This is a genomic window from Achromobacter sp. 01N37 (genome assembly GCF_056399725.1).
On sequence record NZ_JBFTRX010000008.1, the window covers coordinates 1 to 57,353 of the forward strand.

50 protein-coding genes are annotated in these 57,353 nt (G+C 63.1%); 30 read left to right on the forward strand and 20 right to left on the reverse strand.

The window, feature by feature from the left end:
- The 6 genes from AC1DSJ_RS17970 to AC1DSJ_RS17995 all read left to right on the forward strand — a co-directional run.
- A partial coding sequence (locus AC1DSJ_RS17970) for a type VI secretion system Vgr family protein (RefSeq protein WP_476760349.1) occupies positions 1-1,223 on the forward strand: 1,223 nt, incomplete at its 5' end.
- 8 nt (positions 1,224-1,231) lie between these two features.
- Positions 1,232-2,167 (forward strand): hypothetical protein, encoded by a 936-nt coding sequence (locus tag AC1DSJ_RS17975; protein ID WP_441371062.1) that lies wholly within the window; start codon positions 1,232-1,234, stop codon positions 2,165-2,167.
- Complete coding sequence (locus AC1DSJ_RS17980; protein ID WP_476760350.1) at positions 2,164-4,959, forward strand: toxin VasX; 2,796 nt, start codon at positions 2,164-2,166, stop codon at positions 4,957-4,959. Before AC1DSJ_RS17975 ends, AC1DSJ_RS17980 begins: the two co-directional genes overlap by 4 nt.
- Positions 4,953-5,999 carry a hypothetical protein gene (locus AC1DSJ_RS17985; protein WP_441371060.1) on the forward strand — a complete coding sequence of 349 codons (1,047 nt, stop codon included), beginning with the start codon at positions 4,953-4,955 and terminating at the stop codon, positions 5,997-5,999. The genes AC1DSJ_RS17980 and AC1DSJ_RS17985 overlap by 7 nt, the downstream gene beginning before the upstream one ends.
- Positions 6,000-6,004: 5 nt before the next feature.
- Positions 6,005-7,054 carry a hypothetical protein gene (locus AC1DSJ_RS17990; protein WP_476760351.1) on the forward strand — a complete coding sequence of 350 codons (1,050 nt, stop codon included), beginning with the start codon at positions 6,005-6,007 and terminating at the stop codon, positions 7,052-7,054.
- Complete coding sequence (locus AC1DSJ_RS17995) at positions 7,051-8,106, forward strand: hypothetical protein (protein WP_441371058.1); 1,056 nt, start codon at positions 7,051-7,053, stop codon at positions 8,104-8,106. The genes AC1DSJ_RS17990 and AC1DSJ_RS17995 overlap by 4 nt, the downstream gene beginning before the upstream one ends.
- Here AC1DSJ_RS17995 and AC1DSJ_RS18000 read toward each other — a convergent pair.
- Positions 8,082-9,362 carry an MFS transporter gene (locus AC1DSJ_RS18000; protein WP_441371057.1) on the reverse strand — a complete coding sequence of 427 codons (1,281 nt, stop codon included), beginning with the start codon at positions 9,360-9,362 and terminating at the stop codon, positions 8,082-8,084. The genes AC1DSJ_RS17995 and AC1DSJ_RS18000 overlap by 25 nt on opposite strands.
- A 105-nt stretch (positions 9,363-9,467) precedes the next feature.
- Between AC1DSJ_RS18000 and AC1DSJ_RS18005 the strand changes: the two genes are divergently transcribed.
- Entirely contained in the window at positions 9,468-10,367 is a 900-nt protein-coding gene (locus tag AC1DSJ_RS18005) for a LysR family transcriptional regulator (RefSeq protein ID WP_342067372.1), read from the forward strand.
- 166 nt (positions 10,368-10,533) lie between these two features.
- On the forward strand, positions 10,534-12,186 hold the full coding sequence (locus tag AC1DSJ_RS18010) for a mucoidy inhibitor MuiA family protein (RefSeq protein ID WP_441371056.1): 1,653 nt from the start codon (positions 10,534-10,536) through the stop codon (positions 12,184-12,186).
- Positions 12,187-12,266: 80 nt separating this feature from the next.
- On the opposite strand, the gene AC1DSJ_RS18015 is transcribed toward AC1DSJ_RS18010, so the two are convergent.
- Positions 12,267-13,484, reverse strand: a complete 1,218-nt coding sequence (locus AC1DSJ_RS18015; protein WP_441371055.1) for an EAL domain-containing response regulator — start codon at positions 13,482-13,484, stop codon at positions 12,267-12,269.
- Between the two features lie 285 nt (positions 13,485-13,769).
- On the opposite strand from AC1DSJ_RS18015, the gene AC1DSJ_RS18020 reads away from it, so the two are divergent.
- Positions 13,770-14,903 (forward strand): 3-deoxy-7-phosphoheptulonate synthase, encoded by a 1,134-nt coding sequence (locus AC1DSJ_RS18020; protein WP_476760352.1) that lies wholly within the window; start codon positions 13,770-13,772, stop codon positions 14,901-14,903.
- A gap of 118 nt (positions 14,904-15,021) precedes the next feature.
- On the opposite strand, the gene AC1DSJ_RS18025 is transcribed toward AC1DSJ_RS18020, so the two are convergent.
- Complete coding sequence (locus AC1DSJ_RS18025; protein ID WP_175168963.1) at positions 15,022-16,257, reverse strand: NAD(P)/FAD-dependent oxidoreductase; 1,236 nt, start codon at positions 16,255-16,257, stop codon at positions 15,022-15,024.
- Positions 16,258-16,414: 157 nt separating this feature from the next.
- Between AC1DSJ_RS18025 and AC1DSJ_RS18030 the strand changes: the two genes are divergently transcribed.
- The 6 genes from AC1DSJ_RS18030 to asd all read left to right on the forward strand — a co-directional run bounded on the left by AC1DSJ_RS18030 (position 16,415) and on the right by asd (position 22,519).
- Positions 16,415-17,014 (forward strand): GNAT family N-acetyltransferase, encoded by a 600-nt coding sequence (locus tag AC1DSJ_RS18030; protein WP_441371054.1) that lies wholly within the window; start codon positions 16,415-16,417, stop codon positions 17,012-17,014.
- A gap of 123 nt (positions 17,015-17,137) precedes the next feature.
- Positions 17,138-17,623 carry a hypothetical protein gene (locus AC1DSJ_RS18035; RefSeq protein WP_476760353.1) on the forward strand — a complete coding sequence of 162 codons (486 nt, stop codon included), beginning with the start codon at positions 17,138-17,140 and terminating at the stop codon, positions 17,621-17,623.
- Positions 17,624-17,975: 352 nt separating this feature from the next.
- Positions 17,976-18,689 carry a response regulator transcription factor gene (locus AC1DSJ_RS18040; protein ID WP_054422424.1) on the forward strand — a complete coding sequence of 238 codons (714 nt, stop codon included), beginning with the start codon at positions 17,976-17,978 and terminating at the stop codon, positions 18,687-18,689.
- A 10-nt stretch (positions 18,690-18,699) separates the two neighbouring features.
- Positions 18,700-19,569: an HpcH/HpaI aldolase/citrate lyase family protein gene (locus AC1DSJ_RS18045; protein ID WP_441371053.1), complete on the forward strand. Its 870-nt coding sequence runs from the start codon at positions 18,700-18,702 to the stop codon at positions 19,567-19,569.
- 335 nt (positions 19,570-19,904) lie between these two features.
- Entirely contained in the window at positions 19,905-21,536 is a 1,632-nt protein-coding gene (locus tag AC1DSJ_RS18050) for an ATP-binding cassette domain-containing protein (RefSeq protein ID WP_082386955.1), read from the forward strand.
- A gap of 110 nt (positions 21,537-21,646) precedes the next feature.
- A complete protein-coding gene (asd, locus tag AC1DSJ_RS18055; RefSeq protein WP_054422050.1) occupies positions 21,647-22,519 on the forward strand; it encodes an archaetidylserine decarboxylase in 873 nt (290 codons plus the stop codon).
- Between the two features lie 175 nt (positions 22,520-22,694).
- On the opposite strand, the gene AC1DSJ_RS18060 is transcribed toward asd, so the two are convergent.
- Positions 22,695-23,510: a PepSY-associated TM helix domain-containing protein gene (locus AC1DSJ_RS18060; protein WP_441371052.1), complete on the reverse strand. Its 816-nt coding sequence runs from the start codon at positions 23,508-23,510 to the stop codon at positions 22,695-22,697.
- Between the two features lie 131 nt (positions 23,511-23,641).
- Here AC1DSJ_RS18060 and AC1DSJ_RS18065 point away from each other — a divergent pair, with 131 nt between their 5' ends.
- The gene (locus AC1DSJ_RS18065; RefSeq protein ID WP_441371051.1) at positions 23,642-25,738 is read left to right on the forward strand and encodes a TonB-dependent siderophore receptor; all 2,097 of its coding nucleotides are present in this window, start codon (positions 23,642-23,644) and stop codon (positions 25,736-25,738) included.
- Positions 25,739-26,022: 284 nt separating this feature from the next.
- Here AC1DSJ_RS18065 and AC1DSJ_RS18070 read toward each other — a convergent pair whose 3' ends face one another.
- On the reverse strand, positions 26,023-27,492 hold the full coding sequence (locus AC1DSJ_RS18070; protein ID WP_279997697.1) for an ATP-dependent nuclease: 1,470 nt from the start codon (positions 27,490-27,492) through the stop codon (positions 26,023-26,025).
- A 440-nt stretch (positions 27,493-27,932) separates the two neighbouring features.
- On the opposite strand from AC1DSJ_RS18070, the gene AC1DSJ_RS18075 reads away from it, so the two are divergent.
- On the forward strand, positions 27,933-29,186 hold the full coding sequence (locus tag AC1DSJ_RS18075; protein ID WP_441371050.1) for an alpha-hydroxy acid oxidase: 1,254 nt from the start codon (positions 27,933-27,935) through the stop codon (positions 29,184-29,186).
- A gap of 87 nt (positions 29,187-29,273) precedes the next feature.
- Positions 29,274-30,446: a metallophosphoesterase gene (locus tag AC1DSJ_RS18080; RefSeq protein WP_342067388.1), complete on the forward strand. Its 1,173-nt coding sequence runs from the start codon at positions 29,274-29,276 to the stop codon at positions 30,444-30,446.
- Positions 30,447-30,573: 127 nt separating this feature from the next.
- Here AC1DSJ_RS18080 and AC1DSJ_RS18085 read toward each other — a convergent pair whose 3' ends face one another.
- Positions 30,574-31,032, reverse strand: coding sequence for an Lrp/AsnC family transcriptional regulator (locus AC1DSJ_RS18085; RefSeq protein WP_441371049.1), 459 nt, complete (start codon positions 31,030-31,032; stop codon positions 30,574-30,576).
- 92 nt (positions 31,033-31,124) lie between these two features.
- Here AC1DSJ_RS18085 and AC1DSJ_RS18090 point away from each other — a divergent pair, with 92 nt between their 5' ends.
- A complete protein-coding gene (locus AC1DSJ_RS18090) occupies positions 31,125-32,321 on the forward strand; it encodes an MFS transporter (RefSeq protein WP_441371048.1) in 1,197 nt (398 codons plus the stop codon).
- A gap of 19 nt (positions 32,322-32,340) precedes the next feature.
- Here the strand turns inward: AC1DSJ_RS18090 and AC1DSJ_RS18095 are convergent, their stop codons facing one another.
- Positions 32,341-33,162 (reverse strand): MetQ/NlpA family ABC transporter substrate-binding protein, encoded by an 822-nt coding sequence (locus AC1DSJ_RS18095; protein ID WP_156336423.1) that lies wholly within the window; start codon positions 33,160-33,162, stop codon positions 32,341-32,343.
- 176 nt (positions 33,163-33,338) lie between these two features.
- Between AC1DSJ_RS18095 and rocD the strand changes: the two genes are divergently transcribed.
- Together rocD and rocF are read left to right on the forward strand one after the other, a co-directional pair.
- Positions 33,339-34,574: an ornithine--oxo-acid transaminase gene (gene rocD / locus AC1DSJ_RS18100; RefSeq protein WP_441371047.1), complete on the forward strand. Its 1,236-nt coding sequence runs from the start codon at positions 33,339-33,341 to the stop codon at positions 34,572-34,574.
- A complete protein-coding gene (rocF, locus tag AC1DSJ_RS18105) occupies positions 34,574-35,536 on the forward strand; it encodes an arginase (RefSeq protein ID WP_175168972.1) in 963 nt (320 codons plus the stop codon). The genes rocD and rocF overlap by 1 nt, the downstream gene beginning before the upstream one ends.
- Positions 35,537-35,659: 123 nt before the next feature.
- Here the strand turns inward: rocF and AC1DSJ_RS18110 are convergent, their stop codons facing one another.
- Positions 35,660-36,400, reverse strand: a complete 741-nt coding sequence (locus AC1DSJ_RS18110) for an IclR family transcriptional regulator (RefSeq protein ID WP_441371046.1) — start codon at positions 36,398-36,400, stop codon at positions 35,660-35,662.
- A 227-nt stretch (positions 36,401-36,627) separates the two neighbouring features.
- On the opposite strand from AC1DSJ_RS18110, the gene AC1DSJ_RS18115 reads away from it, so the two are divergent.
- Positions 36,628-37,854: an ABC transporter substrate-binding protein gene (locus AC1DSJ_RS18115; RefSeq protein WP_441371045.1), complete on the forward strand. Its 1,227-nt coding sequence runs from the start codon at positions 36,628-36,630 to the stop codon at positions 37,852-37,854.
- Between the two features lie 68 nt (positions 37,855-37,922).
- Positions 37,923-38,987 (forward strand): alcohol dehydrogenase, encoded by a 1,065-nt coding sequence (locus AC1DSJ_RS18120; protein ID WP_054422014.1) that lies wholly within the window; start codon positions 37,923-37,925, stop codon positions 38,985-38,987.
- Between the two features lie 53 nt (positions 38,988-39,040).
- Here the strand turns inward: AC1DSJ_RS18120 and AC1DSJ_RS18125 are convergent, their stop codons facing one another.
- Positions 39,041-39,553 (reverse strand): RES family NAD+ phosphorylase, encoded by a 513-nt coding sequence (locus tag AC1DSJ_RS18125; RefSeq protein WP_054422012.1) that lies wholly within the window; start codon positions 39,551-39,553, stop codon positions 39,041-39,043.
- Positions 39,554-39,557: 4 nt separating this feature from the next.
- Complete coding sequence (gene parS, locus AC1DSJ_RS18130; RefSeq protein WP_175168975.1) at positions 39,558-40,046, reverse strand: type II RES/Xre toxin-antitoxin system antitoxin; 489 nt, start codon at positions 40,044-40,046, stop codon at positions 39,558-39,560.
- A gap of 172 nt (positions 40,047-40,218) precedes the next feature.
- Here parS and AC1DSJ_RS18135 point away from each other — a divergent pair, with 172 nt between their 5' ends.
- Positions 40,219-40,596, forward strand: coding sequence for a DUF423 domain-containing protein (locus AC1DSJ_RS18135; protein ID WP_054422008.1), 378 nt, complete (start codon positions 40,219-40,221; stop codon positions 40,594-40,596).
- Positions 40,597-40,701: 105 nt separating this feature from the next.
- On the forward strand, positions 40,702-41,610 hold the full coding sequence (locus AC1DSJ_RS18140; protein WP_476760354.1) for a DMT family transporter: 909 nt from the start codon (positions 40,702-40,704) through the stop codon (positions 41,608-41,610).
- Between the two features lie 198 nt (positions 41,611-41,808).
- On the opposite strand, the gene AC1DSJ_RS18145 is transcribed toward AC1DSJ_RS18140, so the two are convergent.
- On the reverse strand, positions 41,809-42,447 hold the full coding sequence (locus AC1DSJ_RS18145) for a glutathione S-transferase family protein (protein WP_054422006.1): 639 nt from the start codon (positions 42,445-42,447) through the stop codon (positions 41,809-41,811).
- Between the two features lie 3 nt (positions 42,448-42,450).
- Positions 42,451-43,569, reverse strand: a complete 1,119-nt coding sequence (locus tag AC1DSJ_RS18150) for a PQQ-dependent sugar dehydrogenase (RefSeq protein ID WP_441371082.1) — start codon at positions 43,567-43,569, stop codon at positions 42,451-42,453.
- Between the two features lie 212 nt (positions 43,570-43,781).
- On the opposite strand from AC1DSJ_RS18150, the gene AC1DSJ_RS18155 reads away from it, so the two are divergent.
- Positions 43,782-44,393: a glutathione S-transferase family protein gene (locus AC1DSJ_RS18155; RefSeq protein ID WP_054422003.1), complete on the forward strand. Its 612-nt coding sequence runs from the start codon at positions 43,782-43,784 to the stop codon at positions 44,391-44,393.
- Positions 44,394-44,512: 119 nt separating this feature from the next.
- Here AC1DSJ_RS18155 and AC1DSJ_RS18160 read toward each other — a convergent pair whose 3' ends face one another.
- Positions 44,513-45,481 carry a LysR family transcriptional regulator gene (locus AC1DSJ_RS18160; protein WP_054421997.1) on the reverse strand — a complete coding sequence of 323 codons (969 nt, stop codon included), beginning with the start codon at positions 45,479-45,481 and terminating at the stop codon, positions 44,513-44,515.
- A gap of 120 nt (positions 45,482-45,601) precedes the next feature.
- On the opposite strand from AC1DSJ_RS18160, the gene AC1DSJ_RS18165 reads away from it, so the two are divergent.
- From AC1DSJ_RS18165 to cuyB, 3 genes are read left to right on the forward strand one after another with little or no spacing between them, the layout of a single operon-like run.
- Complete coding sequence (locus tag AC1DSJ_RS18165) at positions 45,602-46,582, forward strand: Bug family tripartite tricarboxylate transporter substrate binding protein (RefSeq protein ID WP_175168978.1); 981 nt, start codon at positions 45,602-45,604, stop codon at positions 46,580-46,582.
- An 8-nt stretch (positions 46,583-46,590) separates the two neighbouring features.
- Positions 46,591-48,138, forward strand: a complete 1,548-nt coding sequence (locus AC1DSJ_RS18170; RefSeq protein WP_441371044.1) for an N-acyl-D-amino-acid deacylase family protein — start codon at positions 46,591-46,593, stop codon at positions 48,136-48,138.
- 1 nt (position 48,139) lies between these two features.
- Positions 48,140-48,883, forward strand: a complete 744-nt coding sequence (cuyB, locus tag AC1DSJ_RS18175) for a cysteate racemase (protein ID WP_054421992.1) — start codon at positions 48,140-48,142, stop codon at positions 48,881-48,883.
- A 97-nt stretch (positions 48,884-48,980) separates the two neighbouring features.
- Here the strand turns inward: cuyB and AC1DSJ_RS18180 are convergent, their stop codons facing one another.
- The 7 genes from AC1DSJ_RS18180 to proC form a co-directional block, all read right to left on the reverse strand.
- Complete coding sequence (locus tag AC1DSJ_RS18180; protein ID WP_054421987.1) at positions 48,981-49,682, reverse strand: ABC transporter ATP-binding protein; 702 nt, start codon at positions 49,680-49,682, stop codon at positions 48,981-48,983.
- Positions 49,682-50,449 (reverse strand): high-affinity branched-chain amino acid ABC transporter ATP-binding protein LivG, encoded by a 768-nt coding sequence (livG, locus tag AC1DSJ_RS18185; RefSeq protein ID WP_054421985.1) that lies wholly within the window; start codon positions 50,447-50,449, stop codon positions 49,682-49,684. Before livG ends, AC1DSJ_RS18180 begins: the two co-directional genes overlap by 1 nt.
- Positions 50,446-51,681, reverse strand: coding sequence for a high-affinity branched-chain amino acid ABC transporter permease LivM (locus AC1DSJ_RS18190; protein WP_054421981.1), 1,236 nt, complete (start codon positions 51,679-51,681; stop codon positions 50,446-50,448). The genes livG and AC1DSJ_RS18190 overlap by 4 nt, the downstream gene beginning before the upstream one ends.
- The gene (livH, locus tag AC1DSJ_RS18195; protein ID WP_006219631.1) at positions 51,681-52,607 is read right to left on the reverse strand and encodes a high-affinity branched-chain amino acid ABC transporter permease LivH; all 927 of its coding nucleotides are present in this window, start codon (positions 52,605-52,607) and stop codon (positions 51,681-51,683) included. Before livH ends, AC1DSJ_RS18190 begins: the two co-directional genes overlap by 1 nt.
- A gap of 189 nt (positions 52,608-52,796) precedes the next feature.
- A complete protein-coding gene (locus AC1DSJ_RS18200; RefSeq protein ID WP_054421980.1) occupies positions 52,797-53,912 on the reverse strand; it encodes a high-affinity branched-chain amino acid ABC transporter substrate-binding protein in 1,116 nt (371 codons plus the stop codon).
- 453 nt (positions 53,913-54,365) lie between these two features.
- The gene (locus AC1DSJ_RS18205; RefSeq protein WP_054421978.1) at positions 54,366-54,920 is read right to left on the reverse strand and encodes a queuosine precursor transporter; all 555 of its coding nucleotides are present in this window, start codon (positions 54,918-54,920) and stop codon (positions 54,366-54,368) included.
- Positions 54,917-55,750, reverse strand: a complete 834-nt coding sequence (proC, locus tag AC1DSJ_RS18210) for a pyrroline-5-carboxylate reductase (protein ID WP_175168981.1) — start codon at positions 55,748-55,750, stop codon at positions 54,917-54,919. The genes AC1DSJ_RS18205 and proC overlap by 4 nt, the downstream gene beginning before the upstream one ends.
- 194 nt (positions 55,751-55,944) lie before the next feature.
- Between proC and ugpB the strand changes: the two genes are divergently transcribed.
- A complete protein-coding gene (gene ugpB, locus AC1DSJ_RS18215) occupies positions 55,945-57,258 on the forward strand; it encodes a sn-glycerol-3-phosphate ABC transporter substrate-binding protein UgpB (protein WP_054421975.1) in 1,314 nt (437 codons plus the stop codon).
- The last annotated feature ends 95 nt before the right edge of the window (positions 57,259-57,353 follow it).

Genomic DNA, 57,353 nt, shown 5'->3' on the forward strand with positions numbered 1-57,353 from the left:
CCGGACATCCGCGTGCCGGACATCCGCGTGACGACTGGAACCACGGCTGGCGGCCCGTGCGCATGCGCCATCACGGCGTGCAGCACACCAGCCAGGAAGAAGACGGCGCGGGCGCGGAACACGGCACGCGCTATCACTACACGGCCGACATCGTGCCCGACAAGGTCGACTGGAAGCCCGAGCCCAGCTACAAACCCTTGGTCGATGGCCCCCAGATCGCCAGCGTGGTCGGGCCACCGAATGAAGAAATCTATTGCGACGCCTATGGCCGCGTCAAAGTGCAATTCCCGTGGGACCGCCTGGGCCAGCACAACGAACACAGCTCCTGCTGGATACGCGTCTCGCAGAACTGGGCAGGCGCGGGCTGGGGCCACATGGCCATTCCGCGTATCGGGCAGGAAGTCATCGTCAGCTTTCTGGATGGCGATAGTTCGCAGCCGATCATCACGGGCCGCACGCACCGGTCGATCAACCCGCCTCCGTATGAACTGCCGCGTCACAAAACGCGCATGACGATCAAAAGCCAGACACATAAAGGCGATGGCTATAACGAGCTGCGTTTTGAAGACGAACGGGATCAGGAAGAGATATACGTGCATGCGCAGAAAGATCAGAACATCCATGTGAACCACAACGAAACCACCTTCGTCGGCCATGACCGCAGCGAGCAGGTGGAGCACGACGAGACCATCGTGATCGGCCACGACCGCAAGGAAACCGTGGGTAACGATGAACAAGTGAACATCGGGCACGACCGGCGTCACGACATCGGCCAGGATGATTTTCTGACGATCGGGCGTAATCACACGGTGATGACGGGCAAGGACCGGACTGAAGATGTCGGCAATAACCGGCGTGACAAGACCGCGGYGAACCACTGGATTGAAACCGGCGGGAATGTGGAACACACGGTGCAGGGGCATCATCAGTTGCACGCGGGTCAGCGGATTGCGCGTAAGACGGTGGTGTATGAATTGCAGTCGGCCCAGCGCGCCGTCATCAAGGGGCCGGGCGGCACGATCACGATTGATGGCGGCGGCATCACGATTGAAGCCGTCGCCATCAAATTCAAGGGGCCAATCAGCCAGCAATCAGGCGGAGCCAGCGCGCCATCCATGGCAGGCGCGCCGAACCCCGGCCTTGCCATGGATAAGCTCTGCGCCATGCGCCCAGATGGCAGTTGCCCGCGCGTGCCCTGCCCCTGCGGCATGGGAGCCGCATGATGCCGCCCATGACGTCGCATCCGGGATGGCCACGCCGCATCGTGCAGCCCGCGCAAGCGCCCAGCGTCGAGACATTGGCGGGTTCGGGCCAAGGGTGGCTGTGGCTGGATGGTGCGCAGGACGCCGATCTGGAAGAACAGGTGGTGGCGTTGACGCCCGGATTTGATCACCACTGGTTATGGCGCGACACCGCGTGGGCCTATTCGTCCCCCGGTTACCGCCACGGGCCGCTGTTGACACCGGTCAATGCCGATCTGCTGCAACGGTTTGTTGAGGACTGGGCACCGCGGCAAATGGGAGTACTGATCTTTGCGCCCGATGATGCTCACGCCAGCCCCCACCTGCAAGCGTTGCACCAGATGCTTGCGCCTGACGGCCTGCCCCTGCGCTTCAACCTGACCGCCACCCGCCAACTGGAAGAGCTATGCGAGGGGCTGGCGCCGCACCGGCTGTCTGAATGGTTCGGCCCGATTCGCGGCGTGATCTGGCGCACGCCCGACGCGGACGGCGCGCAATGGCTGCGCATTGACCTCCCGGATTCTGATGCTGCCGCGTCGATGTCCGGCTATGAGGATATCTACACCCTGCACGACGCCGACGAAGACGCGATCAACCAGGCGAGCTTTGAATGGTTCATGCGCGAAACCGTCCGGCGCACCCTTCCCCCAGACTTCGCGACGACCGATCCCGCGGCGCACGCCAAGTTGCTGCGTCAATTCTCCATCTTCGCGACCGAGGCAGGCCAGATCGGGCTGGTCATCGAACGCGACGTGCGCCACTACATCGGGCTGCGGCTGCGCTTTCCCCAACAGCCTTTCGAGAAGGACACCGAGTTGCGCACGATCTTGGCGCAGCAAACGATTCCGGGCCTGCAACGCTTGCATCACACGGAACAGCGCCTGAATCAGATTCACGCCGTCTCGGCATCAGGACTTGCGACATGACCCACACGTTTCCGGCCTGCCCCAAGGCGCTGCAACCGCCCCACCCCAGCGCCAAGCAATTAGGCAAAGCCATTTCCCCGCCGCCCTGCGAACGGGGCACCCCGCTGTACCCCTTGCGGTATGGCATCACGGACAAGCCCGTTAACGCCGAGATCTTTCCCACACTGACCGCCGCGCTTTACCCCAAACTTGTCGATGGCAAGACATATGGATTGCGCGTGCTGCGTCCGCGCAGCTATGTGTATCTTTTCTTTAGGCAGCACGGGCGCATGTGGACGCGTCATTACCAGGTCACCGACAACATCCGCTTCGCGCCCATCTGGTGGACCGAGGCCGACTACGCCGCCGACGTGCCCGGGCGCGCACAAGCCCCCGACGAAGCCGGCGCGGCGCGCTTTCTGCTGGTGCCGCCCGACGTGGAAGATGACACCGTGCATGTGCGGATCACCGACACGATCCTCAGCCACGCGGCGCTGTGGCGCATCGAGAACGACACCGCAGGATGGCGCAGCCTGCTATCCACTCCGGTGAATTTGGAGCAAGTAGCGCAAGCCAACGTCTTCCCAGCGTCGTTGCTGACCCAAGTGCCGGAATTGGCGCCAGCTCCACAAAACGAACCCAAACCGTATCCGTGGAGCGAAAGCCAGCCGGACACCGACGGCTTTCAATCCATCCTGAACGCCATGAGCGCCGCCGCCCGGCCCCGCAGTGACCTGGTTCCCAAAGCCGTGGCCGTTCATGACCTGGCGGGCCTGCTCAGCGAGCTCAACGTGCTGGTGGGCAGCCGTCTGGATCAGCTTCAAACCTATAGCGCCGACGCCGCGCGCAAGCTCCGCGTATCGAAAATGATCGACGAACTTGGTAGCCTGAAACGACGCGAGGCCGAGCTTTACGCGGAGAAGAACGACGTCATTCGCAGCGCGATACCTGTTAATGACAACGGAGGCAGCGGCAGGGCTGCGCGCGAGAGGTCCTACCAGGCCGGCTTGGCCGCCGAACGCAAGCGTCTTGCCTATGCCCGCAACACGGAGCGCAAGCGGTTTGAAGACGCGCATCCAGAAAAACTCAAGCACCACATCGACGCCGTCACCCGCGCCGCTACCGACCTGTGGACAGTGTTCAACGACCAACGCGAGCAGTTCGACAGGATCATCGCTACCCACGCGCCGGACACGATCGRCCATCTAGATCTGCGTTGCCTGGTCGGCCACACCCTTCCCGCGCTCATCCACTGCAAGGCCGGCAACGATTACCTGCTTGAACAGGTTGGCCCCGCCGGCCCCACCGGCTTGCTGGGACAGGCCGTCTTCGGTACACCGCAAGTTATCAGCTACGCCGAACTCAGCGCGGGCCCCATCCGACAAGCCTCCAGCACCGCGCTGGCCGCCCTGCAAAAAGTCCTGGAAGCTCTGCCCGCCGACGGCGCATCCCATCAGTTGAGCGTCATGCTGGGCGCGCTGGTCGCTCAGGGCCACCTCAGATCCCCCGACGCGTTCTGGACCAGTGTGTACCGCCCCATCATGGAGGTGCTGGACGGCGCAATTGCCCGCGCTCACGACGTCCCCCTGTCCGACGTCGGCAACTGGGTGCGCGACCAAATGGGCATGAAAGGCGTCAACGGCTTCCGCCCGAAAACCGTGGACCGAGCGGCCCATACGCTTGTCACCCTTTACGACACGCAGAACGTACAAGAAAAACTCGCCCAAGTCAGAACGCTGCCGCAGCGTATTCGCTTCTGGCACAACGTCCAGCTGTCGCTAGGTGGCGTCGCGGTGTTTGCCACGGTGTACAGCGCGGGCGAAGCGTTTCGGGCGCTGGGGAAAGAGGACGGACTCTCGCTGGGGAACGCGCTGAATGCAACCGGGCGGGTGCTGGGGGTCAGCGCAGCCGGGGCAGCGATGACGCGGATGCACTTTGAGAAACAGCGGGATCTGGCGAAGTTGCGGGGGGAGTTGAAACTGGCGGAGGCGTTTGACCAAGTAGCCAGGAAGTGGGAGCTTCGGGCCATTGGAGCGGCGGCGTTAGCGGCTATCGCCATTGGCACCAAGGATTGGTGGGAGTCTGCGACGAAAGATGGCCAAACAACTTCGGGCATTAGCTTTGCTAGCGGCTCGGTGCAAATGGCGGCCGGCACCGTTGGTTTGTTGCATTTGGCCGGAAAAAGAAATGCACCATTTCTCGTCAAGTGGGCCGAATCTGGCTGGGCCGCTTTGCGGGCGGGAGAAGCTGTGGCCCGAATGAGTGCCGGCACCATCGGTTGGATACTTCTCGCAGCCGAAGCCCTCTACCTAATCATTCGAAATCTGCACCAAACCGTTGCTGACGAAGCAAAGGTCACAACATGGATCGCCCGCAGCCTCTGGGGCATCCACGGTAAACAAACCCCATTCGCCAGCGACGAAGAAGAACTCCACGAGTTTCATCGCCTGTTTCAAGAACCGACCATCGAAACGGACGTCGCCGTCTTCGGAATCGCTCGCAGCCTTACAGTACTCAATTGGGCCTCTAACGGAGTCGGCCTTCCCGAAGATGCTCGAACCATCACGGTCCGTCTTCCGGGATGGCAACCGCAGATCAGCCACTACATGATCACTCAACAGCAGGCCGCGAATGCGGGAGACTTCATCGGCCCGACCAAGCGCTACGAAGATCCAAAACTGGTCTCCGTTGAGAATGGGGTGGGCATCATCAACATCACAACGAATACGCTGGTCGGGAAAACCAACGTGGAGTACCAACCCAACGGCTTCACCGACGCCGACTTCGTGATGCAAGAAAGCCAGGTATGGTGAAGAAACTTCGCGACATTGATTCTGCGACGGTTCCCGACGCCAAGACTGAGTTCATCCGCCAATGCGCTGCGTTAGATGAGCGCACCGATCACGGCGCGTTGCCCGATATCACCTATGCGATGGACCCGGAACAAGTGCTATTACGCGACGACGTCTCCAATCCAGTGCAATTCAACGATTGCTACATCGAACCCCGAGTCGAAGGTGAAATCACGTTTCTGATGCAACTATCCACCTTAGGCGTTCCATTTTCTCTGCTTACGGTCTTTGTATTAGCGCCCATCTTCGGAGAATTTCATATCAAGGGAGCCTTGATATGCATTCCCTTTGTTCTGTTTTCTGCTCTTTTTCTATGGATGGGGACTGGAATGGCACAGACGCGCGTCCGTTTCAATCGCCAAGCTCAATTGGTGCACGTGATCTACGGAGAAACCGCCTTACATTTGCCGTGGCGTGACGTGCGCCCGTACACCGAATTCGGACACGATTACCGTCTACGGTTGTACTTCCCTGTGCCATATCTTGAAATCATGCGCCTACCATCGGTTGACGCTGGCCGGGTCCGGAAAAGAAAGTACCCCTTTATCGTCGGCGGTGATTTTGATGTACATGACCACCTATTCTTCGACAAAAACCTCCAGCGCCTGGAATTCATCCGACGCTACATGGAAGACGGACTTGCTGCGATTCAACCTGATCCAGAGTGGATAAAGGAAGGAATGTTGCGGGTGCCAACTGGCGACAGCCCTCTGGTCAGAACAGGCAAGCTCAGCGATATCTTCCTTATCTGGGATATCTTCTTCAACCTCATCAGCCTCAAACCCCTCCTAGACCGCTGGATCAAGCACAAAGCCAACTCATTCCGCTGGCCCGAAGAAGTCGAGCGCCTATGCGCGCCCGGCGCTGACCTGTCCGCCTACGACACCCGCCCCGTCAAATCCAGCACCCGCTACTTCTACCGCTACGTCGGCATGGACAAGGGCGTAATCTTTGTCGACCATCGAGGCCAGCAGGTGCAGCCGCGCAGCAGCGGGGCCTAAGCAGCATGGCCATCAAGACACCCCGCGTCATTGACCCTGCTACCGTCCCCGACGCCAAGGTCGAGTTCATCCGCCAATGCGCAGCGCTGGACGCACGTAGCGATCATGCCGCGTTGCCGGATATCACCTACGCCATGGAGCCAGACAGAGTCTGCTTTTTTGACGATGTATCGAACACTGAGCAATTCAACGATCGCTACTTAGAACCAAGAGTGGAAGGCGAGATCACATTCTTGATGCAGGTGTCTACGCTAGGCGCCCCGATGTCTATATTGATAGTGTTCGTGATGGCTCCATTGTTTGGTGAGTTCCACCTAAGTGGAGTGCTCTTTTGCGTCCCATTTTTTCTCATTGCCTGGTTCTTTCTTTATATGGGAACAGCCATGGCGCAAACCCGCGTTCGGTTCAATCGCCAAGCACAACTGGTGCATGTGACTTACGGCAAGGCCGTCGTGCATGTCCCCTGGCGCGACGTGAGACCCTACACGGAGTTCGGTCACGACTATAGATTGCGGCTGTGCTTCCCTGTGCCCTACGTAGAACTCATGAGCCAGCCCGATTTAGACCCAGAACGTGTAAGAAAAAGGAAACTGCCATTTATTGTCGGCGGAGATTTCGACGCGCACGACCACTTATCCCTGGACGGCAACCTTACCCGTCTGGAATTCATCCGCCGCTATATGGAACACGGGCTGGAGGCCATTCAACCCAAACCCGAATGGGTCAACGAAGGATTGACCCRCAAGCCGACGGGCGATGTCGAGTTGATGAACTTGGGGGGGCTTAACAACATCGTGATCGTGTTCCTTTTCTGCTTCAACCTCATCAGCCTCAAACCCCTGCTAGACCGCTGGATCAAGCACAAAGCCAATTCCTTCCGCTGGCCCGAAGAAGTCGACCGCCTGTGCGCGCCCGGCGCAGACTTGTCCGCCTACGACACCCGTCCCGTTAAATCCAGCACCCGCTATTTCTACCGGTACGTCGGCATGGACAAGGGCGTGATCTTTGTCGACTATCGTGGCCGGCAGGTGCAGCCGCGCAGCAGCGGGGCTTGAGCAGCATGGCCACCAAGCCACTCCGCATCATCGACCCTGCTACCGTCCCCGACGCCAAGGTGGAATTCATCCGCCAATGCGCTGCACTTGACGAGCGTATCGATCACGCCGCGTTGCCGGATATCTCCTACGCCATGGAACCAGACACAGTCTGCTTTTTTGATGAGGTATCGGACCCGGCGCAATTCAACGATCGCTATATAGAACCCCGAGTGGAAGGCCAGATCACGTTCCTGATGCAATTGTCCACACTGGGTGTTCCCATGTCACTGCTAATCGTCTTCGTCCTGGCGCCCTTGTTTGGGGAGTTCCACATCAGGGGCGCATTGATTTGCATCCCATTTTTTCTCATGGCCTGGTTCTTTCTTTGGATGGGAACGGGAATGGCTCAAAGCCGAATTCGGTTCAATCGGCAAGCCCAGCTGGTGCACGTGACCTACGGCGATTACGTCGTTCATGTCCCTTGGCGCGATGTCAGGCCATACACCGAGATCGGTCATGACTATCGCTTGCGTCTGTACTTTCCTGTTCCGTATGCCGAAATCATGAGCCAACCTGATTTGGACCCCGAGCGCGTAAGGACAAGGAAAGTGCCGTTTATTGTCGGAGGAGAGTTCGACGCGCACGACCACTCCCTGGACGGCAACCTTACCCGTCTGGAATTCATCCGCCGCTACATGGAACACGGGCTGGACGCCATTCAACCCAAACCCGAATGGGTCAAAGAAGGATTGGTCGATAAACCCACCGGAGACAATCCAGTCGTTCGAACAGGCAAGCTCAGCGACATCTTCCTTATCTGGGATATCTTCTTCAACCTCTTCAGCCTCAAACCCCTCCTAGACCGCTGGATCAAGCACAAAGCCAACTCCTTCCGCTGGCCCGAAGAAGTCGAACGCCTATGCGCGCCCGGCGCTGACCTGTCCGCCTACGACACCCGACCCGTCAAATCCAGCACCCGCTATTTCTACCGCTACGTCGGCATGGACAAGGGCGTGATCTTTGTCGACCATCGCGGCCGGCAGGTTCAGCCGCGCAGTACCGCGGGATGATTGGAATCGGCACCGCGAACCCCGCCCGTGCGCCACACGAGCCCCGCGCTGATGACCAGCGCCAGCGTCAGCAGCCCGCCCGCCATCGCGGCGACGCCCGGCCATTGGCTTGCGGCCCAGAAGTGGCCGCCCCAGGCGCCCAGTACGCTGGAACCCACGTAGTACACCAGCAGGTACAGCGATGCGCCCAGTGCCTTGTAGCCGCGCGCCATCTGGCCGACCCAGCCGCTGGCTACGGCGTGCGCCGCGAAGAAGCCGAAGGTGAACAGCACGATGCCGGCGATCAGCACTCCAAGGGAATCGGACAAGGTCAGCAGCAAGCCCGCCAGCGCCAGGCCGGTGGCGGCGGACAGCATGGGGCCGCGGCCGTGGCGGTCAGCGAGCCGGCCGAAGAACGTCGAGGCGAAGATGCCCACCAGGTACACCACAAAGATGAAGCCGATGAACGTTTGGCTGAGCGAGAACGGCGGCAACAGCAGGCGAAAGCCCACGTAGTTGTAGACCGTGACGAAGGCGCCCATGAGCAGGCCGCCCATCGCGAACAAGGCGCACAGCGGACCATTCTTCATGTGGGTGCCGACACCGGCGCGCATGTCGCCCAACACGCCCGCCCAACCCCGGCCGCGTTGCGGCGTGAAGCGGCGCGACGCGGGCAGCAGCCACACGAACAGCACCGCCGCCACGATACCCAGCACGCCCAACGTGCCCATTGCCGCGCGCCAGCCAAAGTGGTCAGACACCAAGCCCGTGATCACGCGGCCAGACAAGCCGCCGAACGCGCTTCCGCTGATGTACAGGCCCATGACGAAGCCCAGCGTGTCCGGCTCGACTTCTTCAGCCAGGTAGGCCATGGCGACGGCGGGTACGCCGCCCATCGCTACGCCCTGCAAGGCGCGCAGCGCCAGCAGGCTGTGCCAGTCGGGCGCCACGGCGGCGATGGTGCCAAGCACGGCCGACGCGAAGAGTGACAGCGCCATGATGCGTTTGCGCGGCAAGGCTTGCGAAAACAGGCCCACAAAGAAGATCGCAATGGCCAAGAGGCCCGTGCATAGCGACAGAGCCAGGCTGCTTTGCGCGGGCGATACGCCGAACGCGCCGGTGAACATCGGCATCAGCGGCTGCACGCAATACAACAAGGAGAAGGTGGAAAAGCCGGCGGCGAACAAGGCCCACTGGGCGCGGCGCAGCCCAGGCGTGCCGCGCGCCAAGTATTCGGGCGATGCTGCGGTGGGGGAACTGGCAGAGGGGGTAGACATCAGGGTTCTCGAATGACAACGGGCATGTAGCCCGTGCAGTAAAAGTAGACTTTTCCCCTGCATATGTCCAATATATGAAACCCACCCGGCCTATATTTTAAAACGATGGAACTCCGCCACTTGCGCTATTTCACGGCCGTTGCCGAAGAGCTGCATTTCACGCGGGCGGCGGCGCGTCTGGGGATCGGGCAACCGCCGCTTAGCCAGCAGATTCAGCAGCTGGAACGCGAGATCGGCACGCCTCTGTTTCTGCGGTTGCCGCGCGGCATCGCGTTGACGGAAGCCGGCGCGCAGTTTCTGGAAGACGCACGCGCCATTCTGGCCAGCGCGGATCGGGCCATCGACACCGCCCGCCGCCTGGGGCGTGGCGAGCGCGGCGCCATCACCGTCGGCTTTACCGCGTCGGCCGTGTTCCACCCTTACCTGCCGCGCGCCATTCGCGCCTATCGCGACCGCTATCCCGATGTCCGCGTCACCCTCACCGAAAGCAACACCATTTCACTGCTGCGCGGCCTGCGGCTGGGCGAAGTGGATGTCGCGTTTGTGCGGCCCCCCTATTTGCTGGACCCGGAGTTTGAATCCGAACGCGTCCTGGACGAACCCATGCTCGTCGCCCTGCCCCCGGACCACCCCTTGAGCCGGCGCCGCAGCGTGCCGATCGCGGCGCTGGCGGACGAGGATTTTGTGTTGTACCCGCGCCCCATTGGTGCAGGGCTGTACGACGCCATCCAATCCGCTTGCCAGCGGGCGGGCTTTGCGCCGCGCGTCATACAAGAGGCGCCGCAAATGGCGTCGATTGTTAGTTTGGTGGCCGCGGGCGTGGGCATTTCGGTGGTGCCGGCCGCGATGCGGCACATGGGTGCGGAAGGCATCGAATACCGGCCCATCAAGGGCGACGCGCCCCACGCCTTGCTGGACATGGCGTACCGCCGGCACGACCGCTCGATCGCGGCCGTCAACGCCGTCGACATGCTCCGCCGGCTGGCGCATCCGGAGCGCAATTGAGTGCAAGCAAAATTGGGGCGGTATTGCCCTGTCGCGTTTGTCACTTCCTGTAAACCCGCTGAACGCACGGCGGAGTAAATTGGCGCGCTATTGGCGATCCGTCCCTGACAACCGGCACGGATGTCGCGGACCCACTTAACGAATCAACCTTCCTAAAGGTGACCTAGTGCGACGTACCCTCCTGGCCTTGGCCATCGCAACGATTCCTGGCCTGGGCGCGGCGGCCGGGCTGGCCTCTTCCATTGGCGCGGTGACGGTCTACCAGGACCGGGCCGTGGTGACGCGCACCGCCACCAGTGACCTTGCTGCCGGTGAACATGAACTGGTGCTGGAGAACCTGCCCGCCACGCTGCAAGAGAATTCCTTGCAGGTCTCGGCCAAGAGCACCGGCCAGGCGGCGCTGCTTGACGTCAAGGTGCGCGACGCGTTTCTAGCCGACACCCCGAACGAGCGCGTGCGGACGCTGCAGGAACAGGTGCGCAAGCTGGAAGGCCAGTTGGCCGAGTTGGACGATGAAGCCACCGTACTGGACAACCAGCGTGAACTGGTTCTGATGATGCAGCGCGGCGCCACCGAGCCGTCCAAAGACGGTGCGCGCCTGACGCTAGACGAACTCAAAGCCATTCAGACGCTTAGCGCCGACACCCTGAGCAAGACGCTGGCCAGCTTGCGCCAGGTGGCCGAGCGCAAAGCCGTGATGGAACGTGAGCTGAACGCCTTGCAGAGCCAGCTGAATGTCGTGCAGGGGCAATTGAGCCGCCGCACGAAAACGGTCACGCTGCGCGTGAACCTGGCGCGCGCGGGCAAGGTGGATCTGGCCGTGTCGTACGCCGTGGGTGGCGCTCGCTGGACGCCGGCCTACGATGCCCGCCTGCGCCCCGCCGACCGCAATGTCGATCTGGGCTATTTTGGTGTGATCCGCCAGAACACCGGCGAAGACTGGAACAACGTGAAGCTCACGCTGTCCACCGCGCGGCCCGCGCTGGGCGGCGGCGCACCGGCGCTGCAACCGTGGATCATTGACGTGGCGCCCCCGCCCGCGCCGCCGCCACCTCCCCGTCCGGTCGCCGCACCCGCTCCCTCCGTGGCGGGCGAAATGATGCAGAAGCGCATGCGCCCCGCGCCGCAGGCCTATGCGGATGCCGCCATGGCTGAACCCGCGGCCGAGGCGATTGAGGTCACGACATCCCAATTGCAGAACGATGCCACCAGCGCGTCGTTCCAGATCCGGAACCCGGCGACCCTGCCCTCGGACAACACCTCGCAACGCGTCGCGATCGCCAGCGCCAAGCTGCCGGCGACGTTGCAGTACCAGGCCTCGCCGGGCCTGCGTGAAGCGGTTTTCCTGACCGCTCAGGCCAGCAACAACACCGACTTTCCCTTCCTGCCCGGCCCCTTGAACACGTTCCTGGACGACGCGTTCGTGGCCTCAAGCGCCATGAAAGCCGTGATGCCGGGCGAAAAGGTCGAGCTGGCGCTGGGTGCGGACGACGGCATTTCGATCAAGCGCCAGCTGGTCAACCGCTTTACGGAAAGCACGGGCTTTTCGGGTAGCGGAAAACGCGTGACTTACGAATACAAGATCACCGTGAAGAACAATAAGGCAACCAAGGAACAGGTGTCGTTCAAGGATCGCCTGCCCGTCTCCCGCAACGAGAAGATCGTGGTCAAGCTGCTGTCGCCCGCCGACCGCGACGTCAAGCGCGAAGAAGACGGCAAGCTCGTCTGGGAATGGGAAATGGAGCCGGGCAAGTCCCGCGAAACCGTCCTGAAGTTCTCGATCGACTACCCGGGCGATATCGACGTTTCGGGCATCTGAGTACCGCCCTTCAGGGGCGGCACGCAATAAGGCGGCCAAATTCTGGCCGCCTTGTTGCATTCTGGCCGCCTTGTTGCTTTTCAATGGCTGCGGCAGAAATCGATGAAGGCGTCGGCCTCCAGCGGCAGGCACAGCCCGTACCCCTGGGCCACGTCGCAACCCAGCTCACGCAGCAGTTGCAGGTCGCGTTCTTGTTCGACGCCTTCGGCGACCACGCGCCGGCCTAGTACGCGGCCCATTTCGATGGCGGCCGCCACCACCGCGCGCGACGCCGCTTCACGGTGCATGTGCACGATAAAATCCCGGTCGATCTTCAGTTCAGTAAACGGCATGGCCGAGAACAGGCGCATCGACGCGATGCCGGCGCCGAAGTCATCCATGGCCAGTTCGAAACCCCGCACGCGCAACAGATTCAGCACGGACGACAGCGCCAGCCAGTCGTTGACGGGCTCGTCTTCGGTCAGTTCGATCTTTACCAGCCTGGCGGGAAGGCCGGCCTGCGCGACCCGCTTTTCAAGCAGCGCCGCCATGTCGCGCGAGCACAGCGTGGAGGACGACGCATTGATGGCGATTGGCACGGCGATGTCCTCGTCGTGCATGCGCTGCAACACTTCAATAACGCGATCTGTCACCCGAAGGAACAACATCCGGTCCATGCCCAGACGATGCGCAGCCGGCACGAAGTCGGCTGCGGCAATGGGGCCGAGCGTGGGATGGTCCCAGCGCGACAGCGCTTCGGCCGCCAAGACCTCGCCCGTTGACAGGCTCATTTGGGGTTGCAGCACCACGCTCATGCCCTCGCCGGTGATCAGCGCCCGCCCCAATTCCGCTTCGATCACTTCGCGCCGGACCGACTGCTGGCGCGGCAAGGCCACGTCTTCCGCGGCCAGCGCAACCTTGATGGCCTGCTGCATGGCCGTGCGCGAAACCGGTTTGGACAGCGCCTGCGCCGATGGGCAACCGGCCTGCAACGCCAGCCTGACGTGGGACTCCAGCAATTCGTCGGCCAAACTGCTGATCCAGATGATGGGCGGCATACTTTTCACGCGGCCCACGTCCACCAGCCGGCGCAATTCATTGGGCAGGTGCGTGCCATCGCCGTCACTCATGACGATGTCGCTGATCACCAGATCATAGAATTGCCGCCCCAGCGCGCTGACGGCTTCCGTGCTGCTGCCCACGCCCGCCACGCGCCGATAGCCCAACGCCAGCAGCATGTTCTGCAGATATGCGCGTTCGACGGGGTGATCTTCGACCAGAAGAATCCGTCGGGTGCCTCCGGCTTCGGTTTTAGGCATTACGTTCCGTCCTAGCTTATAGGGCGGGGCCTCTGCAGGCAGCCGCTTGAACTTTCCGGACTCAATCCTACGGCATCCGCGTCGACTCTGTCGTGATTGGAAAAGGGTTAATGCAATTTCCGGGCCGATAGGCGTAGGTTTGGGAGCAACTTCCCGCCATCGGCGCGGCCCGTTGTCCGAAGGCAGCGCACCGGCTTCCTCCGGACGGACGCCGCCTTCCGGCGCGCGCGTCGTCCGCCAGTGCGATAATGGACGTCTTTTCGCATCTACGGCACGGAGCATCCCTTGACCCGCATTGACGACCCCCAGCACGACCGCGAGGTCGGCACGGCCGACTCGACCCAGGACAACACGCGCACCGACGACACCCGCATCAGCGCCGTGCGTCCGCTGATTTCGCCCGCGTTGCTGCAGGACGAGCTGCCCGTTTCCCCCGCCATCCAGACGCTCGTCGAGCAAAGCCGCGCCGAAATCGCCGACGTGCTGCATGGCCGTGACGACCGCCTGCTGATCGTCGTGGGCCCCTGCTCCATTCATGACCATGGCCAAGCCATGGATTACGCCCGCCAATTGCGCGCCGCCGTGGACCAGCACAAGAAAGACCTGCTGATCGTCATGCGCGTGTATTTCGAAAAGCCGCGCACCACCGTGGGCTGGAAGGGCTACATCAATGACCCGCGCCTGGATGGCAGCTTCCGCATCAACGAAGGCCTGCGCCGCGCCCGTGAACTGCTGCTGGACATCAGCGGCCTGGGCCTGCCGATTGCCACCGAATTCCTGGACTTGCTCAGCCCACAGTACATCGCTGACCTGRTCRSCTGGGGCGCCATCGGCGCGCGCACCACCGAAAGCCCCAGCCACCGCCAACTGAGCTCAGGCTTGAGCTGCCCGCTGGGCTTCAAGAACGGCACCGACGGCGGCGTGCAGATTGCAGCCGACGCCATGGTCGCCGCCAGCGCCAAGCATGCGTTCATGGGCATGACCAAGATGGGCATGGCCGCCATTTTCGAAACGCGCGGCAACCAGGACACGCACGTGATCCTGCGCGGCGGCAAGCAAGGCCCGAACTACGACGCCGCCAGCGTGGACGCCTGTTGCGCCGCGCTGCGGGCAGCCGGCCAGCGTGAACAGGTCATGATCGACTGCTCGCACGCCAACTCCAACAAGTCCCACTTGCGCCAAATTGATGTGGCCAACGATATCGCCGCGCAGCTCGCCCAGGGCGACGCCCGCATCACCGGCGTCATGATCGAAAGCCATCTTGAAGAAGGCCGCCAGGACTTGAAGCCGGGCCAGCCGCTGCGCCGTGGCGTGTCGATCACCGACGCTTGCCTGGGCTGGTCCCAGACCGAGCCCGTGCTGGACACGCTGGCGCTGGCCGTGCGTCAGCGCCGCGAAAAGGCGGCGGCGTCGCGTTAATGGCATTGCGGCCCCGGGTTTCCGCCTGGGGTTGCAGCTGCGGGGTACCGCCTCGGGGTACCGCCGCGGGTTGCCGCCGCGAGGTACCGCTCCGGTGCCTCCCGCCTTGGCGGTGCTACTAGCGGCGTAGCGCGTAAGGCGCCGGGTCCATATCCGGCGCCTGCCCCGTGATCAAGCTGGCCATCAGCTTGCCGGTCACCGGCCCCAGCGTGAAGCCATGGTGCGCGTGGCCGAACGCCATCCACAAGCCCGGATGCTTGGGCGCAGGCCCGATGACGGGGCGCATGTCGGGCATGCATGGCCGGCACCCCATCCACGGTTCTTTTTCCACGGCCGCCCCCAGCGGCAGCAACTGGCCTGCCAACGCGCGCGTGCGTTGGATCTGGATCGGCGACGGCGGCGCATCGCGGGACGCGAACTCGGCGCCCGTCGTCAACCGCACGCCCAACGTCATCGGCGTCACCACGAAACCGCTATCGATATCCGCCACGGGGTGCGACAAGGTCGCGCCGTCTTCCAGCGCGTAGTGCTGGTGATAACCGCGCTTGACCGCCATCGGAATGCGGTAGCCCAGCGGGCGCAACAGGTCGGCCGACCACGGCCCTAGCGCCACGACCACATCGCGGGCGTCGACCATCCCCTGTACGCTTTGCACCTGCCAGCCCTTGCCCGCCGCCTTCAAACTGCGGGCGTCGCCCCGCACCAATTGGCCGCCGCGCTTCTGGAACAGGGCGGCATAGCCCCGCGTTACCGCGCCTGGATCAGACACATTCACCGGGTCCAACCAATGCACCGCGCCCACCATGCGCGATGACAGCGACGGCTCAAGCGCCGTCAACGCCTGGCGATCCAGCACGCGATAGTTCAGGCCGTAGGGCGACAGGGCTTCGGCTTCGGCAATGGCGCGCGTCATGCCGGCGTCGGTGCGGGCGCCATCGATCCAGCCATTGCGGCGAAACAGGTGGGTGATGTTGGCGTCGTCTTTAAGCGCGTCATGCTCGGCCACGCTGCGTTCGATCAGCGGCAGCATGGCGTCCGCCGCACGCGCCAGCCGGGTGGGAGATGAATGCCACCAGTAGCGCAGCAGCCACGGCGCAATGCGGGGCAGAAAGCGGGGGTGATAGCTCACGTCCGGCGTGTTGTTGCGCGCATAGCGCCACAGGCTGCGCCAGTCACGCGGAAAGGCGTACGGAATGACGCTGGCCCGTTCGATCAGGCCCGCATTGCCGTAGCTGGTTTCTTCACCGGGGCCGCGCCGGTCCAGCAGCACCACGGAACGGCCGCGCGCCTGCAAATGCAGCGCCGTACTCACGCCCACGATGCCCGCGCCTAGAACCACAACGTCTGTTTTCATGCGCCGAATTCTGCGCCAGCCCCACGTGTTCGGCAAGACATTGCGCGCGTAGAATTCGCCATGGCTTTGCATGCTTCATTGTCTATGCCTTAGCGCCATTCCCTAGCGCTATTCCCTAGCGCCACGACCGCCCCCGGACCCGCATCAGGACCGCACCATGCCCCTTCCCCCTTTGCAGCCCGTCACGCTTCACGGCGACATCGTGCGCCTGGAACCCATGGCCCTGCATCATGCCGATGCGCTGGCGGCGGTGGGCCTGCATCCTGAGCTGTGGCGCTTGCAGCCCGAGCCCGTCGCCACGTCCGACGATATGCGGCGTTATGTGGAACGGGCGCTGGCCGGCTGGCGCGACGGGGCCTGTCTGCCCTTTGTCATCGTCCAGCAAAGCACCGGCCAGATCATAGGCGCCACGCGCTATATGGATATTGCGCTGGCGCACAAGCGGCTGGAGATCGGCGCGACCTGGCTGACGCCCGCCAGCCACCGTTCGGGCGCCAACTCGGACGCAAAATTCCTGTTATTGCAGCACGCCTTTGAAACAATTGGTATCATGCGCGTGGTCTTCAAAACGGAATTGAGCAACACGCAGTCGCGGCAGGCCATCCTGCGCATCGGCGGCATCGAAGAAGGCGTGTTTCGCAAGCATCTGATCGCGCAATCGGGGCGCGCCCGCGACATGGTCTATTTCGCCATCCTGGATGACGACTGGCCGTCCGTCAAAGCGCGCCTGATGGCGCGGATGCATCGCTCGGCGTAACCCGCGCGCATTGTTCTTTTCACAGGCGGTTCCGCATTTCTGCAAGCGGCGCCGTCGATGCAGTACCGCAGCACCGGTGGATCATCGGACGCCATTGTCCGCCCCGCCTTTTTCAAGTCAGGTATGGATAGTTCTCCCCTCCTCCCGGCCGCCGGCGCCAAGTCCCGGCACAGCATTTTTATTTACACGGAAGAACAGCGGGGCAACCAGCTGGTCGAATCCCTTGTCATCGGCATGCTGTCGGACATATCGGGTTCCGACAAACTTGTCGTGGCGCAAGACCCGCATAGCGGCCTGAAGTTCATCTATCGCGTCGACCATGAAAGCAGCAATCTGGATGATGCCGCCATCACCGAACACGAGCCAGATGCGTTCAACGGCAAGACGTCCGTGCAGATCAACGCCATGTCGTATCGTCTGGGCACGGCTGAGAACGCGATGAAATTGCTGCGGGGCAAAACGCAGTGGATTCAGGACAAGGGCGCCGTGCTGTCCGTCCTGCTGCAGAACGCGGCGGCACGCAAGACCCGCTTCGCCTCGGCGCGCATCGAACGCGACCGCATGCGCAAGGTGCCACAAGGGGTGCCAGTGGAATACCTGCCTACATAAATCGGATGGCGCCAGTGGAGTGAGTTTTATCCACAATTTCTGTGGATAAAACTCGCCCGCAAGCACGGTGGATGGCCGTTCGGGCGATGCGCAACGGGCTGCGCATTTTTTGATCAGGCGCTGTTTGCGCAGGGCTTGGATCACATCCGTCTGGCTTGCCGCGCCGCCGCATCGTCGATGATGATATTCTCCGCAAACATCAACGATACGAAACGTATCATCCCCGTATCACCCATTCGGCGTTGCCCCCCGCGCAAGCGAACCGTCCCCACACCAAGAAACCCAGCATGTCAGGAGCGAAAAGCGTGTTTGCCCATGGAGCGCTTTGCGTGCACACGCAAGCGGCGACACCGTGACGATCATCGTCGTTGACGACCACGGAGACTGGCGCGACACCATCGCCGAATACATCCACGACCTGGGTCTGGACAAAGTCATCCTCACCGCGGGTTCGCTGGCGGAACTGGATCAGTTGCTGTTGAGCGTCACGCCCGGCATCCTGGTGCTGGACGCCATGCTGCCCGACGGCGATGCGCTGACGCGCGTGTCGCATCTACGCACCACGTATCCGGCGATGGGCATCATCATGCTCACCGGCCGCTTGCTCAGCGAAGACAAGGTGTCGGGCCTGAGCCTGGGCGCCGACCACTACCTGACCAAGCCCGTCAACCTGAATGAATTGGGCGCAACGCTGGTGTCCTTGTCGCGCCGTTTGCGCGTCGTGCCTGCGGCTGACGACGCTCAGTCTGACACCTGGCGCTTTGACCCCGCGCGGCGCATGCTGACATCGCCCGGCCAAGTGTGCGTGGACATCACCGATACCGAAAGCCGGCTGATCGGCGCCCTGATCCAGGCCGCGCCGCTGCCCTTGACGCGCGGGCGTCTCGTTGAAGCACTGGGCGCCAGCGCCGACGCCTACGACACGCACCGCCTGGACGCGCACATGCACCGGCTGCGCCGCAAGCTGCGCGCGCTGGCGGGCGGCGACATCGGCATCCGCACGGTGTATGGCGTGGGCTATGTCTGCACGACGCCGGTGCAGATTGTTGGCAACCTCAAACCCTGATCCGCATCCCATGACGCTTCCCATCCGCCCCCGCCGCTCGGTGCTTTACATGCCCGGCGCCAATGCACGTGCGCTGGACAAGGCCCGCAGCCTGGATGCCGACGCGCTGATTCTTGACCTGGAAGACGCCGTTGCGCCCGACGCCAAGACGCAGGCCCGCGAACAAGTGGCCGCCGCCTTGCGGGAAGGCGGATATGGACGCCGTGAATGCATCGTGCGCATCAACGCACTGGACACGCCCTGGGGCCACGACGACATCAAGGCCATCGCTCAGGCCGGCGCGCATGCGGTGTTGCTGCCCAAGGTGCAATCCGCCGCGCAGCTAACGGCTTTGGCTGATGCGCTGGACGCAGCCGGCGCGCCGCCGGATTTGCCGCTCTGGGCCATGGCTGAAACGCCGTTGGGCTTTCTGCGTTTGGACACGATTGCAGGCGGCCACGCCCGCTTGGCCGCCATTGTCGTCGGCACGTCAGACCTGGTGAAAGACCTGCACGCGCGCCACACGCCTGGCCGCGAAGAAACGTTGCTGGCGCGTTCGTTGGCCGTGATGGCCGCGCGCGCGCACGGATTGGCCGTGCTGGATGGCGTGCATCTGGACTTGCAGGACGACGCGGGCCTGGAAGCCGCGTGCCGCCAAGGGCGCGATCAGGGCTTTGACGGCAAGACGCTGATCCATCCCAAGCAAATCGCCCCAGCCAATGCGGCATTCGCGCCCACGGAAGATGAATTGGCCACAGCGCGCAAACGGCTGGACGCCTGGCGCGCCGCGCAAGCCGCCGGCTTGGGCGTTGCCGTGGTCGATGGCGCCTTGGTGGAAAACCTGCACGCGCAAGAAGCCGAACGGGTGCTGGCGCTGGCCGCCGCCATCGCCGCGGCATAGCTTGCCTTGCCTGCGGCATCGATTGCCTCGCCCGCGGCATCGTTTGCCTTGCCTGCGGCATAGCCGCTCCCACGCGCGGCATCGGCCCGCCTTCCTGGGGCAATTCCGCCCCGTTTTCCACCGCCCGATGCGCCGATGCGCGCGGCCCGGTACAATACTGCCCACGATCCGACGACGCGCTTATCCGGCGTCCCGTCCCTTCGCCTTTCGCGCCCGATAGCCCCAAGCAAGTTCCCGGCATGGCGCGAACCCTCTCCGGTTCCCTTTTTTGCGCCGCGCCATTGTGGCGGGAGCCTTGCCGCGCGGTTGCCGCGCCACCCCCTGCCCCAAGATTCATGATCCGCTTCCAACAAGTTTCACTCATGCGCGGCGTCAAGCCCTTGCTCGACAAGGTCGACCTGCTCTTGAACCCCGGCGACAAGATCGGCCTGATCGGCGCCAACGGCGCTGGCAAGTCCAGCCTGTTCGGCCTTTTGCGCGGCACGCTGCACGCCGACCAAGGCGATCTCGACTATCCGTCCAGCTGGCGCATGGCTTACGTCGCGCAGGAAACCCCCGCGCTTGACCGCCCCGCCATCGAATACGCCATCGACGGCGACGTCACGTTGCGCAAGCTGGAAGCGGAACTCGCCGCGCTGGAAGCCGAACCCGAAAGCGCCGAGAACGGCCTGCGCATGGGCGACATCTACGCCGCGCTGGCCGACGCCGACGCCTACACGGTGCACTCGCGCGCCGAACAGCTGCTGACCGGCCTGGGCTTCACGCAAGCACAGATGCATCTGCCGCTGACAAGCTTTTCCGGCGGCTGGCGCATGCGCCTGAACCTGGCGCAAGCGCTGATGTGCCCGTCCGACCTGCTGCTGTTGGACGAGCCCACCAACCACTTGGACCTGGACGCCATCATCTGGCTGGAAGACTGGCTCAAGCGTTACCCGGGCACGCTCATCGTGATCTCTCACGATCGCGATTTCCTGGACGGCGTGGTCAACGTCATCGTCCACATCGACGAGCGCAAGCTCAAGCGCTACTCGGGTAACTACTCGTCGTTCGAACGCCAACGCGCCGCCCAGCTGGAATTGGCGGCCGGCATGATGGAAAAGCAGATGCGCCAACGTTCGCACCTGCAATCGTTCATTGACCGCTTCAAGGCCCAGGCCAGCAAGGCGCGTCAGGCGCAGAGCCGCATCAAGGCCCTGGCCCGCATGGAAGAAGTGGCCCCGTTGCGCGCCGCCGCCGAATTCTCGTTCGAATTCCGCGAACCGCTGCGCGCGCCCAACCCGCTGCTGACCATGGACAAGGTCAGCGCGGGTTACCGCGTGGAAGACGAAGACACGCAAGCCGTGTCCGACAAGATCATCGTGTCGGGCATCAACTTCTCGTTGCAAGCGGGCCAGCGCATCGGGCTGCTAGGCATCAACGGCGCGGGCAAGTCCACGTTTATCAAGACCATCGCGGGCGATCTGGAATCGTTGGCGGGCGACACGCAATTCAACAAGGGCCTGTCGATTGGCTACTTCGCCCAGCATCAGGTTGAAATGCTGCGCCACGACGAATCGCCGTTGTGGCACATGATGAAGATCGCGCCCACCGTGCGCGAACAAGAGCTGCGCAACTTTCTGGGCAGCTTCAACTTCAACGGCAACATGGCCACCAGCTCCATCGCGCCGTTCTCCGGCGGCGAAAAGGCGCGCCTGGCGCTTGCGCTGATCGTGTGGCAGCGTCCCAACCTGCTGCTGCTGGACGAGCCCACCAACCACTTGGACCTGGAAACGCGCGAAGCCTTGACCACCGCGCTGGCGCAGTTCGAAGGCACGTTGATGCTGGTCTCGCACGATCGCCATCTGCTGCGCGCCACCACCGATGAGTTCATCATCGTGGCCGACGGCGTCGTCAAACCGTTCGATGGCGACCTTGACGACTACAAGGACTGGCTCTACAAGACCAAGCTGGCCGCCAAAGCCGCCTGATCGCGTTACAATCCCGCGAATTGCACGCAGCTGTCTCCGCTAGACGGCTTGCAACGCAACCTTCAACCCCGTCCCGCTGTACGCGGGACGAGTTTTTTCAGCGCTCGTAGATGACGATCAAAGACCAACTATTTCTCGCCAGCCAGTATCTTGCGCCCCATCACCTGGTGTCGCGCTTCTTCGGATACGCCTCAGACTGCCGGGAACCCGCGGTCAAGAATTGGATGATCTCGCGTTTTGTCCGCAAGTACGGCGTGGACATGAGCCAGGCCTTGCAAGAAGACCCGTTGGCCTACGAGTGCTTCAATGACTTCTTCACGCGTGCGCTCAAAGACGACGCGCGCCCGCTGGACGACGAGCCCGGTTCGGTGCTCTGTCCGGCTGACGGCGCCATCAGCCAGATGGGCGCCATCGAACAAGGCCGCATCTTCCAGGCCAAGGGCCACAACTACGGCCTGGTGGACTTGCTGGGCGGCGACGCCGAACGCGCTGCCCCCTTCCAGGGTGGCGAATTCGCCACCATCTATCTGTCGCCGAAAGACTATCACCGCGTCCACATGCCGGTAGCCGGCACGCTGCGCGAGATGGTGCATGTGCCGGGCCGCTTGTTCTCGGTGAACCCGCTGACCGCCCGCAACGTGCCGCGCCTGTTCGCGCGCAACGAACGCGTGGTCTGCATCTTCGACACGGAACATGGCCCCATGGCTGTGGTGCTGGTGGGCGCGATGATCGTTGCGTCCATCGAAACCGTCTGGGCAGGCTTGGTGACCCCGTTCAAGCGCCGCGTGAAGTCCGTGCGCTATGACGCCGCCGCGCGTGCGCCGATCCATCTGGCCAAGGGTGCGGAAATGGGCCGCTTCAAGTTGGGCTCGACCGCCATCGTGCTGTTCGGCCCTGACAAAATCCGCTGGGCCGATACCCCATCGGTGACCGGCCCGGTGCGCATGGGCGAACTGCTGGCCCTGCCGAAGTTTTCGGGCTGAAACGCCCGGTGTCGAAGTTCATTGAACTTGGGTGATGATTGGGACCATCACATCTCGAAGCCCCCCTGCCAGTGCGCCTGCCCTACCCTACAACGCCTGTGAGCTAGACGCGGTTGACGAACGTCTGCCAGCGGCCAAGACCTGACATAACCACGCGACGGCCCAGGCGGACAGGTCACGGGAATGCGGTGCGCCGGCTGGCGCACCGCGCCGCTTGAGTGCCCCCCGCATGGCCTCGGCAACACGGATGCCATAAAGATACGCCCCCGTCAGGGATAGCGTGGTCAACAGTAGCCCAAAAAATGCACCACAGCACGCGCACAGGCCACCCGCCGAACGTGCCGAAATGAATCGGGTCCGCGAGCTCGCCGATGCGCTGGTGCACACTCATGTCCTGCCCGTCGTTGCGCCCCAGGATCTCGCCTGAAACGAGCTCGACACCGATGACGTTGGCGCGCTCACGCAACAGCAATCCATTCGCCCGCCCTTCCAACAACAGGGCCTTCCCGTTGGGGGTCAGCCGCAAGCTGGAGATCTTCAGATCGGGCCACGCCGCCTGTGCCGCGGAGATTGCCCTGTCGACGTCTTCGGCCGCCAACTGCGCGTGCTTGGCATTGCCCTTGAGCTGCACGATCGCGGGCGGAAGCGGCGCCTTCGCCCCCAGCGACTCGACTAGATACCAGAACGCAGTCACGCCGATAAGCAGCATGAAACCGAGACTCCGGACGCCGGCTAGCCGATGCACATCACCCCAGGTCAATCGCGGTTTTCCCTTGCGCGGCCATGTCAGAAAGCCGCGCCACCAGAGCTTGTAGATGAAAAGGCTGCTGGCCAGCATCAACAGGAGCGGGATGGACATCAGGGCGACCAGCGGCACGCCGAACTGCCTTTCCTGAGGCGTGACCCGCATGGCAGGTTCAATCAGCCAAGCAATCTCGGCCGCCATCACCGCCAGCGTGAAGACATCGCAAGGCAAAATTTTCGAGCGCATTGCCGCGCTCGCCGTGCATTGCAATGCTTATAATTAATCGTTGTTATTCTCATTCGCATATCGCGGTGCGCTTTCAGAAAGCGCGCTGTGGCGCATCCTCTCCACCGCTTCACCTCCCCTGCCGTCCCTTCATGCCCTTGCATCCCTATCCGGCATTCGCTGCCGCCTTGGCGCTGGCCGCCTCCTTTGCCGCCGTTGCACAGAACTCCGATTCCGCCGTGGAACTGCCCGCCGTGCGCGTAACTGGCGACGACGCAGGCCAGGAAAGCCTGTTCAACCCTATCGCGCCGCCCACGGTCACCAAGTCGTCGGTTCCCCTGGCCAAGACGCCGCAGTCGATCACCGTGGTACCCCGGGCGGTCCTGGACGCGCAGCAGGCGCAGACCCTGGCCGACGCGCTTCATAACGTGCCCGGCGTCGTCAGCAATCAGTTTGGCCGCCGCGGCTGGGACGACCTCATCATCCGCGGCCAGGTCGCTTCGGATTCCTTGTTCCTGGACGGGCTGCGCACGGCCGCAAGCAACCGCATCGCCGAACAACTGTTCGGCGTGGAGCAGGTAGAGGTGTTGAAGGGCCCCGCCTCGCTGCTTTATGGGCAGGTCCTGCCCGGCGGCCTGGTCAACATGGCCAGCAAGCGCCCGCGTGCCGAGAGTTTTGCGGAAGTGGCCACCACCGTGGGCAGCCACGATTTCCGGCAGGCTACGCTGGACATGGGTACGCCGCTGTCGGACAACGGCAAGGCGGCATTTCGCATCAATGCCTTGGCCATGAATTCGGATGACGAAACAGACCACGTGTGGTTCAAGAATCGGTTCATCGCCCCTTCGCTGTCTTTGGATCTGGGCGCGCGAACGGATTTCACCATCCTCACCAGCTACCAGGAACGCCGCTACATCCGCCAGCAGGGATTGCCGGTCGCCGGGTCAGTCCAGTCAAATCCTAATGGCCAGATCCCCCGAAACCGCTTTACCGGCGAGCCCGGGCAGGACCCCTATCGCGGCTACCAAAGCCGCGTGGGCTATGCGCTGACGCATCGGTTTGACAATGGCTGGACGGTCAACCAGAACGCGCGCTGGCAGTCATTTACGCTCAATGGCCAGTTGGTCGCCAATGGCCTTTTGCGCGCGGACAATCGAACGCTGCGGCGCACCGCCACCGACCAGCACTGGGACGGCGACACGATCACGCTGGATACCAACGCACAGCGCGGATTTGAAACCGGCTTTGGCCGCCATGACATCACGGTTGGCGTGGATTACCTGCGCACGCGGGAGAACAGCCTGTCGTACAACTGCTCGGTGCGGGACCTGGACGTCTACCAACCCGTATACGGCAGCGCCATCAACTGCCCTGCCAATCCGCGCACCAACAGCAGCACCACCGTGCGCTCGATTGGCCTGTATGCCCGCGACCAGATCGCGCTGGGAGAGCGATGGAACGCGGTCTTCGGCCTGCGTCATGACAGCGCCACCACTTATTCGACGGAACATCGCACGCAGGCGCGCGAAGACAGCAGCGATAACGCCATCACGGGTTCAGGCGCATTGATGTACGAGGTCCTGCCCGGCGTGCGGCCTTATATCAGCTACGCCACGTCGTTCTATCCCAACAGCGGCACCAGCGTAGACGGCGGCACATTCAAACCGGAAAGCGGCAGACAATGGGAAGCCGGCGTGAAGCTCGACCTGAACGACGGCGCCACCAGCATCACCGTGGCGGCGTTCGATCTGGAGCGCCGCAATGTTCTCCAATCCGATCCGCTGAACGACGGCTACAGCATTGCGGTCGGCAAGCAACGCACACGCGGCGCGGAATTGGGATGGGCAACGGACCTGACCGACGGCCTGAGCCTGATGGGGGGATACGCGTATCTATCGGCCGTCGTCGTTGACGATGGCGGCCAGCAGCCGTCCACCAACAATACCCGCCTCAACAGCGTTCCGCGTCACAGTTTCAATCTAACTGCGCGCTATCGGATGCACGGCGACCTGGCCGGCTGGGAACTGACCGGCGGGCTTCGCGGTGAAGGAAGCCGTTATACCTACGGCTATGACCTCCCCGGCTATGTCGTTGCCGACGCAGGCGTGGCATATAACGCGCGCCGCTGGCGCGCAGCGCTAACCCTGAACAACCTGTTCGACAAACCCTATTACGCAGGCGGAGTACGCAACGCGGTCGCGCTGGGCGATGGACGCATCACCCTGTTAACGCTGTCGTACCGCCACTGATCGCGGAGCGGCTGGGGAATGGGGCGGCAAGCGCGTGAGCGTCTGCATCCCCTGTATGAACTGCTGCGGGCCGATGCGGCAAGTATGAAAGCTGGGGCTTCTATCCGATATACACCCACTAAATGGCTGCGTCTTGCCAGCGCGCGACGCGACGCCCATTCCAGCCATGGACGTCTGCTTTCGGCCAGGAGCAGACATTTGCAGTCGTGAGAACCGGACAGTGGACATTCGAACTAACAGACGGCTGCCAGCGAAGGCTTGAGATCCTACTGCTGAATAAGCGGCTAGGCCTCAATGAGCGCCCTCGCTCTCGCTGCGAGGTCAGTGCAAAACTCTGAGTTCGCGCGCACCCAGAGCGCAAGGAATGCCCCTCGAATGATCGCCTCTGGGACAAACCCGATCGCGATGCCTATTTGGTTAAAAAGAACATGAGGATCTCGATTTGTCCGTGCAACTTCTTCGAGCACTCGATTCACCATGTCTTGGGCCTCAGGAGCGCGTTGACATGATACGGTTAGCACGGCTAAGTCTTTGTCCAGCCTATTTCGGATCCCCTCAAAGACAGCAAGTTCTGGCTGAGAGCCGGGAAGTCGGATGACGCCAGCGTCACGGTCTTCGAGCTGCTGAGAGTCGCCATCGATTACACACAACGACTTGAATTGCACGGCGGGATTGCTCATGTGCCCGCGATGAGTCCTTACTGCGTTTCCATCGCCGTTTACAGCATGAACCTCGACTTGGTCATAATCTGCTCCTAGCGTTTCACGAAGGATTGTATCCACCCATGTCTTCGCGAAGACGTCCTCTACGAAAACCGCTAGCTTCTTATCGACGCGGCCAGCAACCGCGCGCAATGCCTCCACCGACAGCTTCCCTTGCCTGAGCTTGCCGTCGACACTCGCCCAAATAGCCGCGTTGGGTAGAGGTGACAGGGCGTAGTCGCTGTGGGTTGTAAAAATCGTCTGGATCGACTTCCGACTGGCAACGTCGATTAGGTATTCGACCATCCGTCGCGTGGCTACAGGATGCAGCCCGTTCTCGATCTCTTCTATGAGGATCAAACTATTCTCGGGTGCCCGTTCAATCTTCGTGACCATCCTAATGATGGACGATTCACCCGCGCCAAAGTGAAATTCTGAATATTGGTTCGTGCCTGCGCGCCCAACTAAAAACGTGTCGTCGAGACCATACTGCGTTGCGCGATAATCGGCGACCGATTTTCCTAGAATGTGCTCCACTTGCCTTGCGACGTCTGCACCAAGCTGTTGTAAAGGCGGGCGGTGCACATACGTGGAGCGCATCAGCTGCTTGTAGCGGGTTTTTTCGCCGGCTGGGACTGTTCGTTCAATGCCGAAAAATAGTACCTCGCGATCCGCGACGTCTCCGCGGACCCATTTTGCTTGTCGAAAATTTGAAGTTCTTTTAATTGTTTGTCTTGGATTGAGTTGTTTGTCGATTAGCTCGTACTCAACCCTCCATCCAGACATCGATTCATCGCCGACAGTGCTCTTCGGAAAGAACATGCTCGGCTTCACTGGCTTATAGGCACACCCGGCTGCGCCCAAGACAGCCGACTTCCCGCTCCCATTCGGTCCAATGAGGGCTGTTACAGGAAACTCGAAGTTAATGTCCTCGCCTATGAATCCACGGATTCTTTCGATGCTTGCTTTGAGAAGGTACTTTCCAAAGTCATGCCTTCGGACTTTGTCCAGCAATTCGGTTTTGGTTGAATCACGTATCTCGCTCGCAGCCATCGTTCCCATTCCTTTCTAGTAATCATTATGCAGCGTGAATGTCGTTGAATCCTCACACTAAAGCGCACCTGTGGCTGGAGGCCGCAGGCCGCAAACCGACCGTCTAGGCGTTGAACCGTTGAAACGAGTAGAAGTCCGTGAGGTTTTTACAAACAGTATAACTTCTGCAAAGCAAGCTGTTGTGCGATAGCTTCGAATGCTTGTTAAGAATGACCGCTCTGCGGTTTTTATCTGAAGGGCGGCTCAGGGTCGGAAGCGGTCTGCTGGCTCGAGGTACTTTCCGCCTAGCTCACGGCCAAATTCAGTGAACCAAATCTCAAGTTGAATGAAATTCGGACACCCGGCGCATCTATGCGCCAAAAAGCGAACAAGGCTTTCCTTATTAATTCGCTTTCAGCGATAAATCGGCGTTGCTAGATTACGGGCTTTACCGGCCCGCCATGACATCCAACGCCCTGCCCGCCACCGCACCCGTTCGCGCCACCGATCGCGCCACCACCACCCGGCCCTTGCCGCGCGCGCTTGCCCGCATGTTGTCCCTGGACGATTTCGAAGCTGCCGCGCGCAAGCGCTTGCCGCGGCCCATCTTTGGCTACGTTGCCGGGGCCGCGGAAGACAACCAATCGCTGCAAGACAACCGCCGTGCGTTCGCGCAGTACGGCTTTGCGCCCCGCGTGCTGGTCGATGTGTCGCACCGCACGACGCAAACCGAATTGTTCGGCCGCACCTACGCCGCGCCCTTCGGCATAGCGCCAATGGGTATCAGCGCCTTGTCGGCCTATCGCGGTGACGTGGTTCAGGCCCGAGCCGCCCGCGAAGCGAACATCCCGGCCATCCTGAGCGGCACATCGCTCATTGCGCTGGAAGACGTTATCCAGGAAGCGCCCGGCACCTGGTTCCAGGCCTATCTGCCGGGCGACCCGGCAAAGATCGACGCCCTGGTCGAACGCGCCCGCCGCGCCGGCTACGAAACGCTGGTGCTGACGGTGGACATCCCCGTGTCGGCCAACCGCGAAAACAATGTGCGCACGGGTTTTTCCACTCCACTCAAGCCCAGCCTGCGTTTGGCCTGGGACGGCCTGACGCGGCCGCGCTGGCTGGCCGGCACCTTTCTGCGCACGCTGCTGGCGCATGGCATGCCGCACTTCGAGAATTCATTTGCGACACGCGGCGCGCCTATCGTGTCGGCGTCGGTGCTGCGCGACTTCACCGCGCGCGACCATCTCAGCTGGGAGCATGTGGCGCGCATCCGCCGCCAATGGCCCGGCACGCTGATCATCAAGGGCATCCTGCATCCCCACGATGCGGCCTTGGCTCGCCAGCTTGGCGCGGACGGCATCATCGTGTCCAACCACGGCGGGCGCCAACTGGATGGTGCGATATCCCCGCTACGCGCGCTGCCAGCGGTGGTGGATGCGGCAGGCGGCATGGCGGTGATGATGGATAGCGGCGTGCGCCGCGGCGGCGACGTGCTCAAGGCGCTGGCCTTGGGCGCCCGCTTTGTGTTCGTGGGCCGGCCTTTCAACTACGCGTCGGCGGTGGGCGGACAGGCAGGCGTCGCACACGCCATCAACCTGCTGCGGGCCGAAGTGGACCGCAACATGGCGATGCTGGGCATCAACAGCGTCCGGGAGATGGACGCCAGCCTCCTATGGCGCGACGGCTTGCCCAGCGCATCCGGGCCATTGCCTTGAACCGGGGACGCTAGCCCGGCATAGAATGGCGTTTCCTTTGCTACGTGCGCGCTGGGTCAAAAGGCCGGCGCGCCTCTCGCCCGCGCCGTGTCCCTACGCCAATCCTCGTTTTTTCTGCGCTTTCTGACGCTTGGGGCATTGGCCCACGTCTATGTGGGCGCCCGCTTGATTCCCGACGCGCTCCTCAGCGGCGCAGGCGCTGCCGCCGCCATCCTGGCCTTGCTGCTGTCGTGCATTCTGATTCCGCTGGGCATGCTGGCGCGTTCCTCCGTGAACCCGCCCTGGGGTGACCGCATTGCGTGGGTCGGGCTGATTGCGATGGGCCTGTTCTCATCGCTCTTCGTGTTGACGGTGGTGCGCGACGTCGTGCTGCTATTGACGTGGCTGGCGAATCTGGTGATCGGCGCAGCGGTGCCCTGGATGCAGATTCGCAGTATCAGCGCCTGGACGGTTGCCGCGCTGGCGCTGGCCAGCACGCTGATCGGCTTCTATAACGCGCGCCGCCTGGCGCGTGTGGTGGACGTGGATGTGCCTGTGGCCGGCCTGCCGCAAGACCTGGACGGCTTCACCATCGTGCAGATCAGCGATATTCACGTCGGCCCCACCATCAAGAAGCGCTATGTGCAGGCCATTGTCGATGCCGTGAACGAACAGTTGCCCGACGTGATCGCCATCACGGGCGATGTGGTCGATGGCAGTGTCGAGCATCTGTCCGAGCAAGCCAGTCCGTTGGGCGCCCTGCGCGCGCCTTACGGCGTGTACCTGGTCACCGGAAACCATGAATATTATTCAGGCGCGGCGGCCTGGGTCGCCGAGTTCCGCCGGATGGGCCTGCGCGTGCTGATGAATGAACACGCGGTGATTCATCCGTCGGGCTTGCCCGTGGTGGTGGCCGGCGTCACGGATTACAGCGCCGGCGCCTTCGACCCGCAGCAGCGCAGCAACCCCAAGGCCGCGTTAGCCGGCGCGCCCGCCGACGCCTGCGCCAAGATCCTGCTGGCCCATCAGCCGCGCAGCGCCGCCGCCGCGGAACCCGTGGGCTATACCTTGCAGCTGTCCGGCCACACGCACGGCGGCCAGTTCTTTCCGTGGGGGTTCTTTGTGCGCTTCCAGCAACCGTTCACGGCCGGCTTGCATCGCCTGGGCAAGATGTGGGTGTACACCAGCCGTGGCACCGGCTACTGGGGTCCGCCCAAGCGGCTGGGCGCGCCGTCCGAAATCACGCGCTTGCGCCTGCGCACGGCAAAAGGCCGCGTCTGAGAACGCGGCCCTTCGCTTTCGCAATACCCGAAATACCGGCGATGCCCGAAATACTGGCGATGCCCGAAATACCGGCGATGCCCAGAATACTGGCGATGCCCGAAATACCCGCGATGCCCGCTGGAAATCAGCCCGCGGTATCCGGCAGCGGCCCACGTTCCAGATAACTGGTCAGCGCGATATCGCTGGTGGTGTTGGTGATGCCGTCGATCTTATGAATGCGCGCCAGCAGCAGTTCCAGCGCCTGGGTGTCGCGCACGCGCACCTTCAACAGCATGGCGCTCTTGCCGGTGATGGTGTGAATCTCTTCCACCTCGGTCAGCTCGGCCAGGCCCAGCACTTGTTGCGTGATGCTCCAGTTATTGGTGTCGACGTGCACAAACGCCAGCAAGGGCCGGCCAATGCGTGCGCCGTCCAGCTTGGCGGCAATGCCTTTGATCAGGCCGTCACGCTTCAATCGCTTGACGCGTTCGTGCACGGCCGGGGCTGACAAGTTCAGTAATTTGCCCAATTCGGCGTAGCTGGGCGTCGCGTCGTCCGCCAGCAGCGTTAATAGTTTTCGGTCGCGATCGTCAAGGTCTGCCATCGGAATCAGGTTCTGCCTTACGGCATTCGAACTTTTATGGAATAAGGAATTATTGGAGTTAACCCTTATTTTATTCCAATAAAATTCGGGCCATGCAGAATCGTAGCAAGCAAAAACCCCGGGCGGCCTCGTCCGTACCCGCCCTGATGTTCGCCGTCAGCGTCGTTGGCTCCAATGGCCTGGCGCTCAGCCCGATCTTGAGCGACGTCGCACGTTCCTTCTCGACGTCCCCGTTGACGATCAGCACGGCCATTTCCGCCTACGGCGCGGCCACCGCGGCCAGCGCGTTCTTCCTGGCCGGGCGCATCGACCGCATCGGCATCCGCCGGTCGCTGTTAGGGGCGATGGTGGCGCTGATTGCCGCCCTGCTTCTGTCCGCCGCCGCGCCGCACTGGATCGTGCTGACGCTGGCGCAAGCACTGGCGGGCGCGGCGGCGGGCGTGATTCTTCCTGCGGCTTATGGGTCTGCGTCGCTGGTGGCCGCCCCGGGTCAAGAGGCGCGCACGCTGGGGCGCGTGATCGCGGGCTGGTCGGTGTCGCTGGTGGTGGGCGTGCCGCTGTCTGCACTGATTTCCGACGCCGTGGGCTGGCGCGCCACGTACGGTGTGCTGGCCTTGTGCGGCACGGTTGCCTTGCTGGGCCTGCGCACGCTGCCTGAGCGCCGCGCCGAAAACGCCGCGCCGTTGCGCTTGTCGCGCCTGCTTGCGCCTTTGTCGTATCGCGATGTGCCGATTCTGCTGTTGGCCTGCCTGGCATTCTCGTCGGCGTTCTACGGCGTGTATGCCTTTCTGGCAGATCACGTGCGCACGCTGCTGGCGCTGTCGGCCGGCCAAGTGGGGTTTATCGCTTTCGCCTATGGAGCGGGGTTCTTGCTGGCCGGTATCGCGGGTGCGCCCTTGATCGAACGCTTGGGGCCGCGCCGCGCCTTGCCGCTGGCGTTGGCGGCGATTGCGCTGGTTTATCTGGGCTTGTTGCCGGCTGCGCACTCGCTGGCGGCGGTGCTCGCCATCGCCACGGTATGGGGCGCGGCGTCGCAACTGAGCCTGAACCTGCTGGTGCTATTGCTCTCGCGCGCCCGGCCTGAAGAACGCGGCGCGGTGCTGGGGTTGAACACCTGCACGACCTATCTGGGCGCCAGCGTCGGCACCGCGGTGGCCGGCACCCTCTACACCCATGCCGGGTTTGAAACGCTGGGCTTGTGCGCGTCGGCCGCCGTCGGTATTGCGGCGCTAAGCCTGCACTGGCGCTTGAACGGCCGCCGCGCCGCACGCAGCGAAGCGGCCGCCTGACCTGGCGCCTCAGCCCGCTTTACCAGGGGAATGAAATCAGGTCGCCGTACAGGCGCTTCAGCGTGCTCTTCACTTCCGGCGAATTCTGGTAGATGGCAATGAACTTCAACAGGCGCGGGTCTTGCGCCTTGTCGGGCGTGGTCACCCAGCGGATGGCATAGCGGCGAATGCTTTCCGGGTCGGTGTTGTCGAACGCCAGACCATCTTTTTCATTCAGGCCGGCCTGCTTGGCAAACGTGGTGTAGGTCACCGACGCAGTCACGTCGTCAAACGTGCGCGCGGATTGCGACCCTTCGATCTGCACAAACTTCAGCTGCTTCGGGTTGGACACCACGTCCTGCAACGTGGCCTGATGCGCCACACCCGGCTTCAGCTTGATCAGCCCGACGGATTCCAGCAGCAGCAACGCGCGGCCCGTGTTGACGGGGTCATTCGGCACAGCGATGGTGGCGCCGTCCGGCACCGTATCGCCCTTTTTCAGCTTCTTGGAGAACAGGCCGATCGTGGTCGAGTAGCCGTAGGCGATGGGCGTCAGGTTGGCGTTGCGGCGCTGGTTGAACAGCTGCAAGAACGGCTCGTGCTGAAAGAAGTTGGCATCCACCGAGCCATCGGCCACGGCGATGTTGGGCAGCACCCAATCATTGAACTCCACCAGCTTGACGTCCAACCCTTCCTTTTTGGCCTGGGCAATGGCCAGCTCGGTGGCTTCGTTCGCCACGCTGGGAATCACGCCGATGCGCAGGGGCTTGTCTTGCGCCAGCGCGGGCGCGCACGCCGCCACGCTCAAGGCCGCCACGGCGGCGCCGCGCGTGAGTTTCAACAGCAAGGGGTGCAAAAACATGAATGCCTTCCGGTAAATAGGGAAAACCGGGCGCCGCCCGGCATAGGCGCTATTGTGCAGCAGCTTGGCCGCCCCCTGCCCAATAGCCTTTGTCACGCAATGGCAATGCCATGGCGCGGGCGACAGCGCTAAGATGACCGCACCGATGTTGGCTGTCATTCGCCTCGGGAGGCCCCATGAACGACGTTCTGACCACCCTGCCCAGCTTGCGGTCCGCCGCCCGCCGCCGCGACCAGATCGAAGACCAACTGGGCGCGCACAACTACCATCCCCTTGACGTCGTCATCGCGCGCGGCAGCGGCGTCTGGGTCTATGACGTAGAAGGCCGCAAATATCTGGATTGCCTGTCAGCGTATTCCGCCGTCAACCAAGGACACTGCCATCCACGCATTCTGGCGGCCATGGTCGAGCAGGCGCAAAAGCTCACGTTGACGTCTCGCGCGTTTCGCCATGACCAGATGGCGCCGTTCTACGAAGACCTGGCGCGCTTGACCGGCGCGCACAAGATCCTGCCGATGAACAGCGGCGCGGAAGCCGTCGAAACCGCCATCAAGGCCGTACGCAAATGGGGCTACGAAGTGCGCGGTGTGCCGGAAGACCAGGCCGAAATCATCGTCTGCGCCAACAACTTCCATGGGCGCACGCTGGGCATCGTGGGCTTTTCAACCGACCCCGACGCCTACGGCCACTATGGCCCCTTCGCCCCGGGATTCAAGGTGGTGCCTTTTGGTGATTACGACGCCTTCAACGCCGCCATCACCCCCAACACCGTTGCCTTTCTGGTGGAACCGATTCAGGGCGAAGCGGGCGTGGTGTTGCCGCCCCCCGGGTATTTCACGCGCGTGCGGCAGCGCTGCACCGAGCAAGGCATCACGCTGATCCTGGATGAAATCCAGACCGGCCTGGGCCGCACGGGCAAGCTGCTGGCTGAAGAACATGAGGGCATCGAAGCCGACGTCACCTTGATCGGCAAGGCGTTGTCGGGCGGCTTCTATCCGGTGTCGGCGGTGCTGTCCAATGCGGACGTGCTGGGTGTGTTCCAGCCCGGCCAGCATGGCAGCACGTTTGGCGGCAACCCCTTGGCGTGCGCCGTGGCCCGAGCCGCGCTACAGGTGCTGACCGACGAAGGCATGATCGATAACGCCGCGGCCATGGGCGCCTATTTCCTGGAGCGGTTGCGCGCGTTGCCCGGCCCGGTGCGCGACGTGCGCGGACGCGGGCTGATGCTGGCCGTGGAACTGGAGTCTGACGCGGGCGGCGCGCGCCGCTGGTGCGAACGCTTGCAGGCACGCGGCATGCTGGTCAAAGACACCCACGGGCACACGCTGCGCCTGTCGCCGCCGCTGATCGTGACGCGCCAACAGATCGACTGGGCGTGCGACCAATTAGCCGCGGTACTATCCGCCCCTTGATGAACCCAACCGGAGTCCGCACTTTGCAGAACACCGCCACCCTGCCCACTCAAATCACCCTGATCGGCGCGCCCACGGATATTGGCGCGGGCGCTCGCGGCGCGTCGATGGGCCCGGAAGCCTTGCGTGTGGCCGATCTGGGCGCGGTCATCGAAGCCCAGGGGTTTGAAGTTACGGACCGCGGCAACCTGTACGGGCCGGCGAATCCGTGGCTGCCTCCCGTGGACGGCTATCGCCATCTGGAAGAAGTCACCGCCTGGAACCAGGCCGTGCACGACGCCGTCTACGCCGAACTAAGCCTGGGCCGCATGCCCATTCTGCTGGGCGGCGACCACTGCCTGGGCATCGGCTCCATCAGCGCCGTCGCGCGCCATTGCCGCGAAGCAGGCAAGAAGCTGCGCGTGCTGTGGCTGGACGCGCACGCCGACTTCAATACCCACGCACTGACGCCCACCGGCAATATCCATGGCATGCCGGTGGCGTGCCTGTGCGGCTATGGGCCGGAACAGATCATCGGCATGTCGGGCCAGACGCCCGACATCGAACCCGGCTGGGTGCGCCAGATTGGCATCCGCAGCGTGGACCAGGGCGAAAAGCGGCTGGTGCATGAAGCGGGGCTGGAAGTGTTCGACATGCGCTATCTGGATGAGATGGGCATGCGCGCCACGATGGAAGCGGCGCTGGCCGGCCTGGATGCCGACACGCATCTGCACGTGAGTTTTGACGTGGATTTCCTGGACCCCGACATCGCGCCGGGCGTGGGCACAACCGTGCCGGGCGGCCCGACCTACCGCGAGGCGCAGCTCTGCATGGAGATGATTGCCGACACGGGCTTGATGCGTTCATTGGATGTAGTGGAACTGAACCCCGCCTTCGACGTGCGCAACAAGACGGCCGAGCTGGCGGTGGACCTGATCGAAAGCCTGTTCGGCAAGTCCACGCTGATGCGGCGCGGCAGCTGATCCGCGGTTGATCTGCGGTTGATCCACCGTTGATCCGCTGGTGATCCGCCGTTGATCGGCCGTTGATCGGCCGTTGATCCACCTTGATCCCCCGGTGGGCCTGCGCCTTCGCCGGCCCCACCGCTACCCTTCCCGCGTGCGCCGGATGGCCTCTGCCGCCGCCTGTAAATGGTGCAGGTTCGGTTCGCGCTGCGCCCAGACGCGCGGTGTCGGGCCCGCCATGCAGAGCGCATACCATTCCCCCCCCAGATCCAGCGCCACGGCCAGCCCGGTCAAATCTTCCACGCTCTCCCCCACGTTCGCGGCCCAGCCCTGCACCTGGACCCGTTCTACCTCGGCACAAAGCGCGTCGCGCGTGGCCAAGGTGTGTTCCGTATAGCGACGGAAATCGGCGGCGGCCAAGACGCCATCGCGTTCCGTTGGGGTCATGCGCGCCAAGATCGCTTTGGCCACCGCGCTGGTATGCAATGGCCGCCGTTCACCCGGCCGCGCGGCGTAATGCACGGGCTGCATGGATTCCACGACATCCAGGAACACCACCGCGCCATCCTGGATCTTGCCCAGCATCACGGTTTCATTGGCGGCGTCGCGCAACGCCAGCAGATGCGGGCGGACCTGTTCCAGCCAGGGGTCACCCGTCTGAATCAACGCGCTCAACGCCTGCAATCGCGCCGTGGGGTAGTAGCCCCCGCGGCGGCGCACTTCGTAGAGATAGCCGCGCGCGACCAGCGTGCGCACCAGCGCCAGACAGCTGGACATCGGCGCGCCCAGGCCTTGGGCCAGTTCGGTCAGCGGCAGCGGCCGGCGGGCCTGCGCAAACAGCTCGATCACATCCAGCGTGCGGGCAACGAGTTTCACTTCCATGGTGGCGACCCCTGTTCGGATTTACCTGAGCGAAATGCCTGAATCTGCTAGGTAATCCACTATGTTGACTTTTCATATGGGCGAACCTAAATTCTTGCACAGGAATTTTTATTCACCAATAAGAAATAAATTTCAGCCGGCTGGAGAACCGGCGCCCCGCCAGCGGTCTCGCGTCATCACCAAAAAACTCAAACATTCGGCCCGGATGGGGCTGAGGAGACAGAAAGATGCGTATCAAACCCCTGTTGGCGGCTGTGGCCGCCGCGACGGCTGCATTCGGCCCGTTCGCCATCACGCCAGCCCACGCCCAATCGGACGTCGTCCGCCTGGGCGTGTCCAATGACCGCTCTGGCATTTACTCGGACCTGGGCGGCTTGGGCTCTGAGATGTCCGTGCGCATGGCCGTTGAAGATTTCGGCGGCAAGGTGGCGGGCAAGACCGTGGAAGTCATCGGCGCCGACAACCAGAACAAGGCCGACGTGGCCTCGGCCTTGGTGCGGCGGTGGTTCGACACGCAGGGTTTGGTAGCGGTGGTGGACGGCGGCGCCAGCTCTGCCGGCCTGGCGGCCCAGGGCGTGGCCAAGGAAAAAGGCGGCACGGCGCTGATCAGCGGCGGCTTTGCCGGCGACTTCAGCGGCAAGCAATGCAGCAATCTCAGCACGCAATGGGCGCCCGACACCTATGCGCTGGCCAACGCGGTCGTGAAAAGCGTGGTGGAAAGCGGCGGCAAGTCCTGGTACTTCATCACCACCGACTACGTCTTCGGCAAATCACTGGAAAGCAATGCCACCCGCTTTGTGCAGAACGCGGGCGGCAAGGTGGTGGGCAGCACCCGGCATCCGCTGGGCGCGATGGATTTCGCGTCGTTCCTGGTGCAGGCGCAATCGTCCAAGGCCGATGTCGTGGGCCTGGCCAGCGCCGGTGGCGACCTGGTCAATCTGATCAAGCAGGCGCAGGAATTCGGGCTAACGGGCGGCAAGCAGCGCATGCTGACCTTCCTGACCTTCATCAACGATGTGCAGGCGATGGGCCTGCCCGTGGCGCAAGGCCTGACGTTTCCCACCGGCTTTTACTGGGACGCCGATGAAGACACCCGCGCCTGGACGCAGCGCTGGCAGAAGAAGATGGGCGTGACGCGTCCGCCGTCAATCGTGCAGGCGCTGAGCTACGTGGCCACCACGCATTATCTGCAAGCGGCGCAAGCCGCCGGCACCTTCGAGGCCGCCGCCGTCAATCAGAAGATGCGCGAGTTGCCCATCACCACCAAACTCATCAAGAATGCCCGTATCCGTCCTGAAGACGGGCGCGTCATCATGGACTTGTATCTGGTCGAAGTGAAAAAGCCCGCCGAATCGAAATACCCGGGTGACTTCTACCGCATCCTGTCCACGGTGCCGGGCGACAAGGTGTTCGTGTCGCTGGCTGACAGCGAATGCCCCCTCATCAAAAAGTGAATCGTCAGCGCTTCGCCCCAGGTGTAGGCTGAGGCCCCGGACATAAGAAAACCCAAGGAGACTTTCCCATGAAGTGTTATTGCGTCGTCAACTTCCGCGAACCCTTGCAGGAAATGGAGCAGCCTACGCCCACGCCGCAGGGCACGCAGGTGCTGCTCAAGGTTCGCGCGGCGGGCGTGTGCCACAGCGATATCCACTTGTGGGAAGGCGGCTACGACCTGGGCCAGGGCCGCACCCTGGCCCTGAAAGATCGCGGCGTGTCGCTACCGCTGACGATGGGCCATGAAACCGTTGGCAGCGTGGTAGCGGCCGGGCCCGACGCGCAAGGGCTGTCGAACGACCGTAACTACCTCGTCTACCCGTGGATCGGCTGCGGCAAATGCGCACCGTGCCTGGCGGGCATGGAAAACCATTGCAGCGCCCCCGCCTGCCTGGGCGTGCACCGCGCCGGCGGCTACGCCGACCACATCGTCGTGCCGCATCCGAAGTACCTGATCGACATCGGCGACCTGGAACCCGCGCAGATCGCGCCGTATGCGTGCTCGGGCCTGACGACTTACTCCGCACTGAAGAAGATTGGCGCCGACGTCTACCGCGAGCACCCGGTGGTGATCTTCGGCGCAGGCGGCCTGGGCCTGATGAGCCTGACGCTGATCAAGGCGCTGGGCGGCGCGGGCGCCATCGTGGTCGACATCGACCCCGCCAAGCGCCAGGCCGCATTGGAAGCCGGCGCACTCGCCGCGATTGACGGCGCCGCGCCCGATGCCGCGCAGCAGATCATCAAGGCGGCGGGCGGCAAACCCGTGCAAGCCGCAATCGATCTCGTCGGCGCGCCCGCCACCACGTCGCTGGCGTTCGACTTCCTGACCAAGGGCGGCAAGCTGATCATCGTGGGCCTGTTCGGCGGCGCTTCGTCGTGGCCGATCGCGTTGATCCCGATGAAGGCCATGTCGATCATCGGCAGCTATGTCGGCAACCTGACCGAACTGCAAGAGCTGATGGACCTGGTGCGTGCAGGCAAAGTGCCGCCGATGCCGGTGCACCGTCACGCGCTGGCGGAAGCCGACAGCGTGCTGGCGTCGTTGCGTGCAGGCAAAGTGGTGGGACGCGCGGTGCTGACGACGGAGGCCTAAACGCAACAAAGGGGAGCCATGAGCTCCCCTTTTTGCTTTTGATCGGGCTATTTTCAGCCCGGCCGCAGCCGGGGGTCGTAGATAAAGCGTTCGCGCCGCACGACCACAATCTGCTCGGCATCTGGATGACCCGGATTGATCAGGACATTGCAATCCGGCACGCCCCGGTAGCCGACGATGGCGCTGGGCAACTCCAACAAGGCCGACACCCCGGATTCCACCCAGTTGTCGCCTACCGCCTGCGACGCCTCGGCAAACGGCACGGCCTCCCAGAACGGAAAGTCCCGCTGCAATTGGTCGACCGTCAGCACCTGCCGGGCGTCATACACCGCGCGCGGCACGGCGACTTCGATCAGATAGCGGTTGGCCTGTTCGGATGCGCGCACGGCGAAATGCACGACGGTTTCCAAAACGGCCAGCGCCACGCTTGAAGAGGTGTACACCACGGCCGTACCCGGGCTGTTGTAGCGCCCGCCCACCGCCGCAGCGCCCGCGCCGCTCAAGTCATCGGCGCGGTAGGTGCCGGCGGTTGTGCCGATACGCCATAAGGAAACGTAGTCGCTCATGGGGTCAGGCGTAGACGCCAGCCGCCGCGCGGGCCAGCGTGTCTTCAACGATGCGGCTGCTGGCATCCGACGTCAGCAAGGACAAGGGCTTGACGTTGCCCAATGCCGGCACGGGCGTGTTCAGCCACAGCACGGCCTCTTCGTCGCTGCCCAACACTTGCCGCGCCACCCGCGCCACACGGGCGACGCGCGCCAGGCGGTCGGATTCGCCCAGCGGCAGCATCTGGCCTTCGCGCGTCCAGCGCGACAATGAGGCCGCCTTGACCTCGGTGATCGCCATGATTTCGGATTTGGGCACTTGAAGGAAGTCGGCCGCGTCGTCCACCATTTGCGCGGGCAGCCCCCGCCGCACATCGCGGGCCATGTCGCTAAGCGGGCTGTCCACCAGTTCCTGAAACAGTTGCTTGGCCCGGGCCGCAGTCACACGGCGCGGCGGCCGCTTGGACGATGCGTCACGTTTTTCAGCGGTTTTGCCGGTGATGGCAATGGTCATGGCGGGCTCCCGTAGCGTTGCTTCCGGCCTGTCGCCAGAAGCACGTATTTTCCAAACAGAATTTATGATATCCCATTTGGAATGCGCTAAACCAGGCGCGGCCTGGCGGGCATGCACCGAATTTGGGCATATCATAGGCGGCGTTACACACGATCACTTTTAAGGACTGGCAATGACGGACCGGCAGCTCACGATACTCGCGGCGTTGAATCTTATGGTGGCGGTGGGTGCTGGCGCCTTTGGCGCGCACGGCTTGAAGCGCATGCTGACCCCCGAATTGTTGTCCGTCTGGCAAACCGGCGTGTTGTATCACCTGATCCACGCGCTGGGCCTGTTCGTGATTGCGCTGCTGGGCGCCCGATTCGGCTCGCCGCTGCTGTCCGCCGCCGGCTTCGTCATGTTCATGGGCATCGTGCTGTTCTCGGGCAGCCTGTATGTGCTGTCGCTGACCGGCATCCATTGGCTGGGCGCAGTTACGCCCATTGGCGGAACGGCTTTCCTGGCTGCGTGGGCGATGGTGGCGCTGGCCGCCTACCGCGCGCAGGGCTAACCCCTCTGCGCTGATCCGCACGGCCACCGCAAGCGCCCCTTGCACACGCGGGCTGCGCCCCCCTTTCCCCACGGCGGCAGGAACCGCCGCCCTAGCAGGTTTCCGATGTCTTCCTCGACTGTATTACCCGCCGCCCGGGACCATTCCGCTGCCGCAGGCATCGCCTGCGTGGTGGGCGGCATCTTCTTTCTGACGCTCAGCGACGCCAACGCCAAGTGGCTGGGAGAACATTACAACCCGCTCCAGATCCTGTTCCTGCGCGCCTTGATCGCGATGCCCTTCGTAACCGCGCTGGCCCTGTGGCTGGGCGGCCGGCGCGTGTTGCGCACTACACACCCGGGCCTCCATCTGACGCGCGGCGCCATCAACGTCGTGTCAGCCTGTTGCTTCTATCTGGGCTTGCGCGCGCTGCCGCTGGCCGAAGCCACCGCCATCGCCTTCGCCGCACCGCTGTTCGTGACGGCGCTGTCTGTGCTGATCCTGAAAGAGCGCGTGGACGGCAAGCGCTGGCTGGCGGTGCTGGCCGGYTTTGCCGGCGTGCTGATCGTGGTGCGGCCCGGTTCCGCTACTTTCCAGGCGGCCACCCTGTACCCGCTGACAACCGCGCTGCTGTATGCCGTGATGATGATCACCGCGCGCGGCATCAACCGCGGCGAAGGCATGCTGACGACCACGTTCTATATCGTGCTGGGGCAGTTGGTGTGCAGCGCGGTCGCCCTGCCGTGGGTATGGCAGACGCCCGCCATGGAGCATCTGCCCTACTTCTTCGGCATTGCGCTGTTCAGCACATTGGGCCTGGGGCTGATCACGCAGGGTTTCCGGATTGGCCCGGCATCCGTCGTCGCGCCCTTCGATTACACCGGCCTGATCTGGGCCACGATTCTGGGCTGGATCTTCTGGCGTGAAGCGCCAGATGCCTTTGCGTACCTGGGTGCGTTGTTTATTGCGGGCAGCGGCGTGTACATCGCGGTGCGTGAAGCGCGAGGCAAAGGCAAACGCCGCGTCAAGGCATAAGCGAATAGCGGCGAGCAGTGCGCGTCGGCGTGCGGCTCGCCGCCAGGCATTGCGCTTTGGGGGGGACGCGATTCGTTGCCGCAACGGATTGCTGCTACGGGTTGCTGCTACGGGATGCTGCTACGGGATGCCGCCACGGGTTGCTGCTACGGGTTGCCGCTACGGGATGCCGCCATTGGTTGCCGCAATTCGTCGCCGCTATTCAGTTGGCGGCGGAAAATTCCGTCTCAGCACCCGCGCCACGTTCGGCTCCAGCGCGGCCTCGCGCGCCACCGCCGTCAAGGCCGGGCATTCCGCGGTAAACCACGCCTGGCCGGGGCGCCAGTGCGTCATCACCGTCACATACAGGTCCAACGCCGAAAAACGCTTTCCCAGCATGTGCGGCGTGCCCGCTTGCCGTTCCAATTCCTGCCACAACTCTGCCCGCCTGGAATGCACGCGCTCGCGCAATAACTCGGCGGCCGCGCCTTCCGTTGTCCATTGCGGAGGGTTATCTCCATACGTGAACGTCGGGTAGATAGCCCCCACCAGCCGCAGCAGCAGGTTCAAAAAATGCGCGCGCTCGGGCTTGTCCGCCGCGGGTGCCAAGCCTGCCTGCGGGGCCACGTCATGCAGATGCAGAATCATCGCGGCGCTTTCAGTCATGACTTCGCCATCCGGCGTAATCAGCGTGGGTACTTGCCCCAACGGATTCAGATGCAACAAGCGGTCGCGCTCAGGGCCGGGCTTCAAATACGGCACGTCCGTCAGCTTGTGCGGCACATTGGCCAGCACCAACGCCATTTCAACGATGGCCGAACCGCAGCCCAGAGATCCGATCAGCTCATAGGTCTTCATCGCTTACCCCCCTGATTCGGCCGGCGCCACCCGCAGCAATTGTCCAGGCGATGCGTCGGTCAATACATACACATACCCGTCCGGCCCTTGCCGCACGTCGCGTATCCGGCTCTTGCGGTCCACCAGCAACCACTCCTGTCCCACCACACGGTTGCCATCCAGCGTCAGGCGGATCAGGTTCTGATTGGCCAACGCGCCAATGAACACCGATTTCTGCCAGGCGGGAAAACGATCCGCGTTATAGAAAGCCATGCCGCTGATGGCAGGCGACTTTGCCCACCAGAACAGCGGCTGCTCGGTGCCAGGCGCGGTTTCGCCTTTGGCTTCAGGAATAGGCTGGCCGGAATAGTTGATGCCATAGCTGGCCAGCGGCCAGCCATAGTTCTTGCCTGGCTGGATCAGATTGATCTCATCGCCGCCGCGCGGGCCGTGCTCGTTTTCCCACAGCTCGCCCGACCAGGGGTTCAGCGCCATGCCTTGCGGATTGCGATGCCCATACGACCAGATCTCGGGGCGGGCGCCTGCCTTGCCCACGAAAGGATTGTCCGGCGGCACCGTGCCATCCACCTTCAGCCGCACCACCTTGCCTTGCAGCTTGTCCAGATCTTGCGCCGTCGGGCGCTGGTTGTTTTCGCCCAGCGAGATGAACAGATAGCCCTTGCCGTCGAACACTAGGCGCGATCCGAAATGCAACCCGGAAGACAGCTTGGGTTCTTGGCGGAACAGCACCTTGAAATCTTGCAGGCCGGTCGCGTCGTCCGACAAGCGGCCCCGGCCAACGACCGTGCCGCTTTTATCACCATCCGATTCCGCGTAAGACAGATAGACATAGCGATCCGTCGCAAAGTCGGGCGACAGCGCCACATCCAACAGCCCGCCCTGCCCCGACGCCGCCACCTTGGGCACGCCCGACAGCGGCTTGGACAAACCGCCCGGGGTGCGCAGCAAGCGCAACTTACCGGGCCGCTCCGTGATCAATACGCCACCATCCGGCAGAAAAGCCATGGCCCAAGGATGATCCAATCCGCCCACCACGGCCGTAACGCGCGCGGCCACCGACGGCGGCTCCTGCGCGGCGCGCGCAGGCGCTGCGGCATATAACGCACCGGCCACAATCAGCATCGAGGAAACAAAAAGGGGAATCGCGCGCGGGCTCGCGGCGGTGCGTGACTGCATGGACATCTCCGGCGGCAACGGGGTTGAATGCGGGCAGGGACGGCATAACAAATGGCGCAACATGTGACGCGTCCGTGACGCGAAACGCACCGTCGGTGGCGTACCATAACGCCCAAGGACGGGTGCCTCCCGTTCTTCCTCTCAGGAGACTCCATCACATGAAACTGTACTACATGCCCGGCGCGTGCTCGCTCGCTTCCCACATCGTTCTGGAGTGGGTGGGCAAGCCTTACGAGACGCATCAGCTCAGCCGTGAAGCCCTCAAGGGTCCTGAATTTTTGAAAGTGAATCCGCTGGGCGCCGTGCCCGCGCTGACCGACGACGGCTGGACCGTCACGCAAAACGCCGCCATCCTGGAATACATCGCCGAACAATCGCCGCAGAGCAAACTGCTGGGCGACGGCACCGCCCGATCGCGCGCTGAAGTCCGCCGCTGGCTGGGCTTCATCAATTCCGACATCCACAAAACCTTCTCGATGATCTTCGGCGCCGGCCGCTTCGTGTCTGACGAAGGCGCGCAGAAGGAACTGGCCGGTTCGGCCTCCAAGCTGCTGACCAAGCTGTTCTCGCAACTGGACGCCCAACTGGCGGGCAAGCCGTATCTGGCGGGTGACGCGCCGTCGATCGCCGACGCCTACCTGTACGTGGTGCTGCGCTGGGCGCACGCCAAGGAAGTGGATCTGTCGGGCCAAGAGAACCTGGCCGCATTCTTCAAGCGCATGGAAGCCGACAAGGCCGTGCAGACGGCGTTGAAGGCGGAAGGGTTGTAAGCCCGACGCGCTTTTAAGCCCTATGCCGTTTTAAGCCCTATGCGCTTTTAAGCCCAATGCGGTTATAAGCCCAATGCGAGACCGCGCCGGCCCTATCTTCGCCGGCGCCCTCGCAAGCTTCAATGGTCTTCGGGCACGTCGTCTGACGCCCCCCACCCCGCCCCTTCCAGCGTCTTCTTCACTGCCGCCAAAAACCGCCGCGCCAGCAACGGCGGCGCGCTCAGGTTGGAATGCGTCGCCCAGACCTCGACGCTGGCCTCAGGCGCGATGGGGCGCAACACCATGTGCGCGGCCTGATCAGGCGTGACGCACCACGCGTCCACCAGCGCCGGGCCCAAGCCCTGCTGCACAAACGAGCACGCCGTCACCGGCGAATGCACTTCGATTGCCGCCGCACACAGCGGGCCGCCGCCAAAGAACGTCGTCAGCGCCCGGCCCAATGGCGTATCGCGCGGATAGCCGATCCACGCGGCGGATGAGAAATCCTCGGGATGCACCACGTCGTGGCTGGCCAGCGGATGGGTCACCGGCAGCACACAGACCACCGGCACCCGCGCCAGCCGGATCGACGTCAGGTTGGGATGATCGGGCGGCTGCATCGAGATGCCGATATCCGCCTGGCCCGACAAAAAATACGCCGCCAGCTCGTCGAACGTGACGCTGCGGTAATCGACCCGCGCATCTGCATTGCGGCCCCGAAAGCGCTCCAGCGCCATCGGAATCAGCCGCTGCCCGTAGCTGGCGCTGGCCACAATCTTCAGCATGCCCGCGCCCGATTGCCCCAGGCTTGCCGCCAGATCGTTCACGCGCTGGATGCCGCCATACACCTGCTCCACTTCCGCATACAGCCGCCGCGCTTCCGCCGTGGGCGACAAGCGGCTCTTCACGCGTTCGAACAGCCGATAGCCCAAGCGGCTTTCCGTCAGCGCCAGCACGCGGCTGACGGCGGGCTGCGAGACGTGCAACATGCGCCCCGCCCCACTGATCGAGCCGGACATCATGATCGCCCGGAACACTTCAATCTGGCGCAGGTTCAAGGGCCGCCCCGCGCTTGGAGCCACCTCGTCCGCGTAGGCGTCCGCATCCATTTTTTTCCCCTTGCATCGATAACGCAGGATTATAGGAGTGCCACATTTTTCGATGATGCAGCGCGGCAAGGCGGGTGTAATCTGCGCCCCTTAACACAACAAAACAAGGGGAATACCACCATGCAACGCACATTCTTCCGCACGCTTTCCGCGCTGGCCGTTAGCGCCGCGCTGATCGGCACCGCCTCGGCGGCGGGCGCCTACCCGGACAAGCCCATCACCTTTGTGGTGCCGTCGGCGGCCGGCGGTTCGCCCGACGTGCTGTCGCGCCTGATCACCACGCAACTGGCCAAGGATACCGGCGCCACGATGGTCGTCGAAAACCGTCCGGGCGCAGCTGGCAACATCGGCATCGCGCTGGTCAAGCGCGCCGCCGCCGATGGCTACACCGTGGGCTACGGCAACATCAACACGCTGGCCGTGAACCGCTCGCTGTTCAAGCGCCTGCCCTACGACGTGGACCAGGACCTGACGCCTGTTGCGCACATGTTCGACCTGTACAACGCGCTGATCGTGCCCGCCGACTCTCCCGTCAAGAGCGTGCAGGACCTGATCGACCGCGCCCGCCAGCAACCCGGCCGCCTGTCGTATGGCGCATCGGGCGTCGGCACCACCGGCCACATGGGCGGCGAGCTCTTCAAGAGCATGGCGAAAGTCGACGTGATGTTCATTCCTTACAACGGCGGCCCCGCTGCCATTCAGGACTTGCTGGGCGGCCGCCTGGACTACCTGTTCGTGAACACGTCGGAAGCCACGCCGCTGGTCAAGAGCGGCAAGGTGCGCGCCATTGGCGTCAGCAGCCTGAAGCGCTTGTCGCTGATGCCTGACGTGCCGACGCTGGACGAGTCCGGCCTGAAGGGTTACGAAACGGTGGCCTGGGGCGGCGTTGTCGCCCCCAAGGGCACGCCGCCCGATGTGGTTGCCACGCTGAACGCGGCCATCCAGAAAGCGCTGCAAGCGCCGGAAGTGCGCACGGGCCTGGCCACGCTGGGCGCCGAACCCGCCACTGGCTCGCCTGCGGAATTCAAACAATTGATCGATCGTGAAACCGCCAAGTGGAAGAAGATCATCGAAACCGCCGGCATCGAAAAACTGGACTAAGCAGCCCCATGACGGATCGCACCTTGCAGGCAGACTTCATCGTGGCGGGCGCCACGCTTATCGACGGCTCGGGCGGGCCGGCCGTTCAGGGCGACCTGGCCGTGCTGGGCGAACGGATCGTGGCGGTGGGCAGTTTCGACCACCCCGCAGGCGTGCCCGTAATTGATGGCCGGGGCCAGGTGCTGGCGCCGGGCTTCATCGATTCGCACACGCACGATGACGGCTACCTGCTGGCGCATCCCGACATGCTGCCCAAGGTGTCGCAAGGCATCACCACCGTGGTCACCGGCAATTGCGGGATCAGTCTGGCGCCGCTTGAACGCGCCGACATCCCGCAGCCGCTGGACCTGCTCGGCCCCGCGGAGTTGTTCCGTTTCAGCACCTTCCGCGCCTGGATGGACGCGCTGCGCGAAACACCCGCCGCGGTGAACGTGATTCCGTTGGTGGGCCACACCACGCTGCGCGTCGCCGTGATGGACGACACCTCGCGCGCCGCTAACGCATCCGAACGCGCCGCCATGCGCGCGCTGTTGCAAGAAGCGATGGACGCCGGCGCCTTTGGTGTGTCCACCGGCACGTTCTACCCCCCGGCCAGCGCCGCTCCTACCGATGAAATCATCGACGTGTGCCAACCGCTGAAGCCGTCGGGCGATGATGGCCACGGCGGTATCGACCGACGCGGTATCGGCAACGGCAGCCACGGTACCGACAGCCGCGGTACCGACCGCCGCGCCATCTACGCCACGCACTTGCGTGACGAGGCCGACCACATCGTGCCCGCCATGGAAGAGGCGTTGCTGATCGGGCGCGAGCTGGATTGCCGCGTGGTGTTCTCGCACCACAAGCTGGCGGGCGAGCGCAATCATGGCCGCACGCGTGAAACGCTGGACATGATCACCCGCGCCGCCGCCCATCAGCCCGTCTGCCTGGACTGCCACCCCTACCCAGCCACGTCCACCATGCTGCGGCTGGACCGTGCACGTCTTGCCAGCCGCACGATGATCACGTGGTCCAAAGGCTACCCCGAAGCGACGGGCCGCGAATTCAGCGACGTCATGCAAGAGCTGGGCCTGGATGACGAAGCCGCCGTGGCGCGTCTGGCCCCCGCCGGCGCCATCTACTTTCTGATGGACCCCGCCGACGTGAACCGGATCTTTGCGCATCCGCTCACGATGGTCGGCTCGGACGGCCTGCCCTTTGACCCGCATCCGCACCCCCGCCAATGGGGCACCTTCCCCAATGTGCTGCGCACGATGGTGCGCGAACAACAACTGTTGTCGCTAGAGGCCGCCATCCACAAGATGACGGGTCTGGCGGCTGACCAATATGGCATCGCTCAGCGCGGACTGCTGCGCGAGGGTTATCATGCTGACCTGGTGCTGTTCGATCCCGCCACGGTGACAGATGTGGCCACTTTTTCAGCTCCCGTTCAGGCAAGCCAAGGCATCCACGCGGTGTGGGTCAACGGTAAACCGGTGTGGGATGGGGAACGAACCAGTACGCAACGCCCGGGCCAGGTTCTGACGCCCGGTGATGCATTACCTCGGAGTTCATAAAGTGAAGACGTTTTCCCAGGGCTGCTACCTGGGTGTATTGGGCGGAATGGGTCCCATGGCCGGCGCGGCCTTTGCCCTTCGCCTGGCGGCGCTGACCCCCGCCGCGATTGACCAGCAACACATCCCCACCCTGCTGCGCAACGATCCCCGCATTCCTGACCGGTCCAGCGCCTATATGGCCGGCGGCGAAAATCCGCTGCCGTACATGGTGGGCGGCGTGCGCTTTCTGGAACAGGCGGGCGCACAGCTGATCGCCATCCCGTGCAACACGGCGCATCTTTGGTACGACGAGATCGCCGCGTCCACCGGCTTGCCGGTGCTGCACATCATCCAAGCCGTCATTGACGACCTGCGCCGTCTGGGCTTGCCCCGTGGCCGCATCGGACTGATGGGCACGGCGGCAACGCTGAAACTGGGCCTGTATCAACAGCACCTGGAAGCACAAGGCTACGAATGCATCGTGCCCAACGATGATGAAGTCGAGCGCTACTGCATGGGCTCGATTCGCGCCGTCAAGGGCAACCGTCTTGAAGAAGCCTTCGAGCCGGCCGCTGAATGCATCGCCCGCCTGAAGGCGCGCGGCGCTGATGCCGTGGTGCTGGGCTGCACCGAACTGCCGCTGGCTGTGCCGCATGCGCTGCGCCCGAGCTTGGGCGTGACGCTGACAGACTCGATTGATGCGCTGGCGCGTGCCGCGATTGCGCATTACGAAGCGGACTTGGCGAAGCAGCAGATCGCGGCCTAATCCGCTACGCCCGCCATAGACGAAAAAAAAGGCGCATCTTTCGATGCGCCCCACTCCCTTCGCGGGGAATGCGTCAACTTGATTTCTGGCCGCCTGCTTAGCCGCCCAGATACGCCTTGCGGACTTGGTCGTTGACCAGCAGATTGGCGCCGGTGTCTTGCAGCACGACCCGGCCGTTCTCAAGCACGTACCCACGGTCGGCCACACCCAGCGCCTTGTTTGCGTTCTGCTCCACCAGGAACACCGTGACGCCCTGCTCGCGGATCTCGCGGATGATGTCGAAGATCTGCGCAATCACCAGCGGGGCCAGGCCCAGCGTCGGCTCATCCAGCAGCAACAGACGCGGCCGCGTCATCAGCGCGCGGCCGATGGCCAACATCTGCTGTTCGCCGCCCGACATCAGCCCCGCGCGTTGCGCGGAGCGTTCCTTCAGGCGCGGGAACAAACCGTAGACGTGTTCGATGCCCGCCTCGATTTCAGCGCGCTTCGAAAAGAAGCCGCCCATCATCAGGTTTTCGGCAACGGTCAGGTCCTTGAAGACGCGGCGCCCTTCCGGCGAAATGGCGATGCCATTGCGCATGATGTGGTGCGTGTCCTTGTTGGTGATGTCCTCGCCTTCGAACGTGATCTTGCCTTCACGCGCGCGGGGGTTGCCGCAAACCGTCATCAGCAGCGTCGTCTTGCCCGCGCCGTTGGCGCCGATCAGCGTGACGATTTCGCCTTTGTTGACGTCCACCGACACGCCGTTCAACGCCTGGATGGCGCCGTAATAGGTGTGTATGTTTTCCAGCTTAAGCATCATTCCTCCCCCAGGTACGCCTTGATGACGCGCTCGTCGTTGCGCACCGCATCGGGGGTGCCGGTCGTGATGGGCTTGCCGTGCTCCATGACGAGGATACGATCCGAAATGCCCATGATCAGGCTCATGTCGTGCTCGATCAGCAGCACGGCAACGCCGAACTCACGCCGCAGTTGATCGATCAGCGATTGCAGATCGCGCTTTTCCTGGGGGTTCAGGCCAGCGGCCGGTTCGTCCAGCATCAGCAGGCGCGGCTTGGTGATCATGCAACGCGCGATCTCCAGGCGGCGCTGGTGGCCATAGGCCAGGTTGCCCGCTTCACGGTTGGCGAATTCGCGCAGGCCCATGAAGTCCAGCCATTGCGCCGCGCGCGACAGCGCTTCCGACTCCGACTGCCGATAGCCCCTCAACTTCAACAAGCCCGGCAGCAAGCGCGATTCCACCTGCGTGTGCTGCGCCACCAACAGGTTTTCCAGCACGGTCAGCTGCTTGAACAGGCGCACGTTCTGGAACGTGCGCACCAGCCCGTGGCGCGCCACCTTGTGGCTGGGCAAACCGGTGATCGGCTTGCCGTCCATGATGATCTCGCCCGCCGTCGGCGCGTAGAAGCCGCCGACGCAGTTGAACACCGTGGTCTTCCCGGCGCCGTTGGGGCCGATGATGGCGAACACCTCGTCGGACTTCACTTCAAACGCCACGCTGTCCACGGCCAACAGGCCGCCAAACCGCATGGTGAGTCCGGATACTTTCAGCAATGCCTCGCTCATTTAGACAGCTCCACGTGGGGACGCTTCATGGGCAACAACCCCTGCGGACGCCACATCATCATCAACACCATCACCAGACCGAACATCAGCATCCGGTATTCGGCGAACTCGCGCGCCAATTCGGGCAGGACCGTCAACAGGATGGCCGCCAGAATCACGCCCACCTGCGAGCCCATGCCGCCCAGCACCACAATGGCCAGGATCAGCGCGGATTCAATGAAGGTGAAGGATTCCGGGTTCACCATGCCTTGACGGGCCGCGAAGAACGCGCCGCCGAAACCGGCGAACGTGGCCCCCAGCGTGAACGCGGACAGCTTGATGCGCGTGGGGTTCAACCCCAGCGAACGGCACGCGATTTCATCTTCGCGCAACGCTTCCCAGGCGCGGCCGACCGGCATGCGGATCAAGCGCGTGGAGACAAACAACGTCACCAGCGCCAGCAACAACGCCATCATGTACAGATAGATGACCATGTCCTGGTTCTGGAACGTCAGGCCGAAAAATTCATGGAAGGTCGTGCCGCCTTCCGTGCTGGCGCGGCGCGTCATTTCCAGGCCGAAGACCGTGGGCTTCGGAATGCCGGAAATACCGTCCGGGCCGCCCGTCAGCGTGTTCAGGTTGATCAGCAACAGGCGGATCATTTCACCGAAACCCAGCGTGACAATGGCCAGATAGTCACCACGCAGCCGCAGCACCGGAAAGCCCAGCACGAAGCCGAACAACGCCGCCATCGCGCCCGAGAACGGCAGCGCTTCCCAGAAGCTCCAGCCGCCCCAGTGATACAGCAAGGCGTAGGTGTAGGCGCCCACGGCGTAAAAGCCCACAAAGCCCAAGTCCAGCAGCCCCGCGAAACCCACCACGATGTTCAGGCCCAGGCCCAGCATCACGTAGATCAGCACCAGCGTCGCGATGTCGACCGAGCTGCGGCCGGCGAAGAATGGCCAGACGACGGCGATGGCCAGCAGCAATAGCGCAAGCCCCTTGTGGCTCTTGGCGGGCGCCGACGGCAAGGTCGGGAGCGACGTCTTCAGCTTCTTGAACGGAATGGCGATCCAGGGGCGCAGCATCTGGAACACGAACACCACGGCAGCGGCAAGCGCCACCAGGCCCCAGTGCGATTCCATCGAGGTGCGAGCGCCCTGACGGATCAGTTGCAGGCCAAAGACCGGGGTAACGATGACTGCCGTCAGCACGGCCGCCATCGTTGCGTTTTTGATATTGTTTTTCGACATCAGACTTTTTCCACCTCAGGTTTGCCCAGCAGCCCGGTGGGACGGAACAGCAGAATCAGGACCAGCAGCGAGAACGCCACGATGTCCTTGTACTGTGACGAGATATAGGCGGCCGCGAAGGTCTCGGCCAGGCCCAGCAGCACACCGCCCAGCATSGCGCCRGGRATGCTGCCGATGCCGCCMAGCACYGCCGCGGTAAAGGCCTTGATGCCGGCCAAGAAGCCGATGAAGGGGTTGAGCTTGCCAATGGTGATGGCGATCAGTACGCCGCCCACCGCCGCCAGAATCGCACCCATCACGAACGTGAACGAGATCACGCGGTTGGTGTCGATGCCCAGCAGGTTGGCCATGTGCATGTCCTGCGAGCAGGCGCGCGAGGCGCGGCCCATGCGGGAATACTTGATGAACAGCGTCAGGCCGATCATCAGCACCACCGTCACCACGATGATCATGATGCGCGAATACGGCACCGTCACGTCAAAGTCGGTACCCATGTGGAACTGCACAGCGCCGGATACCAGCGAAGGCACGGCCATGTCGCGCGCGCCTTGGCCCAGGGCCACCCAGTTCTGCAGGAAGATCGACATCCCGATGGCCGAGATCAGCGCTACCAATCGGGGGCTGCCTCGCACGGGGCGATACGCCACGCGCTCAACCGAGAAGCCGTAGATACCGGTCACGGTAATGGCCACAAGCAGCATGGCGGCAATGATGAACGGCACCGGCAAACCGCTATTGGTGCCGATGGACGTCAAGGTGACCAGGCCTACATAGGCGCCGATCATATAGATTTCGCCGTGGGCGAAGTTGATCATACCGATGATGCCGTAGACCATTGTGTAGCCGATGGCAATCAATGCATAGATCGCGCCCAGGGACAATCCGTTGAAGAATTGCTGGGTAAGTTGGGGTATGAGGTCAGACATATTTCTCTTGCTCCAAATGGTTCCGGCCCCGGTAGTAAGACCCGGAGCCGGAAACCTGGGCGTATTTTATAAGGGCCTGTTGTCACCGATAGCCGGCCGCACAGCGCTTTTGGCGCATCGCTACGCGGATTACGGCACAACGAAGACAGCAGGCCCTACACGCCGGCACCGGCCGGCGGGATCGCGAGTTTACAGCTGGGTCTTCTTGCCGTCCTTGTCCCATTTGTAAACGGCGAATTCGAAGTTCTTCAGGTCGCCCTTGGCATCGTATTCAACCTTGCCAATGCCGGTGTTGAAGGTGGTTTTGTGCATGTAGTCCGCAACCTTGGCAGGATCTTCGCCCACGGCGTTGATGCTGTCGGCCAGGATTTGCACTGCGGCGTAAGCCGGCATCTGGAAGGCGCCGTCCGGGTCGCGCTTGGCGTCCTTGAAGGCCTTCACGATGCTTTCGTTGCCGGGCAGCTTGGTGAAGTCAGCCGGCAGCGTGACCAGCAGGCCGTCGATGGCCGGGCCGGCAATCGCCACCAGATCCTGGTTGGCCGTGCCTTCCGGACCCATGAACTGAACCTTCAGGCCCTGTTCACGCGACTGGCGCAGCAGCAGGCCGAGTTCGGGGTGGTAGCCGCCGAAGTAAACCAGGTCCACGCCTGCCGACTTCAGCTTGGTGATGATGGCCGAGTAGTCGCTGTCGCCAACGTTGATGCCTTCAAACAGCGCCACGTTCACGTTCTGCTTGGCCAGCGCGTCCTTGACTTGCGTGGCCACGCCCGAACCGTAGGTCTGCTTGTCGTGCAGCACGGCCACCTTTTGCGGCTTCAGCGTCTTGGCGATGTATGCAGCAGCATACGGGCCTTGCTGGTCGTCGCGGCCGATCGTGCGGAAGAAGTAATGCGGCTTGATCGTGTCCGTCACCAGCGGCGACGTTGCGCCCGGGGTGATGCCGACGATGCCCTCTTCCTCGTAGACCTTCACGGCGGCAACCGTCACGCCCGAGCACGCATGGGCCACGGCGAACTTGGCGCCGGAGTTGACCACGCGGTTGGCGGCCGGCACAGCCTGCTTGGGTTCGCAGCCGTCGTCGATCAGGATCGGCTCAAGCTTCTTGCCCTTGACGCCGCCCTTGGCGTTGATGGTTTCAATGGCAGTCAAGGCGCCGGCCTGGATCTGGTCACCGTATTGCGTGTTGGGACCGGTCATGGGCTGGGGAATGCCGATCTTGATCGTGTCGGCGGCGTGCGCGGCGCCAGCCAAGGCAAGTGCCCCAAGCGCCATGGCTACCGGGGTAAGGCGATTCAGAAACTTCATGCGGAGTTCTCCAGCGAGGTTTTGAGCGGCTCTGTTCGAAATGGTTTGTCGGGTGGGTACCCCGCAATCCGTATCGCGCGTCGCCGGCTTCTTGGGCAAAAACACGGTGTGGGCGGTATTCTGGAAGCAAGCCGCCATACTGTCACTGCGTGTAATCCCCAATATTTTCAATCCAACCTTTAATCGTGACGGATAGCCGGGACAAGCCCATGAAATCACTGGAGAAATCGCAAATTCTCTTTATTTAACAACTGGCGCGCAGCAAGAACTCGTGCTTGCACCGATATATGAAAAATCATTAATACAGCGTTCGAATACGCATTTAAATACAGTGCTTACGCAGGACTTACGAATAATGATTATCGGGTTAATAAAAAGGCGCGTATCCGGCGGGTTGAACCGCCGCGATACGCGCCTTGTTAAGTCGCGCTGAAGGGGGTGGAGGTCAGCTCATCAGGCGTTGGCCGGCTTGGCCAGGTTCCACATCAGCGCGCGGAATGGCGCCAGCATGCTGATATTGACCACCAGTTTGATGGCCAGATCGCCCATCATCCAGGTCGTCCACGGCGCCCCCGTTGCGGCAAAGGCCACGCTGAAGAACACCGCCGTATCCAGAATGGCGCCCAAGACACCGGACACCAGCGGCGCGCGCCACCAGCGTTGGTCGCGCAGGCGGTCAAACACCTGGATATCGACCAATTGCGCGCAGATATACGCAAGACCCGAGGCCAACGCAATGCGCGGCGACGCCACCCAGAACGACACGACCAGCGCCGCCGCAAACCCGAACCAGACCACGCGGCGCGCAGCGCCCGGGCCGAAGCGGCGATTCAGCACGTCGGTAACCAGGAAGGCGACCGGATACGACAGTCCGCCCCACGTCAGCCAATCGTTCAGCGGCACCTGCACCAGAATATTGGAGCCCACCACCACCAGCAGCATGCACAGTACGGCAATGCCGAACTGCGTGCGGCTCATCGTGGGAAAGCCCCGGCTTGCCTTGCTCATTTCCCGAATTCCTCTGCCAGCTCGCCCGAACGCCGGGCCGCGGCGGCCATGGCGTCTTCAACGATGCTGCTAAATCCTGCGGCGCCAAATGCGGCCAACGCAGCGGCCGTGGTGCCGCCCTTGGACGTGACGCGCTCGCGCAGCACGGACAAGGGTTCAGCCGATTCCGCCGCAAGCTTGGTGGCGCCAGCCAGCGTGCCCAGCGCCAACTGTTTGGCCTGCGCTTCGGTAAGACCCACCTTCAAGCCGCCCGACACCAACGCTTCCAGGAACAGGAACACGTACGCGGGGCCGCTACCTGACAACGCGGTCACGCCATCCAGCGCGGCGTCGTCCGCCACCCACACCACCTGCCCCACGCTGGCGAGCAATTGCGCAGCCAGTTCGCGGTCGGCTTCGCCCACGCCATCCAGCGCGGCAAGACCGGTGATGCCTGCGCCCACCAGTGCCGGCGTATTCGGCATGCAGCGCACCAGACGGTTGAACGGCGCCTCAGGCGTGCCGAGCCAGGCCGCCAGCGTATCCGCGCGAATTCCCGCGGCAACGCTTACCACCAAGGTGTCGTCTTGCAACCACTGACGCGTAGAAGCCACAACATCTTTCATGTTCTGTGGCTTGACCGCGAACACCCAAACGCGGCATCGCGCCAGGGCCTCGCCGGGGGCCACTGCCGTGGTCATGCCACGGGCCTGCCAGGCAGCGTGGCTATCCTCATTAATGTCAATGACATGGATGTTCCCGGCGGGGCATACTTTGCCAGCCAGACCGGAGGCCAGGGCGGCCGCCATATTGCCGCCGCCAATGAACGCAATCGAAAGTTCGTTTTTCATAGCCGGGCATTGTAAACGGTCAGCTTCGTTGGGGAAAAAAAAGAAAATGTTCGTTCGCGCCTAAAACGCGCAATTTGACAGGCGTTTGGAGTGATGTGAAAGTCACGGTTTTGTCACAAACAATTCATAAGGTGTCGTGTTTTCTGTGCCCGGACACCCCGGTCGCAACACGCCCAACTGGAGGAAACCTCACCATGCGATCCCATCGTATTGCTTTAACCTTTGCCGCCATCATGACGGCTTTCGCAGGCGCCTCCGCGCATGCCGCCACCGAGATCCAGTTCTGGCACTCGATGGAAGGCGCGTTGGGCGACCGCGTCAACGGTCTGGTCGACGAGTTCAACAAGAAGAACCCTGACTACCAGGTCAAGGCGATCTACAAGGGCAACTACGGTGAGTCCATGAACGCCGGCATCGCCGCGTTCCGCGCCGGTAACGCCCCGGACATCCTCCAGGTGTTTGAAGTGGGCACCGCCACCATGATGTACGCCAAGGGCGCCATCAAGCCGGTGCAGCAGATGTCCGAAGAAGTCGGCAACCCGATCGATCCGAAGGAATTCATTGGCGCCGTGGCCGGCTACTACTCGTCGGCCGACGGCAAGCTGGTGTCGATGCCCTTCAACAGCTCGACCGTTGTCTTCTACTACAACAAGGACGCCTTCAAGAAGGCTGGCCTGGATGCCGACAAGCCGCCCAAGACCTGGGAAGAGCTGGCTGCCGCCGGCCAGAAGCTGAAGGCCGCTGGCCAGGAATGCGGCTACACGACGTCGTGGCCGTCGTGGGTTCAGCTGGAAACGTTCTCGGCCTGGCATAACGTGCCGTACGCCACCAAGGACAACGGTTTCGGCGGCCTGGACGCGCGCATCGCCATCAACACCCCGCTGCACGTGCGCCATCTGGAAAACCTGGCCAAGCTGGGCAAGGAAGGCATCTTCATGTACGGCGGCCGCGGCGACGAGCCGAACTCGCTGTTCATCAGCGGCAAGTGCGCCATGATCACCGGTTCGTCCGGCCTGCGCGCCAACATCGCCAAGAACGCCAAGTTCGAATTCGGCACCTCCACCGTGCCCTACTACGCCGACGTGCAAGGCGCCCCGCAGAACACCATCATCGGCGGCGCTTCGCTGTGGGTCTTCGCCAACAAGAAGCCGGAAACCTACAAGGGCGTGACCGCGTTCTTCAAGTTCCTGGCCAGCCCGGAAATCGCCGCACGCTGGCACCAGCAGACGGGCTACGTGCCGGTCACCAAGGCTGCCTACGAGCTGACGAAGAAAGACGGTTTCTATGACAAGAACCCGGGCACCGAAGTCGGCGTGAAGCAATTGAACGTGGAAACGACCGCACAATCGCGCGGCCTGCGCCTGGGCTTCCTGCCGCAGATCCGTGAAATCGAAGACGCTGAAATCGAACGCATCGTGTCCGGCAAGGTTGCAGCCAAGGACGGCGCCGAGAACATCGTCAAGCGCGGCAACGAGCTGCTGGAAAAGTTCGAGAAGAGTGTAAAGTAACGCCCTTTCCGGGATTCCGTCTGGGCCAAGTCAAGCCTGAATCTTCAAGCATGACAAGGACTTAACGGCCAATCCGGATACGAGCGCAAGGCTTA

What these genes read in the sequence shown, in the direction of transcription:
- AC1DSJ_RS18145 (WP_054422006.1), bottom strand. Translation starts at nt 42,447, where the DNA reads ATGAAGACCTATGAGCTGATCGGATCTCTGGGCTGCGGTTCGGCCATC.
- parS (WP_175168975.1), bottom strand. Translation starts at nt 40,046, where the DNA reads ATGACCATTGCCATCACCGGCAAAACCGCTGAAAAACGTGACGCATCG.
- AC1DSJ_RS18045 (WP_441371053.1), top strand. Translation starts at nt 18,700, where the DNA reads ATGACGCTTCCCATCCGCCCCCGCCGCTCGGTGCTTTACATGCCCGGC.
- AC1DSJ_RS18135 (WP_054422008.1), top strand. Translation starts at nt 40,219, where the DNA reads ATGACGGACCGGCAGCTCACGATACTCGCGGCGTTGAATCTTATGGTG.
- AC1DSJ_RS18165 (WP_175168978.1), top strand. Translation starts at nt 45,602, where the DNA reads ATGCAACGCACATTCTTCCGCACGCTTTCCGCGCTGGCCGTTAGCGCC.
- ugpB (WP_054421975.1), top strand. Translation starts at nt 55,945, where the DNA reads ATGCGATCCCATCGTATTGCTTTAACCTTTGCCGCCATCATGACGGCT.
- livG (WP_054421985.1), bottom strand. Translation starts at nt 50,449, where the DNA reads ATGAGCGAGGCATTGCTGAAAGTATCCGGACTCACCATGCGGTTTGGC.
- AC1DSJ_RS18025 (WP_175168963.1), bottom strand. Translation starts at nt 16,257, where the DNA reads ATGAAAACAGACGTTGTGGTTCTAGGCGCGGGCATCGTGGGCGTGAGT.
- AC1DSJ_RS18150 (WP_441371082.1), bottom strand. Translation starts at nt 43,569, where the DNA reads ATGCTGATTGTGGCCGGTGCGTTATATGCCGCAGCGCCTGCGCGCGCC.
- AC1DSJ_RS18030 (WP_441371054.1), top strand. Translation starts at nt 16,415, where the DNA reads ATGCCCCTTCCCCCTTTGCAGCCCGTCACGCTTCACGGCGACATCGTG.
- proC (WP_175168981.1), bottom strand. Translation starts at nt 55,750, where the DNA reads ATGAAAAACGAACTTTCGATTGCGTTCATTGGCGGCGGCAATATGGCG.
- AC1DSJ_RS18065 (WP_441371051.1), top strand. Translation starts at nt 23,642, where the DNA reads ATGCCCTTGCATCCCTATCCGGCATTCGCTGCCGCCTTGGCGCTGGCC.
- rocD (WP_441371047.1), top strand. Translation starts at nt 33,339, where the DNA reads ATGAACGACGTTCTGACCACCCTGCCCAGCTTGCGGTCCGCCGCCCGC.
- AC1DSJ_RS18070 (WP_279997697.1), bottom strand. Translation starts at nt 27,492, where the DNA reads ATGGCTGCGAGCGAGATACGTGATTCAACCAAAACCGAATTGCTGGAC.
- AC1DSJ_RS18155 (WP_054422003.1), top strand. Translation starts at nt 43,782, where the DNA reads ATGAAACTGTACTACATGCCCGGCGCGTGCTCGCTCGCTTCCCACATC.
- AC1DSJ_RS18050 (WP_082386955.1), top strand. Translation starts at nt 19,905, where the DNA reads ATGATCCGCTTCCAACAAGTTTCACTCATGCGCGGCGTCAAGCCCTTG.
- AC1DSJ_RS18115 (WP_441371045.1), top strand. Translation starts at nt 36,628, where the DNA reads ATGCGTATCAAACCCCTGTTGGCGGCTGTGGCCGCCGCGACGGCTGCA.
- AC1DSJ_RS18085 (WP_441371049.1), bottom strand. Translation starts at nt 31,032, where the DNA reads ATGGCAGACCTTGACGATCGCGACCGAAAACTATTAACGCTGCTGGCG.
- AC1DSJ_RS18000 (WP_441371057.1), bottom strand. Translation starts at nt 9,362, where the DNA reads ATGTCTACCCCCTCTGCCAGTTCCCCCACCGCAGCATCGCCCGAATAC.
- AC1DSJ_RS18200 (WP_054421980.1), bottom strand. Translation starts at nt 53,912, where the DNA reads ATGAAGTTTCTGAATCGCCTTACCCCGGTAGCCATGGCGCTTGGGGCA.
- AC1DSJ_RS17975 (WP_441371062.1), top strand. Translation starts at nt 1,232, where the DNA reads ATGACGTCGCATCCGGGATGGCCACGCCGCATCGTGCAGCCCGCGCAA.
- AC1DSJ_RS18060 (WP_441371052.1), bottom strand. Translation starts at nt 23,510, where the DNA reads ATGCGCTCGAAAATTTTGCCTTGCGATGTCTTCACGCTGGCGGTGATG.
- AC1DSJ_RS18110 (WP_441371046.1), bottom strand. Translation starts at nt 36,400, where the DNA reads ATGGAAGTGAAACTCGTTGCCCGCACGCTGGATGTGATCGAGCTGTTT.
- asd (WP_054422050.1), top strand. Translation starts at nt 21,647, where the DNA reads ATGACGATCAAAGACCAACTATTTCTCGCCAGCCAGTATCTTGCGCCC.
- AC1DSJ_RS18015 (WP_441371055.1), bottom strand. Translation starts at nt 13,484, where the DNA reads ATGCCTAAAACCGAAGCCGGAGGCACCCGACGGATTCTTCTGGTCGAA.
- AC1DSJ_RS18160 (WP_054421997.1), bottom strand. Translation starts at nt 45,481, where the DNA reads ATGGATGCGGACGCCTACGCGGACGAGGTGGCTCCAAGCGCGGGGCGG.
- AC1DSJ_RS18120 (WP_054422014.1), top strand. Translation starts at nt 37,923, where the DNA reads ATGAAGTGTTATTGCGTCGTCAACTTCCGCGAACCCTTGCAGGAAATG.
- AC1DSJ_RS17985 (WP_441371060.1), top strand. Translation starts at nt 4,953, where the DNA reads ATGGTGAAGAAACTTCGCGACATTGATTCTGCGACGGTTCCCGACGCC.
- rocF (WP_175168972.1), top strand. Translation starts at nt 34,574, where the DNA reads ATGAACCCAACCGGAGTCCGCACTTTGCAGAACACCGCCACCCTGCCC.
- AC1DSJ_RS18180 (WP_054421987.1), bottom strand. Translation starts at nt 49,682, where the DNA reads ATGCTTAAGCTGGAAAACATACACACCTATTACGGCGCCATCCAGGCG.
- AC1DSJ_RS18075 (WP_441371050.1), top strand. Translation starts at nt 27,933, where the DNA reads ATGACATCCAACGCCCTGCCCGCCACCGCACCCGTTCGCGCCACCGAT.
- AC1DSJ_RS18090 (WP_441371048.1), top strand. Translation starts at nt 31,125, where the DNA reads ATGCAGAATCGTAGCAAGCAAAAACCCCGGGCGGCCTCGTCCGTACCC.
- AC1DSJ_RS18205 (WP_054421978.1), bottom strand. Translation starts at nt 54,920, where the DNA reads ATGAGCAAGGCAAGCCGGGGCTTTCCCACGATGAGCCGCACGCAGTTC.
- AC1DSJ_RS18005 (WP_342067372.1), top strand. Translation starts at nt 9,468, where the DNA reads ATGGAACTCCGCCACTTGCGCTATTTCACGGCCGTTGCCGAAGAGCTG.
- AC1DSJ_RS18095 (WP_156336423.1), bottom strand. Translation starts at nt 33,162, where the DNA reads ATGTTTTTGCACCCCTTGCTGTTGAAACTCACGCGCGGCGCCGCCGTG.
- AC1DSJ_RS18170 (WP_441371044.1), top strand. Translation starts at nt 46,591, where the DNA reads ATGACGGATCGCACCTTGCAGGCAGACTTCATCGTGGCGGGCGCCACG.
- AC1DSJ_RS18035 (WP_476760353.1), top strand. Translation starts at nt 17,138, where the DNA reads ATGGATAGTTCTCCCCTCCTCCCGGCCGCCGGCGCCAAGTCCCGGCAC.
- AC1DSJ_RS18190 (WP_054421981.1), bottom strand. Translation starts at nt 51,681, where the DNA reads ATGTCGAAAAACAATATCAAAAACGCAACGATGGCGGCCGTGCTGACG.
- AC1DSJ_RS18125 (WP_054422012.1), bottom strand. Translation starts at nt 39,553, where the DNA reads ATGAGCGACTACGTTTCCTTATGGCGTATCGGCACAACCGCCGGCACC.